The organism is Rhodoferax sp. (genome assembly GCF_025354435.1).
In the GTDB taxonomy this organism is placed as follows: Bacteria; Pseudomonadota; Gammaproteobacteria; order Burkholderiales; family Burkholderiaceae_C; genus Rhodoferax_B.
The window spans coordinates 1-44,571 of sequence record NZ_JANXMU010000029.1 but is presented as its reverse complement, the minus strand read 5'-3'; the positions used below and the strand labels follow the sequence as shown (position 1 = coordinate 44,571).

Below are 44,571 nucleotides of genomic sequence, written 5' to 3'. Positions count from 1 at the left end.
CCGTTTCGTTCCGTACAAAAGCAGTTTACAACCCGAAGGCCTTCATCCTGCACGCGGCATTGCTGGATCAGGCTTGCGCCCATTGTCCAAAATTCCCCACTGCTGCCTCCCGTAGGAGTCTGGACCGTGTCTCAGTTCCAGTGTGGCTGGTCGTCCTCTCAGACCAGCTACAGATCGTCGCCTTGGTGGGCTTTTACCCCGCCAACTAGCTAATCTGATATCGGCCGCTCCAATCGCGCGAGGCTCTTGCGAGTCCCCCGCTTTCATCCAGAGATCGTATGCGGTATTAGCACAGCTTTCACTGCGTTATCCCCCACGACTGGGCACGTTCCGATATATTACTCACCCGTTCGCCACTCGTCAGCATCCGAAGACCTGTTACCGTTCGACTTGCATGTGTAAGGCATGCCGCCAGCGTTCAATCTGAGCCAGGATCAAACTCTATAGTTCGATCTTGATTTTTTTTGCCCCTGACTTTTACCACCAGGGGCCACTCATAAATTGGAATTGACATGAACTTCATTTCTGATATTCACATCTTCTTTTACTTCATGAGCGTTTGTAGTGCTAAGCACTAGTTCCGAAGAACTTGGCAATCGCATTCAAACGCCCACGCTTATCGGCTGTATATTTTTAAGGATCAACATCGCGGCTTTTACACCACTTTGCCAGACTCACTGTGATCAGCGAAGCCTTGTATTCTAGCATGCTTTTTGGAGCTTGCCGCAAGAAGCTTTTGACTTCTTGCTTATCTGCTGCAGCGTGTTTTGGAGTAAACCTTAACGCCGCCGTATTCAGCAGAGCTTCGAATTATATACTGGTTTTTACCCGTATCCGAAACATCTACTTCTTCCTGACCTTGCTTTCGCATCTTGCACATTGCTGTGCGTCATCAGCGCAGCCCTCGACTTTAGCACGGTTTACATCGGCATCCCACTGCCCGGCACTTTTAAATTGAGAACAGTCCCAAAAGGCATGGTTGCGCTGTCCATGGCATTCTGAGTACAGGCATGTAGCCATGCGCTCTATATAGAGAGGATGCTGTCCCTCTTGGCCCGGCTACCAAGAGGTGAAACCCGTAGGCCGGATAATCCCCCCAACATGGCACTCATTACCCTACTCGACGCCCAACTGGCTTTTGGACACGTCGCACTTCTCGATAAAGCCGCTTTTTCCCTTGAAACCACGGAGCGTGTGGGTCTGATTGGCCGCAACGGAGCGGGCAAATCATCCATGCTCAAGATTCTCGGTGGGCTAGAGAAGCCTGACGACGGCGCGATGCACGTGCAGCAAGGCCTGCGCATTGCCTACGTGGCCCAGGAACCGGTGTTGAACCCGGAAGATTCGGTGTTCAAATCCGCCAGCGTCGGCCTGGCCAGCGTGATCGCGGCGCGGGACCTGTATTTGTCTGGAGCCGATGGCGTAGATCTGGATGCCTTGCAGTCGCAGATCGAGGCGTTTGATGCCTGGAACTGGGAGCAGCGCGTTGAAGAAACCCTGCACCGCCTGCATCTGGACCCCGAAGCGATTGTCGGCACCCTGTCGGGCGGCACCAAGAAACGCGTGGCCCTAGCCCAGGCGCTGGTGGCCAAGCCCGACGTGCTGCTGCTCGACGAGCCGACCAACCACCTGGACCTGGATTCCATCGAGTGGCTGGAAGACCTGCTGATCGACTTCAACGGCAGCCTGATCACCATCACCCACGACCGCAGCTTCCTGAACCGCGTGGCGACCCGTATTGTGGAACTCGACCGCGGCAAACTCAACTCCTACCCCGGCAATTTCGAGCAGTACGTGCTGCAAAAAGAAGAACAACTGGCCCAAGAAGCCGTCATCTCGGCCAAGGCCGACAAGCTGCTGGCGCAAGAAGAAATTTGGGTGCGCCAAGGCGTGGCCGCCCGCCGCACCCGCAGCCAGAGCCGCGTGGTGCGCCTGGAAGCGCTGCGCTCCAGCCGCTCTGCGCGCCGCGATGCGCAAGGCAGCGTGAACCTGGATGTGGCCTCGGGCCAGTCCAGCGGCAAGATCGTGGCCGAGCTGACCGATGTGAGCAAGGCTTTTGGCAACAAGATCATCGTGCAGGGCTTCAGCGATGTAATTCTGCGCGGCGATAAGGTCGGCTTCCTGGGGGCCAACGGCGCTGGCAAGAGCACCCTACTGAAGTTGATCCTGGGCGAGATCCAGCCCGACAGCGGCAAGATCCGCCAGGGTGCGAACCTGCAGGTGGCCTACTTTGACCAGATGCGCAACGCGCTAGACCTGGACGCGACACTAGAAGACTTCATCAGCCCCGGTAGCGAATGGATCGAGATCGGCAACCAACGCAAGCACGTCAAGAGCTATCTGAGCGACTTTTTGTTCTCCCCGGCGCGCGCCAACTCCCCCGTGCGCTCACTCTCGGGCGGCGAACGCAACCGCTTGCTACTAGCCCGCCTGTTTGCCCGCCCGGCCAATGTGCTGGTGCTGGACGAACCGACCAACGATCTGGACATCGACACCCTAGAACTGCTGGAAGACCTGCTGCAAAACTACGAAGGCACCGTGTTCCTGGTCAGCCACGACCGGGCCTTTTTGGACAACGTGGTCACCAGCATCATTGCCCACGAACCCGAGGAGCGGCCTGGCTTCTGGCGCGAATACGAAGGCAGCGTGCAAGACTGGTTGATCCAGAGCAAGCGCGCCAAGCTGATCGCCGAAACCAATAAGAAAAACACGCCCCAGCGCGCGTCGAATGTGCAGGAATCGCTCTCAAATACAGAGCAAAAACCAGCGACAGCCGCCGTGACCACAAAGGCCCGCAAGCTCAGTTTCAAGGAGCAGCGGGAGCTCGACGGCCTGCCAGAACAGATTGCTGCGCTCGAAAAAGAGCAAGCCGACATCACCGCCACCCTGGCCGATGGCAGCGTCTACAGCAAGGATGCCGCACGCGCCGCCACCCTGGGCCAGCGCAATGCACATATCGACGAGCAACTGCTGGCGGCGCTGGAACGCTGGGAAATGCTGAGCGCCTGATTGCTATCGTTAAAATAGCTACTAGCGCATATATAACATGCGCTAGTGGCCTATTTCACACTTAGATTCGATTGTGCAGTCGATCGCCACTGGCACCCAGCTTGGCCAGCAAGGCGGGGGCAATTTTTTCCAACGGCAGCACCTCGTCGGCCGCACCATGGGCAATGGCTTCGCGCGGCATGCCGAAGACCACACAACTGGCTTCGTCCTGCACGTAGTTGTAGCTACCTTTATCGTGCATTTCGCGCATGGCGCGGGCTCCGTCGTTGCCCATGCCGGTCAGCATGATGCCGTAGGCGTTGCGCCCCACCATCTCGGCGCAGGATAAAAACAGCACCTCCACCGACGGCCGGTGGCGGTTTACCGGCTCGGCATCTTCCACCACGGCCACGTAGTTGGCCCCGCTGCGGTTGATGCGGAACTGCTTGCCGCCCGGCGCAATGTAGGCATGGCCGGGCAGGATGCGTTCACCGTGCGAGGCCTCCTTCACCGTGATCTGGCACAGGCTGTTCAGCCGCGCGGCAAAGCTGGTGGTAAAGCCTAGCGGCATGTGTTGGGTGATGACGATGGCGGGCGAATCGGCCGGCATGCAGACCAAAATTTCCTTGATGGCCTCGGTGCCGCCGGTAGAGGCGCCGATACAAATCATCTTTTCAGTGGATATCCGACCAATCAGGGCATTGGTAGAGCGCGCAGCCGAGGCCGGTGGTAGCACGGCGGCACCGGGCGCAGACACTATAGGCGACAAGGGGCGACGGAACTTGGCCACGGCCGCCACACGCACTTTGTCGACGATTTCAGACGCCAGATCGCGCAGGCCGTTGGCAAGGCCGATGCGGGGCTTGGCCACAAAGTCCACCGCGCCCAACTCCAGAGCCCGCAAAGTGACCTCGGCCCCCTGGGCGGTCATGGTGGAAATCATCACCACCGGCATGGGGCGCAGGCGCATCAAGCGGCCCAAAAAGTCGATGCCGTCCATGCGCGGCATTTCTACATCCAGAGTGATGACGTCCGGATCCAGGTCGCGGATCATTTCCCGGGCAATCAGCGGGTCGTTGGCCGCGCCAATGCACTCCATATCGGGCTGGCGGTTGATGATCTCGGTCAGCAGGCTGCGCACCAGCGCAGAGTCGTCCACCACCAGTACACGGATTTTCTTTATCACAGCACGCACTTAAAACAGATCGACCGAACCGCCGGACGTAGATTGCACCACCGTGGCCACGTTGCCACGCCGCTCGTTGACAGCCTGGTCGGGATGCGCGTGCGCCAGCCGCTTGACCATGGCCTTGCCGGTAACCGGAAAAAAGCACACTTTGCGCGGATAGATATCCAGCACATCTTGGGACAGCAGCGGAATGCGCTCGGTTTGCAAATAATCAATCACAAACTGGGTATTGCGTTCGCCCACGTTCATGGTGGTGAAATTAGACATGACCTGACCGCCACCAAAAATCTTGGCCTGTAAGGATTCGCGGCGAGCCCCATTTTTTAGCATTTCGTTGATCAGCAACTCCATCGCATAGGAACCGTAGCGGCCCGCACCAATGCCGTCTTCGCCATCGGGCAGCATGAAATGGTTCATGCCGCCGATCTGCGCCCGCGTGTCCCACAGGCAGGCGGCAATACAGGAACCCAGCACCGTCATGATGACCAGGTTTTCGTCCGATACGAAGTATTCGCCCGGCAGCACCTTGACGGCGTTGTACTGAAAGTGGTGGTCGGGGTAAAAAAACGAGGCTTCCCCCGGCTTGCGTGGCCGCGCCTTGAGCTCTTCAATGGTGCTGTTGCGCTCACTGGCGGGCCGCCCGGCAGGTAACGCGCCCACCCGGGACGCGCGACGCCGGTCGGCATCGGCTCCAGTAGGGAACTCGCCCGCCGCCATGCGCTGGGACAGCGAGGGGCCTGTGGTTCTAGGGATGTCCATAGTTTTTAAAGGCGCACGCTAAAGCCAAGCGGGTTGCGAAGGGTAGAACTAGCAACGCTCATAGCTGGTCTTCCCCCGCAAGATGAATAGATCACGCGATTCACTGAAGTTCTCTGCATGGCCGACGAACAGGGTGGCCCCAGGCTTCATCACGCGGTGGATGCGCTCCAGCACCGCCCGCTGGGTAGCTGCGTCAAAGTAAATCATCACGTTACGGCAAAACACCACGTCGAAATGCTCGCGAAACGGCCAGTCGTCGCGAATCAGGTTGACGCTGATGAAGTCGATCATGCGGCGCAGCTCGGGCTTGATGCGCACCAACCCGGCGTTGTCGCCCTTGCCGCGCAACAAGAACTTTTGCATCCGCCCCTGGTCCAGCCCCTTGAGGTTTTCCAGCCGGTAAATGCCCTGGGCTGCCGAGGCCAGCACCTTGGAGTCAATGTCGCTGGCCGTGAGCTTGAAAGTCGGGCTGGGGCCTAAGTTCTCTAGCGCGGTCATCGCGATAGAGTACGGTTCTTCGCCCGTAGACGAAGCGCTGCACCACACATTCCACGGCGTGTTGGCAGGCTTGGACTTGAATAGCGTAGCCAGAATCTCGAAGTGGTGCTGCTCGCGAAAAAACGCCGTGAGGTTGGTGGTGAGCGCATTCACAAACTCTTGCCACTCCGGCCCGTCGGTAGAGTGCTCCAGCCAGCCTAGGTAATCGCGGAAACTGTTGTGCCCGGTGTCGCGCAGCCGCCGTGACAGGCGGCTGTAGACCATGGCATGCTTGCCGTCGTGCAGCTTGATGCCTGCGTGCTTATAGATCAGCGACTGGACGCGTTCAAAGTCGGCATCGGTCCAGACAAACTCGCGGCCTTCCAAAACAGGACCGGTAGGGGCGGCAGCAGGAGATGGGCGCATGGGGGCGCGTGGCTCAGTCGGCAGACAGGCCCATATCGGGCCCGGACATCAAGCGCTCAATATCCAGCAGGATCAGCATACGGTCGCTGACCGAGCCCAGTCCCAGAATGCAGCTGTTGTCCACCACGCTATCGATGTCGGGGGCGGCCTTGACGCTCTCAGGTTGCAGCTCCAACACGTCGCTGACCGAATCCACCACGATGCCGACGATGCGGGTGCGCAGGTTCAGGATGATGACCACCGTGAAGCTGTTGTACTCGGCTTCGGAGCAGTTGAACTTGAGGCGCATGTCCACGATCGGCACGATAGTGCCGCGCAGATTCACCACACCTTTGATGAAGGTCGGGGCATTGGCGATCCGGGTGGGTGGCTCGTAGCCGCGGATCTCCTGCACCTTCAAAATATCAATGCCGTACTCTTCCTGGCTCAACCGGAATGTCAAATACTCTCTGGCCGCGGTAGTGGCCAAAGCCCCCGAACGTTCCATTGCACCCATAACCATCTCCTTCAACGTCTAACTATTTGAACTGCGGCGTACGGCGGTGGATCAATGCCGCGAGCGGCGCACCAGCGCGCCAATATCCAGGATCAGCGCCACTTTGCCGTCGCCCATGATGGTGGCGCCCGACACGTTGGACACTTTGCGGTAATTCGACTCCAGGTTTTTCACCACCACCTGGTGCTGGCCCAGCAGCTCATTGACCAGCAGGGCCACGCGGCTGCCTTCGGACTCGACCACCACCATGATGTTGTTGGCCTTTTCGGCATCGGCAATCGGCACCTGGAAGATCTTTTCCAGCGCAATCACCGGCATGTATTCGTCGCGCACCTTCACCAGTTGCGAGCCCTGGGCCACGGTGCTGACGGATTCGTCATTCACCTGGAAGGACTCGACCACCGACGACAGCGGCAGGATGTAAACCTCGTTGCCCACGCTGACCGACATGCCGTCCATGATGGCCAGGGTCAGCGGCAAGCGCACCGACACCTTCATGCCCAGGCCCTCGACCGATTCGATATCGACCGTGCCATTCAGCGACGCGATATTGCGCTTCACCACGTCCATGCCCACGCCCCGGCCCGACACATCGGTCACCACATCTGCGGTAGAAAAGCCGGGCGCAAAAATCAGTTGCCAGACTTCGGCATCGGTCATGGCATCGCTCACATCCAGGCCGCGTTCGCGGGCCTTGCGCAAGATTTTCTCGCGCGACATGCCTTTGCCGTCGTCGCGCACTTCGATCACGATGGAGCCGCCCTGGTGCGCAGCCGACAGGGTGATGGTGCCGTTTTCTGGCTTGCCCGCGGCGATACGGTCTTCGGGCATCTCGATACCATGGTCGCAACTGTTGCGCACCAGGTGGGTCAAGGGGTCGGTGATTTTCTCGACCAAGCCTTTGTCCAGTTCAGTCGATTCACCTTGGGTCACGAAGTCCACCTTTTTGCCCAGGCGGTTGGCCAGGTCGCGCAGCATGCGCGGAAAGCGGCTGAACACGATAGACATGGGGATCATGCGGATCGACATCACCGACTCTTGCAGGTCGCGGGTGTTGCGGTCCAGGTCGGCCAGCCCGGCAAACAGCTGCTGGTGCATGGCAGGCTCCAGCCCCTGGCTGTTTTGCGCCAGCATGGCCTGGGTGATCACCAGCTCGCCGACCAGGTTGATCAGTTGATCGACCTTTTTGATGTCTACCCGGATGGTGGTGGCTTCCAGCGGGGTCTGGCCCGCGGCTTTCTCGGCCTTGGCGGCTACGACAGCGGGGGTGGGCACCGGGTGCTCACCAGGATGGCCGGGCGATCCGGCGAAGAAACCGTACTCTTCCTCCACCGACACGGCGGGCGCAGCCACGCCAGCGACGGGTTCAGGTGCAGCAACTTCTGCGACGGCAGCCGGTGCGGCTTCGGCATCCAGATCGTGGATGCGTACCACATCCTTGGAGACATGGAACACAAACAGGTCGAGCAAGTCGTCATCGGTGGAGGTGGTTTCTACCCCAAACACGCGGGTGTCGGCGTTTTCACTGGCCAGGGTGGTGACCGTGCCCAGACCAGGAATATCGCGGAACAGCTCTTTCACCGCATCGGCCTGCTCCGGCTTGTCCAAAGGGCCAATGTGGATGACTAAAGAGCGCGAACCAGGGACCTTAGGCGCGGCTGGTGCCACCGGGGCCGCAACGGTCACCGGCGCAGGGGCCGGCGCTGCCACAGGCACGGCACCCGAGGCCAGTGCGCTGATGCGTTTGACCAAGGCCGAGGTGTTGACGGCCTCGCCCTCACCGCCCGCCTGGTGGCGCGCCAGCAGGCTGCGCGAGGAGTCGGCCGATTCCAGCAGCGCATCCACCATAGGCGGAATCAGCTTTAGCTCGTGGCGGCGCAATTTGTCCAGCAGCGACTCCATCTGGTGGGTCAGCTCGGCCACATCGGCAAATCCGAAGGTGGCGGCCCCGCCCTTGATCGAATGGGCGCAGCGGAAGATGCCGTTGAGTTCTTCGTCGTCGGTATTGGCCAAATCCAGGTCGAGCAGCATCTGCTCCATCTGGTCCAGGTTTTCGCCGGCCTCTTCAAAGAAGATTTGGTAGAACTGGGTCAGGTCAAAGTCAGCGCCTGAACTCGAATTGTCGGTGTGCATTTCAGCCATGTGGTTTCCTTGGGTGCCTGCGTTCAGCGAATGACTTTCTGGATGACCTCGATCAACCGGGCAGGGTCGAACGGTTTCACCAGCCAGCCCGTGGCCCCCGCACTGCGCCCGGCCTGCTTCATCTGGTCACTGGATTCGGTCGTCAAAATCAAAATTGGAATGGTTTTGTACTTGGGATGCTCACGTAGCAGCCGTGTCAGGCCAATGCCATCCAGCCGAGGCATGTTTTGGTCCACCAACACCAGGTCGATAGAGTGCGACTGGGCTTTCTCGAAAGCATCCTGTCCGTCCACTGCTTCAATGACCTGGTAGCCCGCTCCGGTCAACGTGAAGGACACCATCTTTCGCATAGAGGGTGAGTCGTCAACGGCAAGAATCGAATGCATGAAAAGCTCCAGCTAAAGATGAGAGTGCGCGTAAATAGAGAGGAACCGGCATGTCAGAAAAGCTCGATGGAACCCGCGTCCATTTCGCTCTGGGTCACCGGGTTGGGGCGGTCCGGCGCCAGAGCCGCATACGGCGCAGGCTCCTCGCCTTCGTCCTGCCCCATGGTTTCGGATGCCAACCGGAATGCGCAGCCTTGCAGCATCAAGGTGGTGTGCACGATCAGTTGTGAAGCCATGTCCTGGAATTGCAGCTCGGTGACGGCGGCGCGCAGGTCACTGCGCACACTGTCCATGGCTGGCATATCGGGCAAAGCCGCCGCCTGGAGCCCCTGGTTCACGCTGTTGAAGCGGGCCATCAGGTTGTCCATGGTGTGGCTGAGCAGGCTTTCCAGTCGGCTCAGGTCGTGCATTACCACCATCAGTGAATCTTGCAATTCAGCGACCAACATCACCGGTAGTTGCACTACAGGTCCTGTCGGTGAGGTTGGCTCTGTTTGCATGTATTCTCCGTCGCTGCAGGAAAGCCTTAGACAAATTGCCTCGTTTGAACGAATGTTAATTCTATTTCACATCCTGTTACGAACATTCTGCAAAATCGACCGCCATCCCACTGCAACTGCACGCCCACCATGCTGACATCCGCCTTTTATGTAGCTCACGCCATGCCGCCCCAGGAGCGCGCATGAGCCCCTGGCAGAAGCACCAGGCGATCCAGATCCTGCATCTGGAGGACTCGGCCATCGACCACCAGATCGTTGTGCGGGCCCTGCACAAACAAGGCCTGTCCTGCACCCTGCAGCGGGTGGAGACGCTGGCCGCGTTTACCGACCTCACCGGCAGCATCCGCTTTGATTTGATTCTGGCCGACTACCGGCTGCCGGGTTTTACAGCCATCGATGCCTGGCATGCGCTGCAGCAACAAGCCCAGCAGCCCCCTTTTGTGCTGCTATCGGGGGCCATCGGCGAGGCCGCAGCCGTGGATGCCATCCGGCTGGGCTTTAGCGACTACCTGCTCAAGGACGACATCAACAAGCTGGCGCACGTGATTGCCCGCGCCATCGAGGTGCGCGAGGTGCGCCAGGCCAAAGAGCGTGCCGATGCCGAGCTGGCCGCGTCCGAGCGCCGCCTGGCCGAGCTGGCCGAGCACCTGCAAAGCTCCATTGAGCAAGAGCGTGCCGCCATCGCCCGCGAGGTGCACGACGACATCGGTGGCTCGCTGGCCGCTGTCAAGCTGGACCTAGCCTGGCTGGCGCGCCACCACAAGGACGCACCATCGGCCGCACACCTGGGCTCGGCACTGGAAATGCTGCAACACGCCCTGGGCGCCAGCCAGCGCATCATGATGGACCTGCGTCCGCCGATTTTGGACCAGGGGCTCACCGCCGCCGTGCAGTGGCTGGCGCAAAGCTTCCAAAAACGCACCGGCATTGCCACCAGCTTCCACGCCACGTTTGAGCAGTTCAGCGCCAACAAAGCCATCCAGCTGGTGGCCTATCGCACCGCACAAGAAGCGTTGACCAATATCTCCAAACACGCGGAATGCAGCGCGGTGAGCATCGAGCTGACCGACGGCGAAGGCGTTTTGACACTGGAAGTTACCGACAACGGGCGCGGCTTGAACAAGGCCATGCTGGACAAACCCAAAGCCTTTGGGCTGCGCGGCCTGCACGAGCGGGCCAAAACCGTCGGTGGCTGGCTGGACATCAGCAACCGGGGTGGGGTGGGCACCTCCATCATCCTGTCGGTGCCACTACTTCCGCTGGTACCCGATACCGCCCCACAAGAAAGCTCCCCATGATCCATGTAGTTTTATGCGATGACCATGCCATGGTGCGGCGCGGCATCCGGGGCATGTTGTCGGAGGCGGTGGACATCCAGGTCACCGGCGAGGCATCGGGCTATGCCGAAGTGCGCGAACTGCTGCGCACCGCCACCTGCGACGTGCTGGTGCTGGACTTGAGCATGCCCGGCCGTGGCGGCATGGAGGTGCTGGCCAGCCTGCGTGAGGCCGACTCGCCCATCAAGGTGCTGGTGGTATCGATGTTCCCGGAGGACCAGTACGCGATTCGCTGCCTGCGCGCCGGGGCGCAAGGCTATGTCAACAAGGCGGGCGACCCCGAGGAACTGGTGCTGGCCGTGCGCACGGTGATGCAGGGCCGTAAATACGTCACCCCTGAGGTGGCGCAGATGCTGGTGGAAAGCCTGTCCAAGCCGGTGCTGGAAGTGCCACACGCTGCCTTGTCCGAGCGCGAAATGCAGACTCTGCTGAAAATTGCCTCGGGCAAACGCCTGTCCGACATCGCCGAAGAGCTGCTGCTCAGCCCCAAAACCGTCAGCGTCTACCGCACCCGGGTGTTGGAAAAGCTAAAACTGGCCAACAACGCCGAACTCACGGTGTACGCGATTCGCAATAATTTAGTCTAAAAACAATAGCGCCTTACGTAGACTTAATATACGCTAGGGCCAAATTTAAGGCATAGAAATTGTCGTAAAAATGCTAGCGCTGGGCTGCAAATAGATCGATGGCGCGTTCCATCAGCGCCATCACCGGCTGGTCCATCATCGGCAGAGTCACGGTCATTCCAATCAGGCCCATGGTCAGGGTGACGGGGAAGCCAATCGCGTAGATATTCATCTGCGGGGCCACGCGGGAGATCACGCCCATGGTCAAGTTGACGAACAGCAGCATAGCCACCATGGGCAGGGCCATCCACAGTGCGCTGGCAAACAGCTGGGCCCCCAGCGTGTACAGCTTGACCTGGGCCAGGACCTCCAGAAAATTGCCGTCCACGGGAAAGCTATCAAAGCTTTTGACCACGGCCATCAGCACGATCAGATGGCCGTTCATTACCACAAACAACAGCATCGACATGTGGCCCAGAAAGCGCGCCACTGCGCTGACCTGGGTGTTGCTACCGGGATCGAAAAAAGAGGCGAAGTTCAGCCCCATCTGCAAACCCACCAGTTCACCCGCCAGCTCTACCGAGGCAAACACCAGCCGCACCGCAAAACCGATGGACATGCCCACCCCCACCTGCTGGATGACCGCGCCCAGCGCCTGCGGGCTGTTCATGCTGATTTGGGGCTGGTTGACCAGGCTGGCCTGGGCGGCCAGGGCCACAAAAAAGGCCAGGCCGATCTTGGCCCGCTGCGGGATGGATTTGAGCGAGAACACCGGCGCCACGCTGAACATGGCCAGCACCCGCAAGAATGGCCAGAGGATGGGCGACAGCCACCCGGCCAGTTGGGCTTCGGTAAAGGTAAGCACCGAGGCAGTCTGTCGCTACAGAACCAGGGTGGGAATGGATTCGATGGTGCGGCGGATGTAGTCCACCAGCGTCGCCAGCATCCACGGCCCAGCCAGCGCAAACACCAGCATGCAGGCAATCAGCTTGGGCACAAAGGACAGGGTCGCCTCGTGGATCTGCGTAATGGCCTGGAAGATGCTCACCAGCAAGCCCACCACCAGCACGCTAACCAGAATAGGAGCCGACACCAGCAGCAGCAGCCACATGGCCTCTTGCCCCACGGTCAATACCATTTGCGAGTTCATGGTGTACCTCTACTACTGGACAAAGCTGGCTGCTAAAGAGCCGATCAACAGGTTCCAGCCGTCGGCCAGCACAAACAGCATCAGTTTGAACGGCAGCGCCACCAGCACCGGCGACAGCATCATCATGCCCAGCGACATCAGCACGCTGGCCACCACGATGTCGATCACCAGGAAGGGGATGAAAATCATGAAGCCGATCTGGAACGCCGACTTCAGCTCGCTGGTCACAAATGCAGGCACCAGAACCCGCAGCGGAGCGGTCTCGGCGGTCACGCCGGGCTCCAGCCGGGCCAGCTTGGCAAACAGCGCAAAGTCGGACTGCCGGGTTTGTTTGAGCATGAACTGGCGCACCGGGGCTTCGCCCTTCTCCAGCGCCTGCTCGAAACTGATGGTGTTGGCGGTGTAGGGGGCGTAGGCCTCTTTATAAACCCGGTCAAAGGTCGGACCCATGACAAAAAAGGTCAGGAATAGCGACAAGCCGATCACGATCTGGTTCGGCGGTGCCGACTGCGTACCCAGCGCCTGGCGCAGCAGCGACAGCACGATGACGATGCGGGTAAAGCCCGTCATCATCAGCAAAATCGCCGGCAAAAACGACAGCGCGGTAAAGAACAGCAGCGTCTGGATAGGCACCGAGTAGCTCACGCCCTGCCCGCCCGCGCCAATCAGCAGCGGCAAGGTGCCCGCCGCCTGCGCAAACACCGGCGCATGCACCACGCCCACCAAGGCTGGTAGCCACCAGCGGGCCTGTGCGGCCAGGCGACCGCCCTTAAACATGGTCCGTCCCGTCCTGCAGCTTGGCAGCCACGGTGGCATAGGCCGAGGGTACAGAGGCAATGGGCGCAGTGTGCAGGCAGGTAATCGATTGCCCGGTCACCCCCAGCACCAGCCAGGTCCGCGCGCCCTCGGGACCAACCTCGACCGTCACCACGCGCTGGTGCGGGCCCACGCCCACGGCCGACACCACGCGGGCGTTGCCAGACGTGGCCACCCCGCCCCCCTGGGCGCGGCGCTGTATCCATTTAATAGCCAACGGCAGCATGGCCATCACGGCCACAAACAGCACCACCACCAGCAAGGTCTGCCCCATCATGGTGGATCAGCCTTTGCTGAGGCGTTTCAGCCGCTCGGACGGCGTGACCACGTCGGTCAGGCGGATACCGAACTTGTCGTTTACCACCACCACCTCGCCCTGGGCGATCAGGTAGCCATTGATCAGCACGTCCATGGGCTCACCCGCCAACGCATCCAGCTCCACCACAGAGCCCTGCGCCAGCTGCAAGATGTATTTGATCGGCACCTTGGTGCGGCCCAGCTCTACCGACAGGGTGACCGGGATATCCAGCACCATGTTGATGTCTTGCGATCCGCCGCCACCGTCTTTGTCCTTGGACATGGGACCATTGCCAAACAGAGGTCCGCCCTGGCTGGTGTCTTCGGGCTTGGCTTCGGCTACCTTTTGCTCTTCCAGGGCCTCGGCCCAGGCGGCCATCGGGTCTTCTTCGTCTTCTGTCTTTTTATCCGTTGCCATTCATTTCTCCCTGGTGATTGCCATCTTCTTTGCGCAGGCATTCTTCAATGCGAATCGCATACTTGGAATTGTGGGTTCCGTACTGGCAGTCAAATATCGGTACGCCCCCGATCGAGGCCCGGATGCGCGGCTCACGCTCCAGCTCGATGAAGTCGCCTGGTTTCATGCTCAAAAGTTGCTCTACCGTGGCATCGGCCCGGGCCAGCTCGGCCACCAGCGTGACCTCGGCAGACTGGATTTCGCGACTCAGCAAAGTGATCCAGCGGCGGTCCACCTCGACCGAATCGCCCTGGGTGCTGGAATACAGCACGTCCCGGATCGGCTCCAAGGTGGCGTACGGCATGCAGATGTGGATAGCGCCGGTGATGTCGCCAATCTCCAGCTGGAACACCGTGGACACCACGATTTCGCTGGGCGTGGCGATGTTGGCAAACTGGGGCTGCATCTCCGAGCGCTGGTAGTCCAGCTCCAGTGGGTAAATGCCGTGCCAGGCCTTTTTGTACTCGGTGCAAATCACATCGACCATGCGGTTGATCACCCGCTGCTCGGTCATCGAAAACTCGCGCCCTTCGATACGGGTCTGGAACTTGCCCACGCCGCCGTACAAGGTGTCGATCACCCCAAACACCAGCGAGGGCTCGCAAACGATCAGGCCACTGCCGCGCAACGGGCGGATGGCCATGATGTTGAAATTGGTGGGCACCGCCAGCTCGCGCAAAAAGGCGCTGTAGCGCTGCACCTGCACCGTCCCCACCGAGATTTCGGGGCTGCGGCGGATGAAGTTGAACAAGCCGATGCGGAAGTTACGGGCAAAGCGCTCGTTGACGATCTCCATGGTCGGCATGCGACCCCGAACGATCTTTTCCTGGCTGGAAATATCGTAGTTACGGATTTCCCCGGTCTCGAAAACGGCTTCTACCGTTTTTTGGCTTTCGCCCGTGACGCCTTCGAGCAGGGCATCAACTTCTTCTTGGGATAGGAATGATTCACTCATGAAGCAACTCCATGGTGGTCGGTCATTGGATGATGAAACTGGAAAACAGCACGCTCACAATCGGGCTGGCGGCGGCGACATGCTTCTTTTTGCTCTTCTTTTTGGGAGCTGCATCGGCCTCTTCGTCGTCCGGCTCGTCCACCTCGTAGCCCAGGGGCGTAGACACTTCCCGCAGGATTTCGTGGGCCAGCTTTTCCTTGCCCTCCTTGGTCAGCAGCTCATCCGAGGTACGCTGCGAAATCAATAGCAGTACCGCACTGCGGATGATGGGCAAGTTGGCTTTTACGGCATCCGAGGTGTGCTGGTCCACCACACCAATGGTGATACCGACCTGGGCAAATTTTTCGCCCCCGGCATCCGCCAGATTCACCACCATGTTGTCCATGGGCAAAAACACGGGTGGTGTGGTGGGCTTGGCCGAGGAATGGGATGCAGGTGCCGCGTCTTCCCCGTCTTCGGTGGCAGGATGGCGCAAGAAGAAGAACCAGCCCCCACCGCCCAGTACCAGCAGCAAAACGACCGCCATGATGATGACGAGCATTTTCTTGCCCTTGGCCTTGGGGGGAGCAGACGCTTCAGCGGCAGCAGGTGCAGACACAATAATTCCTTCCGGGGTGGGGCGGATTGCAGCCCACGTTCGCCATCAATTCAAAGCCTATGCCCGGATTATTCATCCAGACGCTTCGGATAATAGCCAGATAAGCGGTGCAAAACCGCCGCATTCGCGTGGCTCAGGCTCGCTATACGAATAGATCGACCGCACGGCCAGAAGTGCCTTTGGGTGCAGTGGGGCGCACTGCGGCGACTTCGGGTGCCGACCTAGCCGTATTTTGCCGCCCTTCCGAGGGTGCGCGGCGCTCCCGGGCGTTCGTACCACCGGCACCGGATGAACCCACCGACAGGCCCGAAAGCACCATACCCTGGCTTTGCAGCAGGTCCTTCAAATGCGCAGCGGCACCGGTCAGCAGATCACGGGTTTCCAGTTGGTCAGTCCGGAACGCCACATGCGCCTCGTTGCCCGACAAACTAATGCTGACCTGCACCGGCTGGGCATCGACCCCGTCGAAGGTTAGTTCGGCATTCTGGATACCCTGCGATATCCAATAGCTGACTTGGTCGGCCACGGCCGCCTCAGGAGCGGGTTGGCTGGTATCCACGCTGGCGGCGGCGCTCTCAAAATGGACTGTCGGGGTAAAGTGGCTGTGGCTTATCCCGCCTTCGGGCGCTTTATCGACAACCAGGCCCTCGCGCTCATCGCTGGTTTCACGGATGGCCAGTTGCATGGCCTCAGTGGCATCGGTCGCAGCCTGCAGCGCAGTGGCACCCGTGACGGGCATGGTCCACACGCCGCCACTGGCCATGGTGGCCACCTGGTCGGCCCGCGCGTCCGCCGCCGCCGTACCCAATACGGGCTTGGCAAGTCCTTTGCTGCCCTGGCCTGCTGTATCTTGCGCACCGTTGCCTGCAGCCGCCAACCGGCTCTGGATTTGCTCAAACACCGACGCATAGTTGGCCAAACTGGCCGACTGGGTGCGCGCATCCGGCACCACCGATGGCAGGGCCGCGTTGGCAGCCGCCGCAGCGTTGCTTGCCGCACCGGCAGCATCGGACTTCAATGCCGCCAGGGGCCCCGTGCCCTGGAGTGCATCTGTGGTCCCGGATGCGCCGGACGCCGCGGCGGTGGACACGGGTACCGCCAGTGGCGCCGGCACCGGTGGCAAATAGGCGGCCATCCAAGTGGCGGCATCAGCGCTGGTGGTACCGGTAGCGGTAGATTTGTTCGCCCCCACAGGCTTTTTCAGGCTAGGACCTTGATCGGCCGCCGTTGCATCGGGCGCAAGCAGTGCGCCATCGGTGGGCACCTCCGTATCGGTATCCAGACCCTCCAGCAAATCCCGGAACTCCTGGGTGCTCTTGTCGGCTGCCTTACTCTCGGCCGTGGGCTTGCCTGTGCCTTGCGAAGCCGACGGTGCAGGTGGAACGGGCTTGGTGGGGGCCAGTGCGATAGGAACGGATTCAATGGCCATGGGAGTCCTCACCAAATTGTTGGTCTATTGATTTGCCAAACCGCTGCGCAGCAAATTCGTCGATTTGCTTCTGTTCGCGGCGGTTTTGTAGCCGATCGGCTTCTACTTGTTTGTTGCGGCACACCTGCTTCAGGGTAGCCACCCGGATTTCTGCCTCGGTCAGCTGTTTTTTTGCAGCCTCTACCCAGCGGGCGTTGTCGGCCAGGATGCCCAGCTGCATCTGGATGGCCTGCGCCAGGCGCTCCATGAACTGGTAATGGTGGCGCATCAGCTCGGGCACGGCACAGGTTTGGGCCTGCGCCATCCAACGCGCCTCGGTTTCTGTGGCGTAGGTTTCCAACTGGGTAAGTTGCTCATGGGCGGCAATGTATTTTTGCTGCGCTTGGCCCACCGCACGGCTGGCTGCATCACGCTTCAAGCTGGCCACATCCACGGCCACCGCCAGGGTTTTCAGCAGGGACATGGCAATGCCCAGCTAGTCATCGTGCACCTGCTGCTTTGGAAATACTCTGCTCCATCTCGGCCAGGCTGCGCGGCAACGGAGATGCCTCATACATTCCCTGCTGCAAAAATGCAGCCATGCCGCCGCTGAGGCGAATGGCTTCGTCTAGCCCGGGGTCGGAACCCGCGGCATACGCACCGATCTGCACCAGGTCGCGCCCCTTCTGGTAGCGTGAGTTGACCATGCGAAAGCGCCGCGCCGCCTCGAAATGCGCCGGGCTAACCACGTTGTGCATCACCCGCGAGGCCGATTGCTCAATGTCGATGGCCGGGAAGTGCCCGGCTTCGGCCAGGGACCGCGACAGCACGATGTGGCCGTCCAAAATTGCCCGGGCGGCATCGGCAATCGGGTCTTGCTGGTCGTCGCCCTCGGTCAGCACGGTATAGAAAGCGGTGATCGAGCCCACGCCGTTCAGGCCGTTTCCGCTGCGTTCCACCAACTGGGGCAGCTTGGCAAAGCACGAGGGCGGGTAGCCTTTGGTGGCCGGGGGTTCCCCAATGGCCAGGGCGATTTCACGCTGGGCCATGGCAAAACGGGTGAGCGAGTCCATCAGCAGCAGCACATGCTGGCCTTTGTCGCGGAAATACTCGGCTACGGCGGTGGCATACGCGGCACCCTGTAGGCGCAACAGCGGCGGCGCGTCGGCCGGGGCCGCCACCACCACCGAACGGGCACGGCCATCAGCCCCCAAAATATCTTCGACAAATTCTTTGACTTCACGGCCCCGCTCGCCGATCAGGCCGACCACGATCACGTCGGCCTGGGTGTAGCGGGCCATCATGCCCAACAACACGCTTTTGCCCACACCCGAGCCTGCAAACAGGCCGATGCGCTGGCCGCGCCCGACGGTCAGCATGCCGTTGATGGCGCGCACGCCGGTGTCCAGCGGCTCACGCACCGGGTCACGGTCCATGGCGTTGATAGGGCTGCGGTCCAGCGGCTGCGAGCGCACGTTGCGGATAGGGCCACCGTGGTCGAGCGGCACGCCTTGGGCATCCACCACCCGGCCCAGCAAGCCGTCACCAATCGGCAAACGCAAAACACCGGCCGCCCCCGCCGCTTTGTCGCTCCGCCCATCGCCCAAACGGGGCACCGAAACAAACGGCGGCGCAGGCACCACGCTGGCACCGCTGCTCAGGCCGTGTACATCGCCTGCGGGCATCAAAAAGGCCTTGTCATTGGAGAAACCCACCACTTCCACCAACACCGATGGGCGTCCCGGCGTGGTGACCAGGCACTGCGAACCCACGGCGCTGCGCACACCCGCAGCCTCCAGCACCAAACCCGCCAAACGGGTCAGGGTGCCCCGCACTTCCAAGGTGCAGCCGGTATCGACGCGCTGCTGCGCGTCGGCCATAAATTGCGACCAGACATGCTTGTCCTGTGGGTGGTCAGCGTCCATCTTCCACATCCCCATCCGTCCAGGCGGATGCCAGCCCCAGATTGGCCACCGCCCGCTCCCAGCGCTTGGACAGCGTGCCGTCAATCACCGTACCGCCCGATTCGACCATGCAGCCCCCGCGCTCCACGGTGGCATCGGGCAGCCATGTCAGGGCGGGTGATGGGAAAGCCTCTTTCAGCGGGGCCTGCAGCACCGCCAAATCCTCCGGGTGCAGCTTGATAACAGCGGCCTTGCCGTCCATGACCAGCATGCCCAGCGCTTCGCGGACAACCGGCTCCAAAGCGGCGGTGTCCACGCTCAGTTCGCGGCGCACGATTTGGCGTGCAAGGCCACAAGCCAGGGCCAACACCTGCTGGGCCATGTCTTGCTCCACCTGGGCCAGGCGCATTTGCATGGCGACGAGCAGATCGGCCAGGCTGTGCGCTGTGTCTGCGCCCTGCCCTTGCACGAATGCATCGAGTTTTTGGTTGCCTTCCAGGGTGGCTTCGGCCAAGCCCTGGGCCAGACCGGCGGCGTGGCCGTCGGCCCAGGCACGGTCCAGGCGGACCTGCTCGGGTTCTTCTGGCTCCAGCTCGGGTTCAGGTTCGGGCAACAGGTCCAGTACCGTCGGCACCAGGGGGCCGACCGCACCAAACCGCCACTCCGACACCTCGCCCAGCTCTTCGCTGCGGATGAAGCGCGAGTGGGCGCGGGACGAACTGCGGTTGTTAGACAAAACCATCGTCGCCTCCTCCGCCCAGCACCACCTGGCCTTCGTCTACCAGGCGGCGCACGATCTTGAGCACTTCCTTTTGCTGCGCTTCGACTTCGGACAAGCGCATAGGCCCGCGCGACTCCAGGTCTTCGCGCATGGATTCGGCAGCCCGGCTGGACATATTGGCCAGGATTTTCTCCTTGAGCTCGGGCGAAGCGCCCTTCAGCGCCACGACCAGGGTCTCGGAGGCCACCTCTTTGAGCACCATCTGGATGGACTTGTTGTCCAGCTTGGCCACGTCGTCGAAGACAAACATCTTGTCCACGATCTTCTGCGCCAAGTCGGAATCAAAGCCCTTGATGGATTCGATAACCGTGCCTTCGATGTTGGCACCCAGCAAGTTGATGATTTCGGCCGCGGCCTTGACACCGCCCAGCGAGGATTTGCGGATCTTGTCGCCACCGGCCAGCACCTTGAACAGCACTTCGTTCAGGTCTTTCAAGGCCGTGGGCTGGATACCTTCCAGCGTGGCCACCCGCAGCAGCACCTCGTTGCGCTGGCGCTCGGTCAGTTGCTTGAGCACGGCGGCCGATTGCTCGTAGTCCAGGTGGACCAGAATGGCCGCCACGATTTGCGGGTGCTCGTTGCGCAGCAGTTCGGCCACCGACAACGGGTCCATCCACTTCAGGCTTTCAATGCCCGACACATCGCCGCCCAGCAAGATGCGGTCGATCAACAAAGATGCCTTGTCGTCGCCCAGCGCCCGGCGCAACACCGCCTTGACGTAGTCGGCCGTGTCGTTGACCAGCAGACTCTGGGCCGCAGCGGCGGCGGTAAAGCGCACCAGCACCTGGTCTACCTTTTCACGGGTCACCACCTTGGTTTTAGCAATGGTTTCGCCCAGCTTCTGGACCTCTTTGGGCGACAGGTGTTTAAAGACCTCGGCGGCCTCCTCCTCGCCCAGAGACATTAAAAAAATAGCCGCGTCGGTAAGACCTTGTTCGTCCATGGGGTTGCCTCAGTCTTCGCCGTTGATCCAGTTTTTTACGATATTGGCCACAGCGGTGGAGTTGGTGCGGGCCAGTTGGCGCGCATCCTCCAGCCGCAACTGGTGGTCGGTGGGGGCCAGAATCTGGATGCCGTCGGGGCCGATGATGGTGCCGCGCGGCGTATCTCCCGCCACCAACGCATCCAGTGGGCCACCCAGCGGCCCCATACCCAGCGCCAGCGGTTGCCCATCCGGGCCCAGGGCTGCAGGCTCCACCGGCACCGGTTTGGGCTCCGCCATCGCTTTCAAAGCAGGGCGCACCAGGCCCAGAATCACCAGCAGCGCCAGCAGCACAGTGCCCACCGGCCAGGCCAAGTTACGGGCCATCTCCAGGGTTTCGGGTTGTTTCCACAGCGGAGTGTTGTCTACCACCGGTACGTCCACCAGGAAGGGCGCGTTCATCAGGTTGACCGAATCACCACGGTCTTTGTTGAAGCCGATGGACTCGCGCACCAGGGCGGTCATTTGCTCGATTTGCTGCTCACTCAGCGCTTTGGTGGTGGGCTGGCCCTTTTCGTCGGCAGCAACGGCGTGGTTCACCACCACAGCAGCGCTCAGCCGTTTGATGGAACCGGAGCCGCCGCGCACCACCCGCACCGTCTTGTCCACCTCGTAATTGGTCACAGATTCGCGCTTGGCACCGGCTGCCGGGCCGCCCGCTGCGGCCGCACCGGCCGAGCCAGCAGCGGTCAAGGCCACGGCGGGGCCGTTGATGGGCGCGGCGGCCGAAGCCGGTGGCTGGTTGGAGGTGGCTCCGGGGATGCCGCTGGGCTGCGGCGAGCCCTGGGCCCCGCCACCGGTTTCTACCACCTGCTGGCTGCGCACGGCGCTGGCATCGGTAGCCAGATTGGGCCGGTGCGATTCGGCGGTGGACTCGGTTTGCGAAAAATCAACCTCGGCCGTGACCTGGGCTTTAACGTTCTGGCGGCCCACAATCGGCTCCAGCATGTCCAGGATGCGGCGGCTGTACTGTTGCTCAATCCGTTGCACGTACTGCAGTTGCTCGGCATCGGCTCCGCCCGTGCCGTCGGGCGACTGCGACAGCAGCTTGCCGGTGTCGTCGAGCACGCTAACGGCGCTGGGCAGCAGCTCGGGCACGCTGGAGGCGACCAAATGCACGATGCCCGCCAGCTGCGTGCGGTCGAGCGACTGGCCGGGCTGCAGGCTCACCAAGATCGATGCCGAGGGTTTTTGCTGTTCTCTGAAAAATCCGTTTTGGCTGGGCAGGGCCAAGTGCACCCGTGCGCTGGACACGGACGACAAGGCTTGGATGGAACGGGTCAATTCGCCCTCCAAGCCGCGCTGGAAGGCCAGCCGCTCCTGGAACTGCGTCATGCCAAAGCGGTTGGCTTCCATCAGCTCGAAGCCGACCACCGAGCCCTTGGGCAGACCCAGGGAGGCCAGGCGCAAACGGGTGTCGTGCACTTTATCGGCAGGCACCATGATGGCACCGCCGCCCTCGGTGTACTTGTAGGGCACATTCATTTGCGACAATTGCGCCACGATGGCACCACCGTCTTTGTCGGCCAGGTTGGTATAGAGCACCTTGTAGTCCGGCTGCCGCCCCAACAGTACGGCTATTAAAGCCCCCACCACCAGCAAAGCGATACCCGCGCCCAAGCGCATACGCTGCGGACGGTCCAAATTGGCCAGTCTTTGCGTCAATGGCGAGAGGGTCGGTGCGGGTATTTCGGCGACTGCAGACATCATGCTTTCCGGATCGGTATGGCGCGAGCTTGCTCCACTAACGGGCTTGATTATTCGGGCAAGCCGCCAAACCATCGGCCTGATAAGCCGGGGTTTTGGCTGCCTTTTCAGCACCATACACCGACTGCGCCCCACTACGATTGGCGCATTCGTATCCATCCCCTGGAGGGAACTGTCATGGATCTCCGCTTATCCCCCGTATCGACCAGCATGCCCAACCGCACGGGCATGGTGCAGCGCACGCCTACCACCCCCACTTCGGAGGCGAAAAGCGCCGGTTTCTCCAGCGCGCTCAAGGGCGCTCTGGCCGAGGTGAGTGCGGCACAAAACAACGCCACCCAACTGCAAAATGAAGTGCAGATGGAGAACCCGAACGTGAGTCTGGAAGAAACCATGGTGGCGATCCAGAAAGCCCAGATCGGCTTTCAGGCCACGCTGCATGTGCGCAACCGCATGGTGCAGGCGTATAGCGACATCATGAATATGCAGGTGTGACCCCCCCCCAGGCTGCACACTTCGTGTTTTCGCCAACCCCCTTGCAGGGGACAACAGCAGCAGTCTGGCAAAGCCGGCCCTGCGCTGTTCTGGACGGAGCAGCTATGCGGTGGTTATGTGCTTTTTAGGTCGCTAGCGCATATCCAACCTTCGTAGACAGCTATTAAATACATAGTGAATTCTTAACCGCCACAGGCGGCTGGTATTCCAATGAAAAAAAGCCCCTAACGGGGCTTTTTTTCATTAAATTGGCTTCTAACGTATGTTCCATATACGCTAGCCGCTATTATTTTTATATCAATGCAGCAACTGGGGCTTACACTCCAGGATTTGCTCAAACTGCTGGATCCAGGGCTCGGTCAGGCAGCGTATCTGTGCGTCGTTGCGCAGAATGCGTTGCATGATGCGGGCTTTTTCGGTCTTGTTCTCGGGGGTCAACTGGTCGGCCATGGACTGGTGGCGCAATTGCTCAATGAGCACGGCGCAAGCGCCTTCGTAGCGCACGACCTCGTCCCAGTCTTCCATCTGGGCGGCCTTCAGCATCTTGAAGCTGCTGTCCTCGATGGCTTTGTAGTAGTCAATCAGAATTTGCGACATGGTCTGGGTCCGGCAAGGTGGGAGGGGCTTATGCATTGCCGACATGGGGCAGAGGGATGCTTTTCCAGGCATCGAATACGGGCACGATCAACTGCGTCACCTCTTCAATCAAAGTAATGTCGTTCTTCAAATTCGCCGTGGTCAACCGCAGAATGCTGTAGTTGTACACACCGCGCAGATTCACCGCCAGCTCACCACCAGACTCAATGTCCAGAGCGGCTTTCAGGCCTTCTTCCAGGATACGCACGGCCTTGCCAATGGATTGGCCCTTGCCTTCGATATCGCCACGCGCCAGGGAGCCACGGGCAGCATGCAGGGACTGCACCAGCGCTTCAAACAGCAGGCAAATCACCTGGTGGGGGCTTGCGCCTTCGATGCTGGTTTGGGCACCCACGCGTTTGTAAGCGGAGGCGGCGCGGGCACTTACGGGTGTAAACATGGTGGAGGCATCCATTTGAACTTGATGTATTAGTTATCGGCAGTGCATTCAAAAACTCAAGCCCCGTCTGGTTGAAATATCGCAAAGTTTTGTAGCCAACACCATCGCCTACCTGCTGCTGTTCCAGGCTTCCACCTGCTGCGTGATGTAGGTGCTGAGCGCCGTCAGGCCCGCCATCTTGGTGTCCAGCGCGGTGTAGGTGGTGCGCAGGCGCTTCTCTACAGAGGCAGCCCGGGCGGTGACCTTGTCCTGGTCATCGGAGTTGCGTTTGACCTCGGCGGCCAAGGCATCGGCCTTGTTGTTCAAACCTCCGCTGAAAGCCAACAAACCATCCGCAAACGCCTTGACCTTACGGGCAATGCCGTTGGTGCTTGCGTCGGTGTTCTTCTGGGCGAACAAGGTCTTCACGTTGGCGGGGTTGTCCAAAGCGGTACTGAGCTTGGTGGCATCCACGGTCATGCTGCCGTCGCGCGCAATGCTCAAGCCAATGTCGGACAAATGCGTCAAACTCCCGCCCACCACACTGGTGCCCAGCATAGAGCGCAGCATATTGCGCATGCCGATCGCAGTGGAATCGCCCTGCAAGTCGCCCGATTTCTTGGTGGTGGCGTCATACGCGGTGGCATCGGCCAGATACTTGTTAACCGCGTTGTAGGCATCGACAAACGCCTGGATGTTGGTCGTAATGGCCGCCTTGTCATTGGTGGCGGTGATTTCTACATTGCTGGTGGTGACTTCGGTTGCATTGATGGTCAAACCCGCAACTGCACCGGCAAATTTATTGGTCGTGGACGTGATCGCGATGCCATTAATGGTGGCCTTGGCGTTTTGCCCAGCTTGGTACGTGTTGGCCCCCATGCCATAGGCGGTGGGGGCAGCCAGGTCAAACGCAAGCTTGGACAGGCCACTGCTGTCGGTGTTGTTGCCGTCGTCGTCGGTGGCTTGTATGCGGAAACCGGCCGACTCTCCTGTGCTGGATGAACGCAACATCAGGCGGTCGCCAGACGCGTCGGTCAGCACCGTGGCAATCACACCGGCCCCGGAGTCGTTAATTTTGTTGGCGATTTGCGCCATGGTGTCGGTTGCCGCAACAGTAACCGGCACGCTGGCCGCCGAGCCCGCCGTGAAAGCATTGCTGGTCCAGGTGCCGAGTTGCAAGGTCAGGGTGCCAGACGAACCCACCGACACACCAGCCGTGACGGCCGAAGACACGGTGGACTGTGCCTTGGCCAATTGCTGCACACCGACACTGAAGCTGGTGGCGCTGGCGATGCCGGTTACCGTGGCCGATACCGCCGTGCTATCAGAAGATGCCACCGACAAACTATTCCACCCGCTGTCCAGCGACAGTTTGGACGCGGTGTCCGTCAGGGTTGACATCAGCGCCTTGACTTGCGAGTAATCGGAAATCTTGGTCTGGATGATGGTCGCTTTGATCTGGAGCGAGGTCAAAGGCTGCTTTTCCAGCGCAACCAGCTTGGTAATGATGCCTTCGACATCCAAACCACTGCCGATGCCAGTTGTTGTAATACCCATGATGGTCTCCAGAACAAGGACGTGCCACAGTAGTTGTGGCTGCGAATAGCCGTATTTGTATCCGCATTCCAAAAGGCAAAACGGCGGATAAAGGGGGTTCCTTTATCCGCCTTTCAGTTTTAGCACCCTCTTTACCTCTCTACAAACTGCGCATGGTGCGCTTGGCTTGTAGGAGGAGATGCCGTTGCGGCTTATTGCAGCAGCGACAAGACGCTTTGTGGCAGCTTGTTGGCCTGGGCCACCATCGCGGTACCAGCCTGCTGCAGAATCTGCGTGCGGGACAAGTTGGCCGTTTCTGCGGCAAAGTCGGCATCCACAATCCGGCCGCGTGAGGCAGACAGATTTTCGATGTTGATCGCGATGTTGCCTGTTGCGCTGTCGAACCGGCTTTGCAAAGCGCCCAATTTTGCACGGGCAGAGTCCACCTGGTCGATTGCCGAATCCAGCTTCTTGATCGCGACCCAGGCATCACGCTGTGTGCCAATGGTCAAGGTATCAATACCCAGTGCATCCGTTGTGGTGCTGGTTGCGCTGAGCTGGGATGCCATGGTGGTGATCGCCAAGCCGGTTGTGCCAGCGGCCAGACCCGCAAAGGTAACCTGTGCCGCGTTGCCCGCTGTGTCCAGCTTTTGCGACACAACATCGATACGGTAGGTCTGGTCGTCGTTCTGCGACAAGAAGGCCGTCACACCGGTATCAGAAGACTTGCGGTTGATGGCCGCAACCAATTGGCCCATACGCTCAGAACCCGAGCTGGCAGCCTGCAGCGCACCGATATCGATGGTGGTACCAGAACCAGTCACCGAAATTGTCAGGCCCGATGCAATCGAGGTCAGGGTGCTGACCGAGCTTGCGGCAATGCTGGTAGCCGAAGAGTCAAAACCATAAGCAGCTTGGGACAAACCGTTGGCAGCCGCATTGGTCAGTGCGCCCACGGTAATGTTGTCGCCTGCATTGGCACCCACCTGGAAGGCGGCTCCCGAAAAAGAGCCGTCCAACAGTTTTCTGCCGTTGAATGTGGTTTGCTTGGCAATGCGGTCAACTTCGTCGGTCAGCTGGCTCACTTCAGATTGCAACGCAGCGCGGTCGGCCTTGCTGTTGGTGGCGTTGCTGGACTGCACCGCCAGTTCACGCATCCGTTGCAGCATGTCGCCGACCTTGCCCAACGCGCCTTCAGCCGTTTGCGCCAGCGAAATGCCGTCATTGGCATTACGGGCACCGACCGTCAGGCCGCGGATCTGACTGGAAAAGCGCTCAGCGATAGCCAAGCCGGCGGCATCGTCCTTGGCGCTGTTCACGCGCAGGCCGGAAGACAAGCGTTGCATGGAAGTCGCCAGCGAAGCCGACGACGACATCAAATTACGCTGGGCATTCAGCGAATTGACGTTGGTATTGATGGTGGTGGTCATTTCAAAGCTCCTAAGGTTGGGTCCAATGACGAACCAATGAAAAGGCCCGTTGGGTATGTTTTCGGGTGTCCGTGCGAAAACTTTAGGGCTAGCGCGCAAATAACCGGGGTTTTCTCGCCGCTTATCCCGGTTACGGCGCGAACCCGAATGACCACAATTTAGTTACCGCTCATGGTCGTTGGCCAGCTGAGCTGACCACAACCGGCTTTGGCCAACATTTATCCTCAAAGGAGCTCCGTAATGGCTGCCACGATCAACACCAATATCAATTCGCTGAATGCACAGCGTAATCTGGCCACGTCCAGCAGTTCACTCGCCACCTCCATGCAGCGCTTGTCCTCTGGTTTGCGCGTGAACAGTGCCAAGGACGATGCTGCGGGATTGGCCATTTCGGAGCGCATGACAACCCAGATCCGCGGCCTGACGGTCGGTGCCCGCAATGCCAATGACGGCATTTCGCTATCGCAGACGGCTGAAGGTGCGCTGGGCAAGGTCGGTGACATGCTGCAACGGATGCGTGAACTGGCGGTGCAGTCCAGCAACGCCACCAACAGCAAGGCCGACCGTGCTGCGTTGCAGGCCGAGGTGGGCCAGCTGACCGATGAAATCGACCGTATCGCCAAACAAACTTCGTTCAACGGCAAGAAAATCCTGGACGGTTCGTTTGCCGGAGCCGTGTTCCAGGTGGGCGCCAATTCGGGCGATGTCGCATCGTTGGGTGCTTTGACCAACTCGACCGCCAAAGGCCTGGCCGATGTCGCCTACGCTTATGACCAGTCGGCCAGCACAGTGGCAGCCAGCTCCGTCAGCACACTGACATCCATTGCGGCCAATACCTTGACGATCAGCGTGACAGGCTCGGCCTCGGCGATCGACCTGGGCAGCCTGGCTGCTGCTAGCTCCGGCGAAGAACGCATGGGCCAGGTGGTGGAAGCCATCAACCGTAAATCATCCGACACGGGCATCACGGCCTACCTCTCGCAAAACCCCGACCAGTCCTACCGATTCGACTTGCTGTCCCAAAAGCTGGACTCCAATGGCGATCCTTCGGCAGTCACGTTCACCGGTTTCTCGGCTGGCACCACCGGTTTGGCCGTGGGTGCGGGCGGCATGCAATCGAGCATCAGTGCCTCGAACACCACGACTGACGCGTTGGGAATTGACACGCTGACCGTCGATACCCAGCGCAACGCCTGGGTTGCGCTGAAGAAAATCGATGCAGCGATTGACCAAGTGAATTCGGCCCGTGCCAATCTGGGCGCTTTGCAAAGCCGGTTTGAGAGCGCTGTCAGCAACATCAGCATCCAGGTCGAAAACCTGGCGGCCGCCAAGGGCCGGATTGTGGATGCCGACTTCGCGATGGAAACAGCCAATTTGTCACGCAACCAGATCTTGCAACAAGCCGGTACGGCCATGGTCGCCCAGGCCAACAAGCTGCCACAGGGTGTACTGGCGCTGCTACAGCAGTAAGCAACCCCACGCACAAAAAAGGCCCTTCGGGGCCTTTTTTGTGCGTAAGATAGCCCTCTGGCGCATATTCGGCCTACACGAGTAGCTATTTAATACATAGCAAGTTGAAAACTGTGACGTAGTGCGTTGAATTACGCCGATGCAGGCAATGGCTCACACCCAGCTATTGGCGATGCGTACAGCACCAGATCGTAGTAGTAGCCCACGTTGTGTTGGCGTAACCGGAAATGGTAGTCGCCCGCATGCTGGTCTATCGCCTCCACCACGTCCAACAGGTCCTGCGCGTAGTGGTACACGCAGGCGGCGATACGGGGTCGCTGCTTTGCCAACAACCCCGCTGCACCGTGCAGGGTTTTGGCTTCAAAGCCCTCCACGTCCATTTTCAAAAAGCTCAGGCGCTCCAGTTCGTCGTCCAGCCGAACCGTTTTGACGGTGACGCTGCCCTGGTCCACGATGTGGCTGGACATAGTGCCGGTTTCTTCAAAATACAGCGTTTCACAGCGGCTTGACACCGCCTTATTGACCGGCCGAAAGTCGGGCACCGGGAAATCCGACAGTTGGGACAGCACGGCAAAGTTCGTCCGGTCCGGCTCAAACGCAGTGATGCTGCCGTATTGCCACTGGCTGGCCGCTAAAAACTTGCGCACCACCGGGCCTTCAAAAGCACCACAGTCGCAAAAATGCTCCTGCGTGCCCAGGGTAAAGGTACTGGGCTGACCTGCCATCGAAAAATACTCGTCCGAAGCATCGGTACCGATGGACCGCAGCCAATTGCGGTCATAGCTGAGCCGGAACAGCAGATTGGCGTACAGGGTTTCGCGGCTCAGCGAGTCGTCCAGCCGGTCTGCCAGGCGCACAAAGTCGTCCAGCCGCTCCAGCGTCTTGCTGCGGTAGACGTTGACCGTCTCGTACACCGAAAACAGGCCGTACACAGCCAGCACCGGGATGCAATCCACCAGCGCCACACCCGCCTGCAGGCAACGGGCCGCCGTCAGCCCACGACCCCAGGCATCGTCCGAAAAATCAATCGCCAAGGCACCAGGGTGCTGGCGGGCCTGCTGCATGAACCGGGTCGTCGTCCAGCAGGGCACACCAAACATCTCTGGCTCCGTTAGACCATCGTCCACCAGCGCCACCACGCCAAGCATCAAGGTCAGCAAATACTTGCAGCGGCTGCGCCCGATTCCCGACAGCGGCTGCAGCACAAAAAGAGGCCGCTGGGCCATCAGCGCTCTGTAGTGGTCCACCGGGTCGGTGCCCTGGGCCGCCAAGTCCAGCAGAGCTTTTTTGAGATTCTTGCTTTTATCCGTCATAGGGGCTGTTCTATTTTCTGAAATCAAATCACGACCCAAAAATCACCACCGGGTCGGCAAACGATGCCAAATGGAAGGTTTTAGCCACCACATCTGTGGCTACCGGCCCGTGCTTTTCCAGCACACATTGCTTACCGATCTGCACGCCGTCCCGCACCAGCACCCCCATACCCACAATGGTATGGGCCCCGATGCTACTGGTCGCCCCCACCAACACACCTGGAGCAAGCCATGCGGAATTGCCTATTTTGGTACTGGCCCCAATATTGGCCCCAGCCCCCACTACGCAATTAAAACCAATATCCGCATCCACACCGACCAACGCACCCGAACCAATAAAACTATTTTCCCCAACCCGCGCGCTGGCCGCGACCACCGCGCCGCAACACACCAAAGGCGGCATCTTGAAACCCATGGCCTTCAACATGCCCATGAGCTCAAACCGCCGGTAATTAAGAAACTGGTGGCCCATGGCCACAAATGCCGTGCCATCCTCGGACTGCAAGGCCTGTAGTTCCGACAGGTCGAAAGCGTGCGATTTGTCTTGCGACAAAACAATTTTTCGCAACTCCAACTCGGGAGCCAACTCAGCCCATGCCGACAACGCCCAGTCCAGCATGGACCCCATACCAATCACATATTTACGAGGCACAGTATGGGTCCGTTAATAACAATACAGTACCGTGGCATCTGGACAAAAAGGATTGTGCTGCCGAAATCCCAATTTGTAATTTTGGCCAGTTTTCAACACAAAATCAGTTAGGGTTTCATAATCTTCTGGTTTGTGGTAAACAGAAATAGCCATTTTTGGCTTGTTCTTTTCAATTGTTTTGACTGCCCCGTGTAAAGCTTTTAGCTCAGAACCTTCAATTTCGAGTTTGATAAAAGTGGCAGATTGGTCAGTGGCACCATCAATGCTAACCACTGGTACTTGGATGGAAGCCTTTTTTTCCAGCACTGCATCATAAATATGCCCAACGAACCCAGAGTCCACCATGTGTGCAGCCAAAGCATAGACCGGAGATTTATCCCCAAAATCATCCACACCGAAATTTTGATTGAATTCAAGAATGCCAGAAGAGTCCCACAAACCTTGCTCGTGCAAAGTGATACTGCTAGACAGCGGCTTTATATACTCGTCCTGCAGGCGGCGTAACCGGTTACGAATTTCTTTGTTGTTTTCAAGAGATGGTTCAAATGCATGAATATGCTTGAATTTTCCAGAAACCGCCTGCAGAAAACCTTCAAGCGTATCCCCGTTAAAGGCCCCACCATCTACGTACACTTCACTCTCTGTAAAATTAAAGAACTGCCTGTTTGTTGAATATGAATTCAGATTGAATTTTTCCCCTAAGTGCCCTACAGAGCAAGCCTCTAAGTAATAGGGATTCAAGGTCATCCGATATGACAACATATGCAGCCAAGTTATCTTCGAATAGCGATCTTCAAATATATTTTTTATACTCAAAAGTGCATCGAGGTTTTCGTATGTTCGATGGAAAAACTCACTTCCATAAAAAAAGAACCGCCCTGGCTCATTTTTCTTGTCAACATTGCACGCATTTAATATGTGCAAAAACTGTAGTGGCAAAATAATTCTCACATCCCATTGCACTGCCAATTTAATAAAATATTGGTAAGCACGGGGACCAGGAAGCAACAGACATGAAACGATGCTTCTATCGCCTCTGGACAATTCAACCCAAGCATCTGCATCAATCACGGGTATGCCGAATATTTCCTTCTGGGTTTTGGATAAAAAATCATCCACAATGGCGATTACATTTGCATTGCGTGCCAACACCTTTATTTCAGAACGGCACACCGAACCACAAACCACAAATTTCTTCTCTGCCATCAAATCCTGCGAGCTTTGGTCCATCCACGCCAGAAAGAAACACGACTCTTTTGCATACGAGTCCCTCAGAGACAATAAATTTTTCGTTAATACTTCTTCTGATAAGAATGGGTAAGTATTCATCAATATTTCTCTGGTAAAAGTTCGAAAACTTGCTGCTCGCGTTATAAAGAAAATCGCGCGTCCATCAGACCAAGATACCAGTGTTCAATAGTTTGGTTGGCCGACTCAAAATCGCCCAACACCGCCGTGGGGGCCTGTGCGTGCAGTCCGGCCTGGATACGTTCCATCACTGCAAAATCTTCGCGCAACACCGTTTCAGCACCTTGCAGATGGGCCAAGAGCACCGCTGCCGACACTGCATATTTGGCCTTTTTCTTGGCGGTGACGTAATGCACCACCACGTCGGTGCGCCCCGCAGACACCGGCACGTGGTGCTCAATGATGAAAGAGTAGCCCCCCGAACCTGAGGCGATATGCAAATTGGGAAACACCAGCCAGTTGTAATACCAGTCGAGATGGCCATACCGCTCTACCTTGGCATGCCAGGCGTAAGGCGGCAATGACTCCATCGGTGCATCCGGGCCGCCGCAGCTGAAGCCACGCATCAAGGACAGGGCTTCGTCGCGTCCCGGCACCCCTTGCTGGCGCAAACGCTGCGACAAGGCCACACCAGCCCCATCCAGACTGACCGCAAATTTCACTTTCTGGTACAGCGACTGGGCATGCACATAGCGGGGGTGGTGGCTATCGCGCAAGTTCTCGTAGGCTAGCTTCCAGTTCATCCGTGTCGAAAAAGTCGCTTGCAGCACCTCGCCATCAAAGGCCATCGACACGCCGCGCAACGAGTCCAGCAGCTCCGGGCTGAGCTGGTCGGTGACCGGCAGCGGCGTATCCGACAGGTTGATGAACACCAAGCCACCCACCACTTCCAAGGCATATCGCCGCAGCCGCAGGCAGGCCCGCTCAGCAGCGGGATAACGGTAAACATCGGCCTCAAACGGAATGTGCTGCACGGCGCCATCGGCCCCGTAACCCCAACCGTGGTAGCTGCACACCAGCGGGCGTACCCCCTGAGACTCTGTTTGCAACGGGTTTTGCCGGTGCAAGCACAGGTTTTCAAATGCCTGCAACTCGCCATGGAAGTTTTGTACGACTACCGGCACACCCCAAACGCTGCGGGTAATGAACGCGTTGTGGCGGTCCAGCATGGACAGCAAGCCCACAAACTGCCACAATGGCTTGAACAACAGCGCGCGTTCGCGCGCAAACCATTCTTCCGACTGGTAGGCCTCGGCGGTCAGGCGTGACTGCATAACACCCTTCGCACCGTCACTTAAACTCAAACCGCTTGGCCGGGTTGCCAAACACCGTGACCCCGGCGGGCACATTGCCAATGACAACACTGCCCGCGCCGATCACCGCGCCGTCGCCAACCTTCACGCCGGGCAGGATCGTGGCGTGCGGGTGCACCACCACGTTTTCGCCAATCTGCACGCCGCCGCCCATGAACACAAAGCTACCCACCGTGCTGTAGGAGCCAATGCGCACGTCATAGCCAATGATGCTGGTCGACAGCATCGCCACAAAGTCGCCCAAGACGGTGTCCGCGCCCAGCGACACGCTGTGTTCAAACATGCAGCCTCGGCCGATCTGCACGCGCTCAGCTCGGTGCATGCCGGGTGCCAAATGCATGAATTCCGCCCCTTGAGCCAACAACGGAGCAGCAAAACGACGGCGCGCGTGCGGATCGCCCAGCGCACACACAAACAGCTGCCCCGGCTGGCAAACATGGGTAAATGGATCGCCCAGAATGGGCAAATCGGGGGGTACTGCCAAGTGGGTGCGGCTATCCAGGAAACCGCGCACGGCCCATTCCACACCATGCCGGTGCTCGGCCCGCGCCAACGCCGCCATGTTGCGACCGAAGCCGCCCGCGTTAACCACCAAAATATCTTGCATACGGTTCAGGTAAACGGAATGCCACCATCTAGGCTGAACGTGGTGCCAGTGACCTTGCGGCTGGCATCGCTCAGAAAGTAGATGGCGGCATAGGCAATATCTTCAGGCTGCCCCAAACCCAGCGGGTAGGCTTTGTCGGCGTTTTCCAGCAAGTCTCGGTGCATATTCAGCAGCGGTGTTTCCACCAGACCGGGACAAAGTGCATTGACGCGGATACCGCGCTTGGCCACCTCCAGTGCCAGGCAGCGCATGCTGCCAATCAAGGCACTTTTGGAACCTGAATAGGGGCCGACACCGACCTTGCCCGTCAATGCGGCAATCGAAGCCAGCAGCAGTACCGAGCCACCGGGGCGGATCCACTGCCGGGCCAACTGGCGCTGGGTCAGCAGCATCGGCGCGTAGTAATTGGTCTGCAGCACCCGGTCCAGCATTTTCGCGTTGAGCATGCGCATGGGGGCTACGCCATCGACGCCCGCACTGTGCACCACGCCATCGACGGCACCCACGGCATCCGCCAGGGTCTGGATCTGCGCGGTATCGGTCAGGTCGGCCGCCAAGCAGCGGTGGCCAGAGCCCGCCAGGGAGGCATGTACGGCCTCCAGCCGTGCTGTGTCGCGGCCACTCAGCACCAATTGCGCACCGGCCAGGGCCGCTTGTACGGCAATGGCCTGTCCGATGCCACTGGAAGCGCCAGTCACCAGCACCGTCTTGCCATCCAGGCGAAAGGGGTCATGGAAGGGGCTGGACATCAGCGCATGGGCAGCGACAGGCCACCATCAATCAGCAGAGAGCTGCGCGTCACCCAGCGGCTGGCCGGGGCCAACAGATAACCAATGCCATGGGCCACATCGCTCGGCTCTATCGTGCCCAACGGGGTCAGGTCCAGCTTGTCCTGCATATCGGCCGTGCTAGCCAGCGCAGTCAACATGGGGGTGGCCACATACCCAGGTGATACGCAGTTGGCGCGGATGCGCCGCTTGGCATGCTCGAGTGCCAGGGTTCGCACATAGGCAGTCAACGCGGCTTTAGCCGCCGAGTACATACTGGTGGCCACGGGCGCAATGCGCTCAGCCACCGCGGTCACATACACCAGCGAAGCATCGTCGCGAACGCGTTTGCGGGCCAGCAGGCGCTGCGTCAGCAACACCGGCACATTAAAGTTGATTTGCATCATGTCGTTGAGATGCTTTTCAGACACCAACCGGGCAGGCACCAATTCGACCGCTCCGGCACAGAACACGCAGCCGTCCAGCGCTGGCAGGCTATCTACCAGAGCGTTGCGAGCGGCTTCATCGGTCAGATCCGCCACGTACTGCCCATGGCCGGCACCGGGCAAGCTGTCCAGCGTGGCTTGCAGGCGCACCGGGTCGCGCCCGGTCAGCCACACGGCAGCCCCCATGCCCGCACACAGCACCGCAGTAGCCCGGCCAATACCAGACGATGCGCCTGTCACCAGCACCGCCTTGCCTGCCAAACTGAAAGCCGAACTCACAGCTCCACCATCTCCGGGAACTTGGCCCCCTCAATATCCACAATGCAAGAACCCCAGGACAGACCGATGCCAAAGCCCGACATCAGCAGCCGTTTGCGCCCGCCCAACAAGGCCTCACGCAGCCGTGCGGTCATGGTGACGGGAATCGAGGCTCCGCTGGTATTGCCAAAATCGGCCAGGGTAGACGGCACTTTTTCCGGCGACAAACCCAACTTTTTGCGGATGGTTTCGTTGATGAGCTTGTTGGCTTGGTGGAACAAAAAGTAGTCAATATCGGTATCTGCCATCTGGCTGAACTCCATCAACCTGCGCACTGCCGGGGGAATCTGTTGGGTAGAAAAACTCAGCACGGCAGGGCCATCCAGCACCAGATCGTCCAGCCAGCGCAGCACACCGAACTCATCGCGCCGAGGGGTGGTGTGCTCCACGCCGTAGGGCTCGCGGTGGCCCCCGACGGGCAGCATGATGGCCTTGTAGCCGCTGCCGTCGCTATTCATGTCGAAGTACATGGGCGGGGCATCTTGCACGTACTCCAGCGCAGTGACGGTGCCTGCATCAGAAAACAACGGGTCCACCACCGTGGCCGACTTGTCGCCCACCATCAGCAGGCCTTTTTTCACCGCCCCCGAGGCAATCAGGCTGCCCAGTATCTGCAGCCCATAGGTATAGCCCGAGCAGCCCAGATTCACATCGAACGCGATACTGGTCTTGGGCAGGCCCAACCGGTCTTGCAAGATGATGGCCGTGGCCGGAATCAGGTAGTCGGGCGACTGGGTGACCACAATCACTGCGTCCACCTCCTCGCGCGCCCAGCCCAGGTCGGCCAGCAGCACGCCGGTGGCCTCCACCGCCAGGTCCGAGAAGCATTGCCACCCAAAGCACATGCGCCGTTGATGGATGCCGATGTTGCGCACCAGCCGCTCACGTTCGGAACGCATGGCGGGCGGGCAGTCTTGCACGTTCGACAGCACCGTGCGGGGCACGCACGAGGCCATTCCGGCATAGCGAACATGGTGCAAAGTGGAAGTGCCCATCTGCTTTAGCCCAGCAGAGCGTGGATGTCGGCTACCGTAGCGCAGTTTTTCAGATCATTGCCAGAGATGGTTTTGCCATATTCCATATCGCACATCACGATGACACCCAAGGCGGCCAGTGAATCCCATTCGGGCAAGCTGGCCAGCAAGGTATCACCGGTGACGGCTACGGGGTCTTGAAAATCAACGGCTTCCAAAAATTTTTCTACGAATGCATTCACGGTGCTCACAGGCATCTCTCCCTTAAAAATCAAACAAATTCAGACCAATGCCTTAACCCGGTCTGACACCACAGCTTGGCCCACCGCCTCGACCACCGCATTCAGCTGCGGTGCCGTCATGGACGGGAAAAACGGCAATCCGATCAAATCACGGGCAATCGCATTGGCGTTCGGAGTAGGCGCGGACTCCCAGCGCGCAGCCGTACCGCGTATCTCTCCCAGCAAAGGCTGGTACCACCGCCGGGTTCCAATTTTCAATTTCTGGCACAGACGCTCCAGGCGCAACCGGTCGGCGGCGCTGGGCATGCGGGCGCACAGCAATCCCGGTGCCACAATGCCGCCTGGTAGGGTGGTTTGCCAACGCAAGGCATCCCCGGTTGCCGCATCCAGACCGGAGCGCAAGGCGCTGTAGAGTTCGCGCCGTCGTTGCGCACCAGCGTCCCAGCGGGACAACGATGCCAAGCCCACGGCTGCGTGGTATTCGCTCATTTTAGCGTTGGTGCCAATGCTGGCCAGCACCCCAGTAGGCACGCGCGCACCAGGCTGCAAATTGATACCGAAATTAGACATTTGCCGGACCTTGGCCACCAGCGCTGTATTGGTGGACACCACCAGCCCGCCCTCGCCTGCGGGCAAGGACTTGGTGGCGTGCAAGCTGAACACCAACGTGCCCTGGCTGCCGTGCAGCCACTGACTGCCAAAAGCCCCTGCTGCATCCACGATCACCGGCAAGCCGGTGGACTGTTCAAACAAGCTCCAGGCAGCCATGTCCTGCGGCGCACCAAAGGTGGCCACGGGAACCACCGCGTCAAACGCCACATGCTGGCGCATCTGCCAGGCCATGCCAGGGGTCATCAGCCAACTATCGGGATCTACATCGCCCAGCACCGGCACATAGCCTGCGCGCACCACGGCCGTAGCAGTGGCGACAAAAGTGAGGGCGGGCACCAGAACCTTGGAGCCTGGAGGCAAGGCCAAAGCGGTCAAGGCCAGCTCCAGTGCCAACGTGGCACTGCTGGCTGTGGTGACGGACGCTGCGGGTGTGGCCACCTGGAAGCGGGCCGCCAGCAGCTGCTCCAGTTCGCACACTAAAGGGCCAAAATTGGAATAGTGCCGGGCGGCGTGCATGCGTTGCAAATAGGGCATCAGCTCTTGCGGACTCGGCAAATCCGGTACCAGCAGGGGAACAGAGGTTTCTAAATGCATCTGGTCAGTCTACACGCAGAGGCCGGCTGAAATGGCCAGAATAGCCCCCTACTTACCTGCCTGAAAACCCTCTGCCGCACGCAACGCCTGCGCCACATCGCAGCCACTGTCCAGGTAGCGCGGCGCCTTGCACAGATAGTTCAGCCACATCAGGCGGTAGGCGGCCTCCACCTCGGCGGTGCGGCTGGGGTAGTCCATTAGCACGCTCTGGGTCAAATAGGTGCGGGTGCTGGCACGGTAGCCCGCCAGACGTTCCGGATTTTGCAAGAGCTCGACCGTGAGCCTGACGTAAGCGTCTTCGTCACTCGCCACCAGCTCGCCCAAGCCAATGCCGCCCAAAATCCGGGCGCTAGACGAGTCGATAGCCCGCTGTGCGTCTAACGCAACCACCGGCAAACCCATCCACAGCGCATGCAATGTGGTGGTACCGCCCGACACAGGGGAGGTGTCGAGTGCCACATCGGCCACAAAACCCAATTCCATAAACTGCTCCAGCAGCAACTGCGGCACCACCGACACCCGCTCTATCGGCAGGCCGGCCTCCTCCACCCGCGGCTGCATGGCTGCCTGGGCCGCATCTGGAGTCGATTCCTTGACCATGATGAGCAGCCGGGCATCGGTGCACAACGCCAGGATACGGGCCCACACACGCAGCATGGCGTCGGTGACCTTGAACGAGTTGTTCAGTGAAATCAGGGTCGGGTAGCCGTTGGTCTCCATGGGCAGTTGCTGCAGCAGCGGTGCGTGCCGCGGTGGTACGTAGCTGGCCATGCACTGCAAACGAAACAGCTTTTCGGTATAAAGCACTTCATTGCCCAACGGGTCCGTCCCGCCATCGGTCAGCCGGTAGTCCATACCCTTCATGCCCAGGGTATTCATGAAGCCCAGCCAGGTGACCTGCACAGGTGCAGCCCGGCGGGCAAACACCAGCAGGCGGTTTTCGGCGGTGTGGCCCGACAAATCCACCAGCACATCGATCTGGTGAGAGCGGATGAGCTGGTACAGCGCATCGTCCGACATGCCCATGGTGTCGTGCCAGTGCGGCACATCCTGCTGCATCGCCTCCGTGATGTAGTCGTGCTTGCCACCCGAGTACACATAAATCTCTACCTGCTCCGGGTCATGGTGCTGTAGCACTGGCTGCATGAAGAAAGCGATGGAGTGCACCCGGAAGTCGGCCGTCACGTAGCCCACGCGCAGCTTTTTACCCGGGCGACGGTCTTGTTTTTGAAACGGCACAGCCTTACGGGTCAGCGGGTCGGCAAAGCGGCGGCCCCAGTCCTGGAACACGGCCAGGGTGCGGGCGGGGTCTTTGTCGATGTTGCAGCGGATCCAGGCCCGCAGCACCCAGATATTCGACTCGTGGCTGTGCCGGGCGGCCTCTTCGATCAGCGTGATCGCCAGATCCCGGTGACCCAGGTTGAAGTGGGCCAAGGCCAGAAATTTCTGCGCATACGGTAGGCCAGGGCTGAGATGCAAGGCGGTTTCCAGCACCTCGATGGCCCGGTTCCAATCCGGGCCCAGCATGAAGATGCGGCCCAGTCGGCACCAGACATCTACGTGCTGGGGGTTGACGGCCAGTGCCTCCATGTAATGCAGGATGGCGCGCTGGTAGTCCTGCCGCGCCTCGCAGGCCTCGCCCTCCAGCAAAGCCAGCAAAACCACCTGGGCCGGGTCCAGCCCGACAATCAGATCAACCATGGCACTTCAAAAAGCCCTCGGGGGCCACCGTCACCATCAGGCGCGACTCCATGGCCGGATCCACCACAAACTCGGGGTGGCCCTGCAGCCATTGGCGGGTGGCCGTCTTGGGGTTGTTACCCACGTCCCAGGGGCGGTCGGCAAAGAACTGGGGCGGCATATCTTCCACAAAGGTGTCGAACACCACGCAGTAGCTGCCGGGGGTAACCAAGGGTGCGTAGGCATTCAGCTCGCCCAGCACATGGTCGTGGGTGTGCATGGAGTCCAAGAACACCATAACCTTCTTGAAACCTTGGGCGGCAGCATGCACCTGGGCCACCACATCGGGCGCGATGGACGAGCCCTGCACCATCTGGATGCGGCTGGCCATGGGATGGGCCTGGATGGCAGCGCGGTTGTGCTCGCGGATGTCGATGTCGATGCCGATCACCTTGCGGGCCGACTGGCGCGGGTCGATGGTGCTGCCGCTCTCGATGGCATCGCACATGTCCAACATGGCCAGCAGGGACGCACTGAGGACCAGCGAGCCGCCGTGGGCAATGCCGGTTTCGATGATCAGATCGGGCCGTACGGTCCACACCAGTTCCTGGATGGCCACCATGTCCTGCGGGTACTGGATGATGGGGCGGCCCAGCCAGTCGTAGTTGTAGACATACTTTTTGTCCATCGAGGTCTGTAGCCACTGGCGCGACAGGTCTTTGAAAGCGCCGTCCTGGGCATAGGCGGCCAGGCGCTCGGCACGTTCAGCGGCAAATTGTTGTTCGGGGGTCATGGGGGAGTCCTCGTTAAACCAGATGGGGCTGGACCATGGCCGCCAGGCCTTGCTCCAGCGTGGATTGTGGCCGCCAGCCTGTGGCGCGCAGCCGGGATATGTCACCCACCAGCACCGGCGGGTCGCCCGCACGGGCAGAGGCCAGCGCCAACACGGGGCCGGGGTCGGCACCGCACAGGCGGGCAAGGGTGCGCACCACGTCGCCGATCAGCGCAGGCTGGCCGGAGCAGATATTGAAGTTACCGTTGCAGCCCTGCACCAGCAGCGTAGCCAAGGCGCTGGCCGCGTCGGTCACCGGCAGCATGCCCCGGTAGGCGGCAGTGTTCACGCCAAACGGTGCCACCTGGCCCTGGAACACCCGCACCAGCGAGGGCAGCATGCGCTGCGGCGCTTCGCCCGGACCAAACGGAAAGAAGATATGGCACCAGGCCAGCGACACGCCGCGCTGTGCACACAGGGCGGCGGCCATGCGGCGGGTGGCATCCTTGACCACGCCGTACAGGGTGGCGGGGGCGTAAGGGCTGACGTTCTCCACCAAAGTCCCTTGCGCCCAGTCGTACTCGGCGCAGGTGCCCGCGATGGCCACGTGCTGGCCGCCTGCATCGGCAAAGGCCTGCAGCAGGCGCAGCGTGGCATCGGCCCAGCGGAAGTTGAGGGGGGATGTCCAATAGACACCGTACTCGGTGGTCCAGGCCAGGTGCAGCAGATGGGTGGCCCCGGCCTCCTGCACGGCCTGCGTGAGGTTCACGCCATCCAGCAAGTCGCAATGCACCAGGGGCACATCTTCAAACCCCACGGGCAGGCGGCGCCCCAGTACCACCACGTCGGCACCCTGCTGACGCAGGCAGGCCAGCACATGGCGGCCCAGGTAGCCACTGGCACCGGTGAGCAGAATCTTCATGGGTGGATGGCCAGGCCCGGCACGGCGGTGACAAAGCGGCCACCCCATTCGCGGATGTAGGCCAGCTGCTCCATCACCTCGGCCTGCAGGTTCCACGGCAGGATGAGCACATAGCGCGGCTGCTGGGCACGCAGAAAGGCATCGTCCAGGATGGGAATGCGGCTGCCGGGCAAGAACTTGCCCTGCTTGGCCGGGTTTTTGTCCACCACATAGGGCAGCAGGTGCGGCCGCACCCCGGCAAAGTTCAGCAAGGTATTGCCTTTGGCGGCGGCACCGTAGGCGGCCACTGGGTGGCCTGAATGCGCGGCACTTACCAAAAATGAGAGCAACTCACGCACTATCCGCATGCTCTGAAGGCCAAATTGGCTATAAAAATCTGCCGTTTGCATGCCCGCAGCGGTCTCGGCCACCAATACCTGCTGCACGGCGGGGGCGACCGGCTGCTGCCCGGTGTCGACGCGCTGGGCGAACACGCGCAGGCTGCCGCCGTGGGTGGGCAGCTCTTGCACGTCAAACACCTGCAGGCCGTTGGCCGCAAAGATGCGCTGCACCGCAGTGAGCGACAGGTAGGAATAGTGCTCGTGGTAGGCGGTGTCGAACTGGCACTGCTGCACCATTTGCTGCAGGTGCGGAAACTCGAAGGTGGCCACGCCCTGGGGCTTGAGCAGCACGGCAAACCCGGCCACGAAGTCGTTGATGTCGGGCACATGGGCCAGCACATTGTTGGCGGCTGTCAGATCGGCCTGCTGGCCCTGGGCGGCCAGTTCTTGCGCCAGCTCTACGCCAAAAAACCGCTCGACCACCGCGATGCCCTTGGCCTTGGCTGCGGCTGCGGTGCTGGCGGTGGGTTCAATGCCATAGCAGGGCACGCCTGCGGCCTGCACGTACTGCAGCAGGTAGCCGTCGTTGGCGGCAATCTCCACCACCCGGCTGTCGGCACCCAGGGCAAAGCGCGCCTGCATGGCCTCCACATAGGCTTTGGCGTGGGCCAGCCAGGAGCTGCTGAAGCTGCTGAAGTAGGCGTAGTCGTCGGTAAACAGGGCCTCGCGCCCGGCATGGTCTTCGGTTTGCACCAGCCAGCAGTTTTGGCACACCAGCAGGCGCAGGGGATACCAGACCTCGGGGGCGTTGACGGTGGTGGCGGTCAGATAGGCATTGCTGGGCGGGGCGCTGCCCAGGTCGAGGAAGGGCAAACTGAGTTCAGTAGCGCAGTGGCGGCATTTCACACTGACTCTCCTTGGATGTATGGATGGCTGGCATCGCGGAGCGACAAGCCGTGTACCGGTAGCGGCCACGGAATGGCCAGACGCGGGTCTTGGGGGTGCAGGCCGCCTTCGCTGTGCGGGGCGTAGGCTTGGGAATGGCAATACAGCATCTGCACGCCGGCGTTCAGGGTCTGGAAACCATGGGCGCAGCCGGGGGGGATCAGCAGGGCGCGGTGGTTGTCGGCCGACAGCGCTTCGGCATGCCACTGCAAATAGGTGGGCGAACCTGGCCGCAGGTCCACCGCCACATCCCACACTGCGCCCACCAGGCAGCTGACCAGCTTGGTCTCGGCGTGCGGTGCGCGCTGGTAATGCAGGCCGCGTACCGTACCGGGCTCGGCGGTGAAGGTATGGTTGATCTGGGCCATGGGGCCGGTCCAGCCTGCGGGGGCCAGGTCGTCGGCGCAGAACAGCCGCTCCAGAAAACCGCGTGCATCGCCCAGCGGCAGGCGCTCGATGGCGACCAGGCCGGCGATGGGGGTGGGATGGAAAATAAAGCGGCTCATACAGTTTTAAGCATTAAATTGGGCTCTAGCGTATGTTCAATATACACTAGTAGCTATAAATAATATAGCAATCACTGAATGCCACCAAATACAGCTATCTGGGCGCGGCTGGCGACCGCCATGTCGTCCCCAGCCAGCCAGGCGAGGTGCCAGGCCACGGTGTGGGCCAGGGCATCGTCCAGGCTCCAGCGCGGCTGCCAACCGAGTTCGGCACGTGCGCGGGTGATGTCCAGGCGCAACTGCCCCGCTTCGTGCGGGTGGTTACCGCCCTCGGGAATGTCCACCCGCGCACCCTGCCCCCACAGCACGGCCAGGCGCTGGGCGACCTGGCCCACAGTGGCATCGCTGCGGGCATCGGGGCCGAAGTTCCAGCCACTGGCGGCTTGGCCTTCCAGCAAAGCTTCGGCCAGGCGCAGATAGCCCGACAACGGCTCCAGCACGTGCTGCCAGGGCCGCACCGCGCCGGGAAAGCGCAGTGGTACCGGCTGCTGGTCGGCAAAGGCTTTCAGGCAATCCGGCACCAGCCGGTCAGCCGCCCAGTCACCGCCGCCGATGACGTTGCCCGCCCGGGCGGTGGCGATCTGCGCCGACCCGGGCGCGTGGAAGAAGCTGGCGCGGTAGCTGGCCGTGACGATTTCGGCCGCGCCTTTGCTGGCGCTGTAGGGATCGTGCCCGCCCAGCGCATCGCTTTCGCGGTAGGGGTAGACCCATTCGCGGTTGTCATAGACCTTGTCGGTGGTCACCACCACCACGGCGCGCACGCTGGGCACGCTGCGCACGGCTTCCAGCAGGTGGGCTGTGCCCATGACGTTGGTGGCGAAGGTGCCCAGCGGGTCGGCATAGCTGGCGCGCACCAGCGGCTGGGCGGCCAGGTGAAAGACCACCGTGGGCTGGGCGGCGGACAACGCGGCTTGCAAAGCTGCGCGGTCGGCCAAATCGGCCCGGGTGTCGCTGGCCAGCGCCTCGGCCACGCGGGCTACGTCAAACAGATTCGGCGTGGTGTTCGGGTCCAGCGCATAGCCATGTACTTTGGCCCCCAGCGCGTGCAGCCACAGGGCCAGCCAGCCACCTTTGAAGCCGGTGTGGCCGGTGAGGAAAACAGGGGTGTCCTGCCACATCACCATGTTTTCCAGGGGGCTTTGCCGGACGACCAGAGTTCTTCCAGCAAGTTCTTCTCGCGCAAGGTGTCCATGGGTTGCCAGAAGCCGGTGTGCTCAAAGGCCATGAGCTGGCCCTCGGCGGCCAGGCCCGCCAGGGGTTCGCCTTCCCAGCTGGTGCTGTCGCCACCAATGCGTGACAGCACCTGGGGCGAGAGCACGAAGAAGCCACCGTTGATCAAGCCCCCATCACCACGCGGCTTTTCGGTGAAACCTTGCACCACCGGGCCTTGCATGCTCAGGGCTCCGTAACGGCCAGGGGGCTGAACGGCGGTGACGGTGGCCAGCTTGCCGTGCTGGTGGTGGAAGGCGATACTGGCCGTGATGTCCACATCGGACACGCCGTCGCCGTAAGTGAAGCAAAAAGCTTGCTCGTCTTTCAGATAGTCGGCCACGCGGCGCAGGCGGCCACCGGTCATGGAGTCGTCGCCGGTATCGACCAGCGTGACCTTCCAGGGTTCGGCATGCTTGTGGTGCACTTCCATGCGGTTGTTGGCCATGTCAAAGGTCACGTCGGACATGTGCAGGAAGTAGTTGGCAAAGTACTCTTTGATGATGTAGCCCTTGTAGCCGCAGCAGATCACGAAGTCGTTCACGCCATGGGCGGAATACATCTTCAGGATGTGCCACAGGATGGGCTTGCCGCCGATTTCGATCATCGGCTTGGGACGGAGATGGGTTTCTTCGGAAATCCGGGTACCCAAGCCCCCGGCCAAAATCACAGCTTTCATTTTTGCGTCTCCTGCCAGCGGGCAAACATGTCCTGGTAAGCGGCTTCCACCGTGCGGGCAAAGCCCTCTTCGTCCATCAGCGGGCTGGCCTGCATCTGGGCCCGCAGCGTGGCGCGTTGGCGGGCCAGTGCGGGCAGGTCACCCGCCAAAGCCAGTACTTTTTCAACGTAGTCGTCTTCGCTGTC

General features: G+C 60.4%; 47 protein-coding genes and 1 rRNA gene. 5 read left to right on the top strand and 43 right to left on the bottom strand.

Going from position 1 to position 44,571, the window contains the following annotated elements:
- A 16S ribosomal RNA gene (locus tag Q0T48_RS07295) occupies positions 1-450 on the bottom strand; the annotation flags it as partial.
- Positions 451-1,101: 651 nt separating this feature from the next.
- On the opposite strand from Q0T48_RS07295, the gene Q0T48_RS07290 reads away from it, so the two are divergent.
- Positions 1,102-3,009 carry an ATP-binding cassette domain-containing protein gene (locus Q0T48_RS07290; protein WP_295954450.1) on the top strand — a complete coding sequence of 636 codons (1,908 nt, stop codon included), beginning with the start codon at positions 1,102-1,104 and terminating at the stop codon, positions 3,007-3,009.
- A 61-nt stretch (positions 3,010-3,070) separates the two neighbouring features.
- Here Q0T48_RS07290 and Q0T48_RS07285 read toward each other — a convergent pair whose 3' ends face one another.
- The 7 genes from Q0T48_RS07285 to Q0T48_RS07255 are packed head-to-tail and all read right to left on the bottom strand — an operon-like array spanning position 3,071 to position 9,363.
- Positions 3,071-4,174: a chemotaxis response regulator protein-glutamate methylesterase gene (locus tag Q0T48_RS07285; protein ID WP_295954447.1), complete on the bottom strand. Its 1,104-nt coding sequence runs from the start codon at positions 4,172-4,174 to the stop codon at positions 3,071-3,073.
- A gap of 9 nt (positions 4,175-4,183) precedes the next feature.
- Positions 4,184-4,936 carry a chemoreceptor glutamine deamidase CheD gene (cheD, locus tag Q0T48_RS07280; RefSeq protein WP_295954445.1) on the bottom strand — a complete coding sequence of 251 codons (753 nt, stop codon included), beginning with the start codon at positions 4,934-4,936 and terminating at the stop codon, positions 4,184-4,186.
- A gap of 48 nt (positions 4,937-4,984) precedes the next feature.
- Positions 4,985-5,839, bottom strand: coding sequence for a CheR family methyltransferase (locus Q0T48_RS07275; RefSeq protein WP_295954443.1), 855 nt, complete (start codon positions 5,837-5,839; stop codon positions 4,985-4,987).
- A gap of 13 nt (positions 5,840-5,852) precedes the next feature.
- On the bottom strand, positions 5,853-6,335 hold the full coding sequence (locus Q0T48_RS07270; RefSeq protein ID WP_295954441.1) for a chemotaxis protein CheW: 483 nt from the start codon (positions 6,333-6,335) through the stop codon (positions 5,853-5,855).
- Positions 6,336-6,386: 51 nt separating this feature from the next.
- On the bottom strand, positions 6,387-8,477 hold the full coding sequence (locus Q0T48_RS07265) for a chemotaxis protein CheW (protein ID WP_295954439.1): 2,091 nt from the start codon (positions 8,475-8,477) through the stop codon (positions 6,387-6,389).
- A gap of 23 nt (positions 8,478-8,500) precedes the next feature.
- Positions 8,501-8,863 (bottom strand): response regulator, encoded by a 363-nt coding sequence (locus Q0T48_RS07260; RefSeq protein WP_295954435.1) that lies wholly within the window; start codon positions 8,861-8,863, stop codon positions 8,501-8,503.
- A 53-nt stretch (positions 8,864-8,916) separates the two neighbouring features.
- On the bottom strand, positions 8,917-9,363 hold the full coding sequence (locus Q0T48_RS07255) for a hypothetical protein (RefSeq protein WP_295954432.1): 447 nt from the start codon (positions 9,361-9,363) through the stop codon (positions 8,917-8,919).
- A 182-nt stretch (positions 9,364-9,545) separates the two neighbouring features.
- Between Q0T48_RS07255 and Q0T48_RS07250 the strand changes: the two genes are divergently transcribed.
- Complete coding sequence (locus Q0T48_RS07250) at positions 9,546-10,661, top strand: response regulator (protein WP_295954430.1); 1,116 nt, start codon at positions 9,546-9,548, stop codon at positions 10,659-10,661.
- Entirely contained in the window at positions 10,658-11,287 is a 630-nt protein-coding gene (locus Q0T48_RS07245; RefSeq protein WP_295954426.1) for a response regulator transcription factor, read from the top strand. Before Q0T48_RS07250 ends, Q0T48_RS07245 begins: the two co-directional genes overlap by 4 nt.
- 73 nt (positions 11,288-11,360) lie before the next feature.
- Here the strand turns inward: Q0T48_RS07245 and fliR are convergent, their stop codons facing one another.
- The 13 genes from fliR to fliF all read right to left on the bottom strand — a co-directional run bounded on the left by fliR (position 11,361) and on the right by fliF (position 22,321).
- Positions 11,361-12,131, bottom strand: a complete 771-nt coding sequence (gene fliR / locus Q0T48_RS07240) for a flagellar biosynthetic protein FliR (RefSeq protein ID WP_295954424.1) — start codon at positions 12,129-12,131, stop codon at positions 11,361-11,363.
- 15 nt (positions 12,132-12,146) lie between these two features.
- Positions 12,147-12,416: a flagellar biosynthesis protein FliQ gene (gene fliQ, locus Q0T48_RS07235; RefSeq protein WP_295954421.1), complete on the bottom strand. Its 270-nt coding sequence runs from the start codon at positions 12,414-12,416 to the stop codon at positions 12,147-12,149.
- 12 nt (positions 12,417-12,428) lie between these two features.
- On the bottom strand, positions 12,429-13,193 hold the full coding sequence (gene fliP / locus Q0T48_RS07230; RefSeq protein ID WP_295954420.1) for a flagellar type III secretion system pore protein FliP: 765 nt from the start codon (positions 13,191-13,193) through the stop codon (positions 12,429-12,431).
- On the bottom strand, positions 13,186-13,509 hold the full coding sequence (locus Q0T48_RS07225; RefSeq protein WP_366887942.1) for a flagellar biosynthetic protein FliO: 324 nt from the start codon (positions 13,507-13,509) through the stop codon (positions 13,186-13,188). Before Q0T48_RS07225 ends, fliP begins: the two co-directional genes overlap by 8 nt.
- A gap of 6 nt (positions 13,510-13,515) precedes the next feature.
- Positions 13,516-13,947 carry a flagellar motor switch protein FliN gene (fliN, locus tag Q0T48_RS07220; RefSeq protein ID WP_295954417.1) on the bottom strand — a complete coding sequence of 144 codons (432 nt, stop codon included), beginning with the start codon at positions 13,945-13,947 and terminating at the stop codon, positions 13,516-13,518.
- Entirely contained in the window at positions 13,934-14,941 is a 1,008-nt protein-coding gene (gene fliM / locus Q0T48_RS07215) for a flagellar motor switch protein FliM (protein ID WP_295954414.1), read from the bottom strand. The genes fliN and fliM overlap by 14 nt, the downstream gene beginning before the upstream one ends.
- A 22-nt stretch (positions 14,942-14,963) precedes the next feature.
- Positions 14,964-15,539, bottom strand: coding sequence for a flagellar basal body-associated FliL family protein (locus Q0T48_RS07210; protein WP_295954410.1), 576 nt, complete (start codon positions 15,537-15,539; stop codon positions 14,964-14,966).
- A gap of 142 nt (positions 15,540-15,681) precedes the next feature.
- Positions 15,682-16,968, bottom strand: coding sequence for a flagellar hook-length control protein FliK (locus Q0T48_RS07205; protein WP_295954409.1), 1,287 nt, complete (start codon positions 16,966-16,968; stop codon positions 15,682-15,684).
- The gene (fliJ, locus tag Q0T48_RS07200) at positions 16,958-17,431 is read right to left on the bottom strand and encodes a flagellar export protein FliJ (RefSeq protein ID WP_295954407.1); all 474 of its coding nucleotides are present in this window, start codon (positions 17,429-17,431) and stop codon (positions 16,958-16,960) included. The genes Q0T48_RS07205 and fliJ overlap by 11 nt, the downstream gene beginning before the upstream one ends.
- A 16-nt stretch (positions 17,432-17,447) precedes the next feature.
- Positions 17,448-18,872 carry a flagellar protein export ATPase FliI gene (gene fliI / locus Q0T48_RS07195; RefSeq protein WP_295954404.1) on the bottom strand — a complete coding sequence of 475 codons (1,425 nt, stop codon included), beginning with the start codon at positions 18,870-18,872 and terminating at the stop codon, positions 17,448-17,450.
- On the bottom strand, positions 18,862-19,593 hold the full coding sequence (locus tag Q0T48_RS07190) for a flagellar assembly protein FliH (RefSeq protein ID WP_295954401.1): 732 nt from the start codon (positions 19,591-19,593) through the stop codon (positions 18,862-18,864). The genes fliI and Q0T48_RS07190 overlap by 11 nt, the downstream gene beginning before the upstream one ends.
- On the bottom strand, positions 19,580-20,575 hold the full coding sequence (fliG, locus tag Q0T48_RS07185; protein WP_295954398.1) for a flagellar motor switch protein FliG: 996 nt from the start codon (positions 20,573-20,575) through the stop codon (positions 19,580-19,582). Before fliG ends, Q0T48_RS07190 begins: the two co-directional genes overlap by 14 nt.
- 9 nt (positions 20,576-20,584) lie before the next feature.
- Positions 20,585-22,321 (bottom strand): flagellar basal-body MS-ring/collar protein FliF, encoded by a 1,737-nt coding sequence (gene fliF, locus Q0T48_RS07180; protein WP_295954395.1) that lies wholly within the window; start codon positions 22,319-22,321, stop codon positions 20,585-20,587.
- Between the two features lie 228 nt (positions 22,322-22,549).
- Between fliF and fliE the strand changes: the two genes are divergently transcribed.
- Positions 22,550-22,816 carry a flagellar hook-basal body complex protein FliE gene (gene fliE / locus Q0T48_RS07175; RefSeq protein ID WP_295954452.1) on the top strand — a complete coding sequence of 89 codons (267 nt, stop codon included), beginning with the start codon at positions 22,550-22,552 and terminating at the stop codon, positions 22,814-22,816.
- A gap of 297 nt (positions 22,817-23,113) precedes the next feature.
- Here the strand turns inward: fliE and Q0T48_RS07170 are convergent, their stop codons facing one another.
- From Q0T48_RS07170 to Q0T48_RS07155, 4 genes are all read right to left on the bottom strand, one after another.
- Positions 23,114-23,413 carry a flagellar protein FliT gene (locus Q0T48_RS07170; protein ID WP_295954392.1) on the bottom strand — a complete coding sequence of 100 codons (300 nt, stop codon included), beginning with the start codon at positions 23,411-23,413 and terminating at the stop codon, positions 23,114-23,116.
- Between the two features lie 28 nt (positions 23,414-23,441).
- On the bottom strand, positions 23,442-23,852 hold the full coding sequence (gene fliS, locus Q0T48_RS07165) for a flagellar export chaperone FliS (RefSeq protein WP_295954390.1): 411 nt from the start codon (positions 23,850-23,852) through the stop codon (positions 23,442-23,444).
- A 108-nt stretch (positions 23,853-23,960) separates the two neighbouring features.
- Positions 23,961-25,388, bottom strand: a complete 1,428-nt coding sequence (fliD, locus tag Q0T48_RS07160; protein WP_295954384.1) for a flagellar filament capping protein FliD — start codon at positions 25,386-25,388, stop codon at positions 23,961-23,963.
- A gap of 191 nt (positions 25,389-25,579) precedes the next feature.
- Positions 25,580-26,797: a flagellin gene (locus Q0T48_RS07155; protein WP_295954382.1), complete on the bottom strand. Its 1,218-nt coding sequence runs from the start codon at positions 26,795-26,797 to the stop codon at positions 25,580-25,582.
- A gap of 240 nt (positions 26,798-27,037) precedes the next feature.
- Here Q0T48_RS07155 and Q0T48_RS07150 point away from each other — a divergent pair, with 240 nt between their 5' ends.
- On the top strand, positions 27,038-28,267 hold the full coding sequence (locus tag Q0T48_RS07150) for a flagellin (protein ID WP_295954380.1): 1,230 nt from the start codon (positions 27,038-27,040) through the stop codon (positions 28,265-28,267).
- Positions 28,268-28,398: 131 nt separating this feature from the next.
- Here the strand turns inward: Q0T48_RS07150 and Q0T48_RS07145 are convergent, their stop codons facing one another.
- The 18 genes from Q0T48_RS07145 to Q0T48_RS07060 all read right to left on the bottom strand — a co-directional run.
- A complete protein-coding gene (locus Q0T48_RS07145) occupies positions 28,399-29,580 on the bottom strand; it encodes an FkbM family methyltransferase (protein ID WP_295954378.1) in 1,182 nt (393 codons plus the stop codon).
- Between the two features lie 28 nt (positions 29,581-29,608).
- The gene (locus Q0T48_RS07140; protein WP_295954376.1) at positions 29,609-30,208 is read right to left on the bottom strand and encodes a DapH/DapD/GlmU-related protein; all 600 of its coding nucleotides are present in this window, start codon (positions 30,206-30,208) and stop codon (positions 29,609-29,611) included.
- A gap of 36 nt (positions 30,209-30,244) precedes the next feature.
- Positions 30,245-31,561 carry an FkbM family methyltransferase gene (locus tag Q0T48_RS07135; RefSeq protein ID WP_295954374.1) on the bottom strand — a complete coding sequence of 439 codons (1,317 nt, stop codon included), beginning with the start codon at positions 31,559-31,561 and terminating at the stop codon, positions 30,245-30,247.
- Positions 31,562-31,602: 41 nt separating this feature from the next.
- Complete coding sequence (locus Q0T48_RS07130) at positions 31,603-32,754, bottom strand: aromatic ring-hydroxylating dioxygenase subunit alpha (protein ID WP_295954372.1); 1,152 nt, start codon at positions 32,752-32,754, stop codon at positions 31,603-31,605.
- 16 nt (positions 32,755-32,770) lie between these two features.
- Positions 32,771-33,400 (bottom strand): DapH/DapD/GlmU-related protein, encoded by a 630-nt coding sequence (locus Q0T48_RS07125; RefSeq protein ID WP_295954370.1) that lies wholly within the window; start codon positions 33,398-33,400, stop codon positions 32,771-32,773.
- A gap of 5 nt (positions 33,401-33,405) precedes the next feature.
- Positions 33,406-34,149: an SDR family NAD(P)-dependent oxidoreductase gene (locus Q0T48_RS07120; RefSeq protein ID WP_295954366.1), complete on the bottom strand. Its 744-nt coding sequence runs from the start codon at positions 34,147-34,149 to the stop codon at positions 33,406-33,408.
- Entirely contained in the window at positions 34,149-34,892 is a 744-nt protein-coding gene (locus Q0T48_RS07115) for an SDR family oxidoreductase (RefSeq protein WP_295954364.1), read from the bottom strand. The genes Q0T48_RS07120 and Q0T48_RS07115 overlap by 1 nt, the downstream gene beginning before the upstream one ends.
- Complete coding sequence (locus Q0T48_RS07110; protein WP_295954361.1) at positions 34,889-35,830, bottom strand: ketoacyl-ACP synthase III; 942 nt, start codon at positions 35,828-35,830, stop codon at positions 34,889-34,891. The genes Q0T48_RS07115 and Q0T48_RS07110 overlap by 4 nt, the downstream gene beginning before the upstream one ends.
- Before the next feature lie 101 nt (positions 35,831-35,931).
- Entirely contained in the window at positions 35,932-36,162 is a 231-nt protein-coding gene (locus Q0T48_RS07105) for an acyl carrier protein (protein WP_295954358.1), read from the bottom strand.
- Positions 36,163-36,186: 24 nt separating this feature from the next.
- Positions 36,187-37,353 (bottom strand): aminotransferase class I/II-fold pyridoxal phosphate-dependent enzyme, encoded by a 1,167-nt coding sequence (locus Q0T48_RS07100; RefSeq protein WP_295954355.1) that lies wholly within the window; start codon positions 37,351-37,353, stop codon positions 36,187-36,189.
- Positions 37,354-37,401: 48 nt separating this feature from the next.
- Positions 37,402-39,054 carry a tetratricopeptide repeat protein gene (locus Q0T48_RS07095; protein WP_295954352.1) on the bottom strand — a complete coding sequence of 551 codons (1,653 nt, stop codon included), beginning with the start codon at positions 39,052-39,054 and terminating at the stop codon, positions 37,402-37,404.
- A complete protein-coding gene (locus Q0T48_RS07090) occupies positions 39,047-39,826 on the bottom strand; it encodes a cephalosporin hydroxylase family protein (RefSeq protein WP_295954349.1) in 780 nt (259 codons plus the stop codon). The genes Q0T48_RS07095 and Q0T48_RS07090 overlap by 8 nt, the downstream gene beginning before the upstream one ends.
- A 13-nt stretch (positions 39,827-39,839) precedes the next feature.
- Entirely contained in the window at positions 39,840-40,727 is an 888-nt protein-coding gene (locus Q0T48_RS07085) for an NAD(P)-dependent oxidoreductase (protein WP_295954346.1), read from the bottom strand.
- Positions 40,724-41,953 (bottom strand): class I SAM-dependent methyltransferase, encoded by a 1,230-nt coding sequence (locus Q0T48_RS07080; protein ID WP_295954345.1) that lies wholly within the window; start codon positions 41,951-41,953, stop codon positions 40,724-40,726. Before Q0T48_RS07080 ends, Q0T48_RS07085 begins: the two co-directional genes overlap by 4 nt.
- A complete protein-coding gene (locus Q0T48_RS07075; RefSeq protein ID WP_295954342.1) occupies positions 41,950-42,498 on the bottom strand; it encodes a dTDP-4-dehydrorhamnose 3,5-epimerase family protein in 549 nt (182 codons plus the stop codon). The genes Q0T48_RS07080 and Q0T48_RS07075 overlap by 4 nt, the downstream gene beginning before the upstream one ends.
- Before the next feature lie 71 nt (positions 42,499-42,569).
- Entirely contained in the window at positions 42,570-43,616 is a 1,047-nt protein-coding gene (rfbG, locus tag Q0T48_RS07070) for a CDP-glucose 4,6-dehydratase (protein WP_295954340.1), read from the bottom strand.
- Positions 43,616-44,386 carry a glucose-1-phosphate cytidylyltransferase gene (rfbF, locus tag Q0T48_RS07065; protein WP_295954337.1) on the bottom strand — a complete coding sequence of 257 codons (771 nt, stop codon included), beginning with the start codon at positions 44,384-44,386 and terminating at the stop codon, positions 43,616-43,618. Before rfbF ends, rfbG begins: the two co-directional genes overlap by 1 nt.
- On the bottom strand, positions 44,383-44,571 hold a 189-nt coding region (locus tag Q0T48_RS07060; RefSeq protein ID WP_295954335.1), incomplete at its 5' end, for a hypothetical protein. The genes Q0T48_RS07060 and rfbF, both read right to left, overlap by 4 nt.

Coding starts and splice junctions, on each gene's coding strand:
- Q0T48_RS07250 (WP_295954430.1), top strand. CDS start 9,546: ATGAGCCCCTGGCAGAAGCACCAGGCGATCCAGATCCTGCATCTGGAG.
- Q0T48_RS07265 (WP_295954439.1), bottom strand. CDS start 8,477: ATGGCTGAAATGCACACCGACAATTCGAGTTCAGGCGCTGACTTTGAC.
- cheD (WP_295954445.1), bottom strand. CDS start 4,936: ATGGACATCCCTAGAACCACAGGCCCCTCGCTGTCCCAGCGCATGGCG.
- Q0T48_RS07150 (WP_295954380.1), top strand. CDS start 27,038: ATGGCTGCCACGATCAACACCAATATCAATTCGCTGAATGCACAGCGT.
- fliN (WP_295954417.1), bottom strand. CDS start 13,947: ATGGCAACGGATAAAAAGACAGAAGACGAAGAAGACCCGATGGCCGCC.
- rfbF (WP_295954337.1), bottom strand. CDS start 44,386: ATGAAAGCTGTGATTTTGGCCGGGGGCTTGGGTACCCGGATTTCCGAA.
- Q0T48_RS07260 (WP_295954435.1), bottom strand. CDS start 8,863: ATGCATTCGATTCTTGCCGTTGACGACTCACCCTCTATGCGAAAGATG.
- fliG (WP_295954398.1), bottom strand. CDS start 20,575: ATGGACGAACAAGGTCTTACCGACGCGGCTATTTTTTTAATGTCTCTG.
- Q0T48_RS07090 (WP_295954349.1), bottom strand. CDS start 39,826: ATGACCCCCGAACAACAATTTGCCGCTGAACGTGCCGAGCGCCTGGCC.
- Q0T48_RS07190 (WP_295954401.1), bottom strand. CDS start 19,593: ATGGTTTTGTCTAACAACCGCAGTTCGTCCCGCGCCCACTCGCGCTTC.
- Q0T48_RS07100 (WP_295954355.1), bottom strand. CDS start 37,353: ATGCATTTAGAAACCTCTGTTCCCCTGCTGGTACCGGATTTGCCGAGT.
- Q0T48_RS07205 (WP_295954409.1), bottom strand. CDS start 16,968: ATGGCCATTGAATCCGTTCCTATCGCACTGGCCCCCACCAAGCCCGTT.
- Q0T48_RS07140 (WP_295954376.1), bottom strand. CDS start 30,208: ATGGGGTCCATGCTGGACTGGGCGTTGTCGGCATGGGCTGAGTTGGCT.
- Q0T48_RS07290 (WP_295954450.1), top strand. CDS start 1,102: ATGGCACTCATTACCCTACTCGACGCCCAACTGGCTTTTGGACACGTC.
- fliD (WP_295954384.1), bottom strand. CDS start 25,388: ATGGGTATTACAACAACTGGCATCGGCAGTGGTTTGGATGTCGAAGGC.
- fliS (WP_295954390.1), bottom strand. CDS start 23,852: ATGTTTACACCCGTAAGTGCCCGCGCCGCCTCCGCTTACAAACGCGTG.
- Q0T48_RS07075 (WP_295954342.1), bottom strand. CDS start 42,498: ATGAGCCGCTTTATTTTCCATCCCACCCCCATCGCCGGCCTGGTCGCC.
- Q0T48_RS07125 (WP_295954370.1), bottom strand. CDS start 33,400: ATGCAAGATATTTTGGTGGTTAACGCGGGCGGCTTCGGTCGCAACATG.
- Q0T48_RS07120 (WP_295954366.1), bottom strand. CDS start 34,149: ATGTCCAGCCCCTTCCATGACCCCTTTCGCCTGGATGGCAAGACGGTG.
- fliQ (WP_295954421.1), bottom strand. CDS start 12,416: ATGAACTCGCAAATGGTATTGACCGTGGGGCAAGAGGCCATGTGGCTG.
- Q0T48_RS07155 (WP_295954382.1), bottom strand. CDS start 26,797: ATGACCACCACCATCAATACCAACGTCAATTCGCTGAATGCCCAGCGT.
- Q0T48_RS07275 (WP_295954443.1), bottom strand. CDS start 5,839: ATGCGCCCATCTCCTGCTGCCGCCCCTACCGGTCCTGTTTTGGAAGGC.
- Q0T48_RS07145 (WP_295954378.1), bottom strand. CDS start 29,580: ATGACGGATAAAAGCAAGAATCTCAAAAAAGCTCTGCTGGACTTGGCG.
- fliP (WP_295954420.1), bottom strand. CDS start 13,193: ATGTTTAAGGGCGGTCGCCTGGCCGCACAGGCCCGCTGGTGGCTACCA.
- fliF (WP_295954395.1), bottom strand. CDS start 22,321: ATGTCTGCAGTCGCCGAAATACCCGCACCGACCCTCTCGCCATTGACG.
- Q0T48_RS07135 (WP_295954374.1), bottom strand. CDS start 31,561: ATGAATACTTACCCATTCTTATCAGAAGAAGTATTAACGAAAAATTTA.
- Q0T48_RS07170 (WP_295954392.1), bottom strand. CDS start 23,413: ATGTCGCAAATTCTGATTGACTACTACAAAGCCATCGAGGACAGCAGC.
- rfbG (WP_295954340.1), bottom strand. CDS start 43,616: ATGTGGCAGGACACCCCTGTTTTCCTCACCGGCCACACCGGCTTCAAA.
- Q0T48_RS07270 (WP_295954441.1), bottom strand. CDS start 6,335: ATGGGTGCAATGGAACGTTCGGGGGCTTTGGCCACTACCGCGGCCAGA.
- fliE (WP_295954452.1), top strand. CDS start 22,550: ATGGTGCAGCGCACGCCTACCACCCCCACTTCGGAGGCGAAAAGCGCC.
- Q0T48_RS07085 (WP_295954346.1), bottom strand. CDS start 40,727: ATGAAGATTCTGCTCACCGGTGCCAGTGGCTACCTGGGCCGCCATGTG.
- fliM (WP_295954414.1), bottom strand. CDS start 14,941: ATGAGTGAATCATTCCTATCCCAAGAAGAAGTTGATGCCCTGCTCGAA.
- Q0T48_RS07130 (WP_295954372.1), bottom strand. CDS start 32,754: ATGCAGTCACGCCTGACCGCCGAGGCCTACCAGTCGGAAGAATGGTTT.
- fliJ (WP_295954407.1), bottom strand. CDS start 17,431: ATGTCCCTGCTGAAAACCCTGGCGGTGGCCGTGGATGTGGCCAGCTTG.
- Q0T48_RS07110 (WP_295954361.1), bottom strand. CDS start 35,830: ATGCGTTCCGAACGTGAGCGGCTGGTGCGCAACATCGGCATCCATCAA.
- Q0T48_RS07255 (WP_295954432.1), bottom strand. CDS start 9,363: ATGCAAACAGAGCCAACCTCACCGACAGGACCTGTAGTGCAACTACCG.
- Q0T48_RS07245 (WP_295954426.1), top strand. CDS start 10,658: ATGATCCATGTAGTTTTATGCGATGACCATGCCATGGTGCGGCGCGGC.
- fliI (WP_295954404.1), bottom strand. CDS start 18,872: ATGGACGCTGACCACCCACAGGACAAGCATGTCTGGTCGCAATTTATG.
- Q0T48_RS07095 (WP_295954352.1), bottom strand. CDS start 39,054: ATGGTTGATCTGATTGTCGGGCTGGACCCGGCCCAGGTGGTTTTGCTG.
- Q0T48_RS07105 (WP_295954358.1), bottom strand. CDS start 36,162: ATGCCTGTGAGCACCGTGAATGCATTCGTAGAAAAATTTTTGGAAGCC.
- Q0T48_RS07225 (WP_366887942.1), bottom strand. CDS start 13,509: ATGATGGGGCAGACCTTGCTGGTGGTGGTGCTGTTTGTGGCCGTGATG.